Below are 57042 nucleotides of genomic sequence, written 5' to 3' on the forward strand. Positions count from 1 at the left end.
GATCGGTCATGATATCCTTGGCTCGCGGACGCGGCGATTCTCGAAGGGGCGCTCGACATGGCCCTGCCGCGCGGGTGATTCGGTTCAGGCGAGTATGCCGACACGTGGCGCTGGAAGATAGAAGCCGGCCCGAGCTTGTGCAACGGGCAGGCCTTGGGCGGTAGAATGCGCGCCTGTCCCGAATCGCCCGGAGTTCCCGCATGCCTACTCATCCCGACGTGGTGGTCGTCGGCGCCGGCGCCGCCGGCCTGATGTGCGCGCTGACCGCTGGCTACGCCGGCCGGCGCGTGCTGCTGCTCGACCATGCCAACAAGCCGGGCAAGAAGATCCTGATGTCCGGCGGCGGGCGCTGCAACTTCACCAACCTGGACACCGGGCCGGCCAATTTCTTCTCGGCCAATCCGCATTTCTGCATATCGGCGCTCAAGCGCTACCGGCCCGAGCACTTTCTCGAACTGGTCGAGCGCCACGGCATCGAGCCGGTGGAGAAGGCGCCGGGCCAACTGTTCTGCGCCGACTCGTCGCGGCCGATTCTCGACATGCTGCTCACCGAGTGCCGGTGGGCCGGCGTGGAGATGCGCCTCGACACGCCCATCGAGCGTGTCGAACGCCACGCCGAGGGCATGCGCCTGACCACGGCCGCGGGACGCATCGAATGCGGCGCGGTGGTGATCGCCACCGGCGGGCTGTCGATCCCCACGCTGGGGGCGAGCGGCTTCGGTTACGACGTCGCCCGCCAGTTCGGCTTGACGGTGACCGAGACGCGTGCCGCGCTGGTGCCGTTCACCCTGACCTCGCAGTGGAAGGCCCGCGCGGCGGCGTTGGCGGGGGTATCCTGCGAGGTCGCGGTGAGCTGTCGCGGCGGGCGCTACCGCGAGCCGCTGCTGTTCACCCATCGCGGGCTTTCCGGGCCGGCGATGTTGCAGATATCGAGCTACTGGCAGCCTGGCGATGAACTCGTCATCGACCTGCTGCCGGGCATCGATGCCGGCGCGGCATTGCGCGAGGCACGCCGGGCGACGCCGCGGCGGCTGGTGTCAAGCTGGCTCGCCGAGCGGCTGCCCAGGCGCCTGGCCCAGGCCGTGGTCGAATGGTACGGCGACGACGGTGTGCTCGCCGAGCGCTCCAACGCCCAGCTCGATGCCTGGGCCGAACGGCTCAACCGCTGGCGCATCAAGCCGGCGGGCACCGAGGGCTGGCGTACCGCCGAGGTGACGATGGGCGGCGTCGATACCGTCGCCCTGTCGTCGAAGACCTTCGCGGTCAGGGATCTGCCGCAGCTGCGTTTCATCGGCGAGGTACTCGACGTGACCGGCGAGCTGGGCGGCTACAACTTCCAGTGGGCCTGGGCCTCGGCGGTGGCCTGCGGTTTGTCCCTGTAATCAGCCTGGAGAGGTAACGACGTGAGCAGCATCCTCAAGCGACTGGCGGCCGGCATCCGTCGCGCCGGCAAGCCTGCGCGCTCGCGCCGGCCGGTGATCGTCTGCGGCCTGAACTATCATGCCTATCGGCTGCTGGCCGAGCTTGCCGGTTCGCGCGAGTACCGGGTCCTGGCGCTGGTCGATGACGAACCCTGGAATCATGCCACCGACATGCAGGGGGTGCGGGTCTATTACCCGAGCGAGGTGGTCTCGCTGGTCAAGCGCCATGGTGTCGTCGCCGTGGTACATGGCGACGCCCGTGACATCGCGTGCTTCGATGCCGCGACCCGGGCCGAGTTGGCCGAGCGGGGGGTGCCCTTCGTGGCGATCGATGCCGCGGAGGAGGCCGAGCAGCGACTGGCGAGCGCGCTGAGTCGCTGACAGCGGCCTCTCCGGACCTGAGAACACTTGCAGCCCGGGGCTGGGCTCCTACGCTGAGAGGAGCGTCGACGGACGGACCCAGCCCCGCGAAAAGGAGTGTTCCCATGGCCCCGCTTGCCCATCAGCTTATCGGCGATACCCTCGACAGTCGGCACATCAAGGAGTGGCTGCGCGACTACCAGCGCGTGCGCGCCGCCACCGAGCGGCTATGCGCGCCGCTGCATCGCGAAGACTACATGGTCCAGAGCATGGTCGATGTCAGTCCACCGAAATGGCACATCGCCCACGTCAGCTGGTTCTTCGAAGCCTTTCTGCTCACACCCTTCCTCGAAGCCTATCGGCCGCTCGACCCGGCCTACGACTTCCTCTTCAACTCCTATTACGAGACCCACGGCACGCCGTTTCCGCGCCCCGACCGGGGCATGATCTCGCGCCCCACGGTCGATGAGGTATACCGTTATCGAAGCCATGTCGACGAGGCCATGACCCGGCTGCTCGAAGCGCCGCCCGCCGAACATGTCGGCGAGATTCTCCGCCGCGTGGAACTGGGGCTGCATCACGAGCAGCAGCACCAGGAACTGCTGGTGATGGACATCAAGCACATCCTGGCGCAGAACCCGTTGTATCCGGTCTACCGTGACGATCTGGCCGTGGCGCCTGCGGCGATGCCCGGCGAGTTCGCCTGGCTGAGCCATCCGGCCGGGGTGCGGCGCATCGGTCACGAGGCCGGCACCGGTGCCTTCGCCTACGATAACGAGATGCCGCGTCACCGGCAGTTCGTCGAGGCCTTCGAACTTGCCGATCGCCCGGTGACCAATGGCGAGTACCTGGCGTTCATGCGCGATGGCGGCTACCGGCGTCCCGATCATTGGCTGGCCGATGGCTGGCAGCAGGTCAAGGAGGCGGGCTGGACGGCCCCCCTGTATTGGGTGCAGCGTGACGAGGGCTGGTATCACATGACCCTGGGCGGTCTGGCGCCGGTCGACCCCGACGCCCCGGTGTGTCATGTCAGCTTCTTCGAGGCCGATGCCTACGCCCGCTGGGCGGGTGCGCGATTGCCCAGCGAGGCCGAGTGGGAAATCGCCGCCGAGGCTGTGGACGGCGAGGGTAACTTCGTCGAGAGCGATCGCCTGCAGCCCGTGGCGAGCACCTCGCATGGCCGGGCGCCGAGTCAGCTGTTCGGTGACGTCTGGGAATGGACGGGCAGTGCCTACCGGCCATACCCGGGCTTCCAGCCGCTGCCGGGCAGCCTGGGCGAGTACAACGGCAAGTTCATGTCGGGACAGATGGTGCTGCGCGGGGGCTGCTGCGCCACGCCGCGCTCGCATATCCGCGCGACGTACCGCAACTTCTTTCCGCCGCAGGCGCGTTGGGCGTTCTCGGGCGTACGCCTGGCCCGGGACGCATGATTATGGGTGGCAACGTTCATTTCCATGATCAGAGCCCGCACGCGACCCGGGCCGCACTGCGCGACGAACTGCTCGCGGGGTTGCGCGCGACCCCCAAGTCGGTCTCGCCCAAGCTGCTCTACGACCGGCGGGGCTCTGCGCTCTTCGATCGCATCTGCGAGCAGCCGGAGTATTACCCGACGCGCACCGAGGAGGGCATCCTGACCGAATCGGTGACGGCCATCGCCGAGGTGGGGGGCACGAGGCGACGCTGATCGAGCTGGGTAGCGGCGCCAGCCGCAAGATTCGCCTGTTGCTCGAGGCGCTGCGGCCGGTGCGTTATCTGGGTGTGGATATTTCCCGGGAATTCCTGCGCGAGAGTACCCGGTGTCTGGCCGACGATTATCCATGGCTCGAGGTGCATGCGATCCATGCCGACTTCTGTCAGCGTGTGGCATTGCCGCCAGGCGTGCCGTGTGAGCGGCCGGTGGCGTTCTTTCCCGGCTCGAGTATCGGCAACTTCGCGCCGTGGGAGGCCCAGGACTTCCTGCGTGGGCTACATGGCCTGTTGCCGGCCGGCGGCGGGTTGCTGGTCGGCGTCGACCTGATCAAGGATGCACGGATCCTCGATGCCGCCTACAACGATGCCGCGGGGCTCACCGCGGCCTTCAATCGCAACCTGTTGCTGCGCATGCGAGACGAGTTCGAAGGCGATCTCGATCCGCAGCGCTTCATGCATCGGGCGTTCTACAATGCCGCCGAGTCGCGGGTAGAGATGCATCTGGTCAGCGCCGATGAGCAGCGAATTAGCGTCGCCGGCGAGCAGTTTCATTTCTCGTCCGGAGAAACTCTGCACACCGAGAACTCCTACAAGTACAGCGTGGCGGGATTCCAGACGCTCGCCGCGCACGCCGCGTGGACCGACCGCGACGCGTTGTTCAGCCTGCATTACCTCGAAAGAGCCTGATTCGTCTCGAGCGATGACGGCCCTGTAGAGCCAGCGGAGAGCGTCGGGTGACGGTGACATCTGCCAAGCGCCGCATGGCGTGACACAATAGTGGCCCTTTTGTGACGCTAGCGTTGCGCTTTCATGAATTCGACCTCTCCGTCGCGTGCTCGTCATCGGCTGCGTGGCAGTCTGGCCTTCACGCTGATCAACCTGTTGCTGGTATGGCTCATCGCGCTGCGCTATGTGCCGTTTCTCGAGGTGCCCCACGATGGCCTGGGCATCGCCTACCTGATCGTGACCTGGATCGGTCACTTCGGGTTGCTGGCCCTGCTGTTCGGGCTGCCCTTGTGGCTGCTATCGCTGGTCATGCCACGCCAGTTCCTGTGGCTGCCCGCCGGCCTGCTGGCCACGGCCGGTCTGGGGCTGCTGCTGATCGACACCGTGGTCTACGCCCAGTATCGCTTCCATCTCAACCATTTCATGGTCTCGCTGTTTCTCAACGACAAGAATGGCGAGATATTCAGTTTCACCGCCTCGACCTGGCTGGTGGTGATCGGCGTGGTAAGCGCGTTGCTGGCGTTCGAAGGCTGGCTCGCCGCGCGACTGCTGCGCTCGCCGCGTACCCTGCAGTGGCCGCTGTGGCGGGTGGCCGGGGCGCTGTTGCTGGCATTGCTGACCAGTCACGCCACGCATGTGGTGGCCGATGCGCGCTATCAGCGCAGCGTGACCCAGCAGACCGGGATATTCCCGCTGCTGTTCCCGGCGACGGCCAAGGATTTCATGCAGGATCAGGGCTGGCTCGATCCGCGGGCGATGCGTGCCGCGCGCGTCGACATCGAACATGAGGCACCCGATAGCCTGAACTGGCCGAAAGCACCGCTGACCTGCCGCGGCGGCGAGGATGCACCCAATGTACTGCTGGTGATCCTCGACAGCTGGCGCGCCGACGAGTTCGGCCCGCGGGTCACGCCACGCATGCAGGCGGCCCTGGAAGGGCAGGGGCGCCGCTACCTGAATCACTACAGCGGTGGCAACAGCACCCGCACCGGGATCATGAGCCTGTTCTACGGGCTCACCGGCAACTATTATCACCAGCTCGAGAATTCCCAGACGCCGGCACTGCTGATGGAGCAGCTGCAGGAAAGCGACTACCGGCTGGGCCTGTTCGCCTCGGCGAGTCTCGACAGCGTCGGCTTCGACCGCTCGGTATTCGCTTCGGTGCCCGAGCTGCCGGCCACGCCGACGGGTGACACCCCCGCGGCGCGCGACCGGCAGATGACCGAGACCTGGCTCGACTGGCAGCAGGAGCGTCGCCGCAACGACGCGCGGCGCCCTTGGTTCGGCATGCTGTTCTACGATGCGCCGCATGGCTATAGCGTGCCCGAAGGAGGCGCCGAGCCCTTCCAGCCGGCGGCCGAGGCCATGAACTATCTCGACCTGGGCCCCGACACCGATCCCGAGCCCTACTTCAACCTGCATCGCAATTCGGTCTATCACGACGACCGGCTGATCGGGCGGGTGATCGAGGATCTCAAGCGCAGTGGCGAGTGGGACGACACCCTGCTGGTGATCACCGCCGACCACGGCGAATCGTTCAACGACTTCGAACGCAACTACTGGGGCCACAACAGCCACTTCGCGGCCCCTCAGACCCGGGTGCCGATGATTCTGCACGGCCCGGGAATCGAACCGGGGCGGCATGAGGGCATGACCAGCCACCTGGATGTCGCACCGACACTGATGCGCCACGCGCTGGGCTGCAGCAATCCATTCGGCGATTACAGCCAGGGAGGCGACATGCTCGACGGTACGCTCGATCACGACTGGGTGATGGCCAGCAGTTACCTGGATACCGGGATCATCGAGGACGATCGCATCACCGTCATCGACGGCGCCGGCGACTGGAAGGTGGTCGACCGCAAGCTCGAGCCGCTCGAGGAGAGCATCTCGCCGGCGGTTCGCGAGGCCATGCAGGCGATGCGTCGCTTCTACCGGCCTTGAGCTGCCGCGGCGGCCTAGCCGCCCGCAGCGCTGGAAAGGGCAGATAAAAACGCCGAACCCCGCCTCGCAGGCGGGGTTCGGCGTTCGCGAGAGTACGTGGTCGGCTCAGCGATTGATGGCGCGATAGACCGCTCTCAGCCGGTTGGCCAGCAGCAGCCCGGTCATCGTCCGGCGAATCGTCCGACCGGTCGAGCGAGGCCGGGTGACCCCGCGCAATGAAACCAGACCCAGCGCGGCAATGGTCGGCGCACGCCACTGCATGAGTTTCTGCCAGCCTCGATCGATCGGCGCGGTGGCCTCGCGCCAGTCACGCAGGGCCATGCCCATATCGAGGCGCTGCTGCAGGATCTGCGCCTCGAGCTGCTCGCGTCGTGCCAGGCGGTCGTTATGAGTCATGCGAGGACTCCAGCGCCCGTCGATCCTGCTGCATGTTGTGCAAGGTCGATTCCATCAGCTTGCGCTGACTGGCGATCCGCTTGGCCTTGGCCGCAAGCAGGCCGGCCGCCAGCAGCAAGGCCAGGGAGCACAGGGCAATGGCCAGCAGGCGGTGCTCATCCCAGTAGAGGACGACGACCAGCAGCAGCAGCATGCCGATGCCGAACGAGAACAGAATCAGGCTGGCCCCGGCAATCAGCAGTAGTGAAAGCAGACGATCACGTTCGAGCTCGAGTTCGAGAACGGCGAGACGCAGACGCGTCTCGCCCATCACGACGACGTTGCCGATCAGGCGTCGTGCCGCCGAAATGACTCGCTCTGCCGGTCCCTGGCTATCGGCCATCAGCGACGCCCGAGCAGCAGACCGATCACGACGCCGACGGCGGTGCCGACACCGATGCTGGTCCAGGGGTTCTCGTGGACATAACGGTCGCACTGGTCGGCGCTGTCGAGCACGCCGTCACGCGTATCGTGGTAGAGCTTTTCGCCACGGGCCTCGAGCCGGCTGCGCGTTTCCTTGAGGCGTTGCTGGGCACGCTCGCGCATCTCCTTGACGTTGCTGCGAGAATCCTCGGCCGTGGCGCTGACCAACTCCTCGACGGTGCGGGACAGATGCTGGAGGTCTTCCTTCAGCTGTGCAGTGCTGGTGTTGTTGTCATGCTGTCCGGTGGGGAACATGGCCATTTGCTGTCTTCCTTTGACGGTGAATAACGTATTCATCATAGCAGCATGACTTGTTGTATCAACGGCTGCCGGGTATACCCGCCAGGAAGGTGTTGAGACTGAAGCCGATGCCCAGACGCTGCACGTCGTTGTCATAGTCGATCAGGCTTTCTCCGTAGCCATCGTAATACTGCACGTGACCGCGAATCTTGCCGGCCAGCGGAAACGAATAGTCGAACTGCACGCCATAGTGGTGCTTGCCGGGATTGCCCCGCGCCATCACCGACACTTCCTGGTCGCCGAAGGCCCGGATGACGGTGATGTCGCCGTAGCCGATGTAGTTCTCGAGATCGGGATTGTCGTCGTTGTTCTCGCTTTCCGGCACCCGCCAGTGCGGGGCGATGCTGATGGCCCAGTCGCCGCGCTGGAACAGCATGTCGGCGTAGATGCGGTTCCAGCTGCGTGACAAGGGCTGTGAGCGACCGTTCGACTGATGGGCATAGCCGATGCGGTTCAAGGTGTTGGTCCAGCCCAGCAACGAGAAATAGTTGTCGAAACTGACGAAGACCTCGGGTTCGTAGTTGGTCTCGCGAAACGGTGCCGAAGCGTCGGAATTGTAGGCCTGCCACCAGCTGCGCTGGGTATAGGCGAAATACAGATCGCCGTTGTCGCCGAAGAGGTCCTCGAGCACGTTGATCTTGAGGCTGAGCTGGAACTTGACCTCGGCGTTGTCGGCGTCGGTCTCGTCGCTGATCTCGTCGAACGCGCCCTGGTTGGGATCGGTGTTGTAGGTCCAGGGCAGCAGGTAGTTGCGCCGGAAGGCGGTGATGGCCAGGGGGTTGCGGTTGGACTCGTCTTCGTAATCACGACGCGTCTGCGCCTGTTCGAGGGCCGATTCGGTAGCGCTATCGGACTCGCCATCCTGGGCGATCGCCGCCATTGGCAGCAGGGCGAGTGAGGCGGCCAGTAAAGAAAAGATCGGCAGGGCGATCGGCGCAGCCATAGGGAGATCCTGTAGGAAGACATTCGGACATTCGTTTCTACCATGACTCGCCGGCAAGTCAATTCCCGGCTGCAATTGCCAAGGGTCGCGCAGCGCCGCACAATCGCCACGGCGGACAATCGGCAGCAAAGGCGGACAAGCGTGGCGAACCAGCGGTGGTGGACGGGATGGTTGATGGCGATCGCCCTGATCGCCTTGTTCGGCGGGCCGGCGTGGGCACAGGACGACATCGACCTGCCCGAGCGGGAGGAGATCGCCCAGCGTCTGGAGACCCTCAAGGCGGTCGACAAGCCCGACAGCGGCGAGCAGGCGAGCCTGGACACCCTGCGTGCCGTGCTCGATATCCTCGACAAGCTGGATGACCTCGCCCGGGAGCGCGCCGAGCTCGAGCGCCAGCTCGAGCAGGGGCCCCAGGAGCTCGAGCGGCTGCGACGTGCCGCCAATGCCGCCGAAGACACCGAGGTGCCCGGCGCCGCGGCCCTGGCGGAGATTCCCCGCGACGAACTCGAGGCCGACGTCGGCGAGATGCTCGACCGGTTGCAGAGCCTGCAGGACAGTCTCGCCGAGGCCAATTCACGCCTGGTTGCCGCCCAGACCCTGCCCGAACGCGCTCAGACGACGATCAGCGAGTCGCTGGAGCGAATCGAGGAACTGCGTCTCGCCCGCGACCAGCTGCCATCCGGCGAGGCGGGACTCGAAGCCTGGAAGGTACAGGCCGAGCTGCAGCTTGCCGAGCGCGAGCTGGCCTTCAAGCGTCGCCAGCTGGCGACCAACACCCGCCTTCACGAACTCGCCGAGCAGCGTCGCGACGTGCTGATACAGCAGCTCGACGCGCTACAGGATCGGCTCGACCTGCTGCAGGCGGTGCTCGACCAGCGGCGCCGCGAAAAGCTCGAGACGGCGATTACCGAAGCCGCCAGTCGCGACCCGCTGATCGCTGCCGGGCATCCGGTGGTGACGCGCGCCCAGACGATCAACCGCGAGCTCAGTCAGTCGTTGATCGAGGCCATCAACCGCCATCACGGCTACGAGCGTGACGCCATCAAGGTGCGTACCCAACTGGATCGGGTACGCCAGGTCCAGCGCACGCTCAACGAGCAGATCGAGGCGATTCGCGGCAGCCTGCTGCTGTCGCGCATCCTGCGCGAGCAACGCGGCTCGTTGCCCGCGATCGATGCCCACGAGGGGTTGCAGGAGGTGATCGCCGACGTGCGCCTCGAGCAGTTCGAGCTGGGCCGTCAGCGCGAGGCGTTGCGCGACGTCGAAGCGCTCGCCGCTCAGCGTCTCGACGATGCCGGTGTCGAAGCCACCCCGGCGCTGCTCGATTCGCTGTCGCGTCTCTACCAGTCGCGCCGCGACCTGGTCGATGAGCTCGAGCAGGAATATGGCGAGCTGCTGACCACGGCGATCGACCTGCAGCTGAACCAGCAGCAACTGCTGTCGATCAGCCGTTCGCTGCGCGCGACCATCGAAGAGCAGCTTTTCTGGGTGGCCAATCGCAGTCCGCTCGATCTCGGCTGGCTGCGCAAGCTGCCCGCCACGCTGGCCGCCAATGCCAGCCCTGCCGCCTGGCAGGAGCGCCTGGAGGCGTTCTGGCAGCCGCTTCAGGCCCGGGCCCTGTGGGCGCTGCCGGTGTGGGTGCTGGCGGGCACGCTGGTGTTGCGCCGACGGCGTATCAAGCAACGCCTGCTGGTGTTGCATGACGAGATCGGCCGGCTCAAGCGCGACACCCAGATGCATACCCCACGGGCGATCGCCATGAACGCGCTGCTCGCCGCGCCCTGGCCGCTGGCCCTGGCCGGCGCCGGCCTGGCGCTGGCCGAGGGCGCCGAGAGGGCGGCGCAACTGCTGGGGCTGGCCCTGCTGCACCTGAGCCTGGCCTGGGGCGTGATCGAGCTGGCGCGGCGGTTGCTGGTCAGTGATGGGGTCGCGGTGCGTCATTTCCACTGGCCGGGCGGTTACGCGGCGTGCCTGCGTCGTCTGTTGTGGTGGCTGGGCGTCGCGCTGGTGCCGGTGCTGTTGATCGGCACCCTGGCCCGCGACAGCGGCCCGACACTGGCCGAGCAGCCGATCGCGCTGTTGCTGCTGCTGGCCGGGCTGCTGGCGATGAGCGTGCTGATCGCGCGGCTGATCCTGACCCATATACCGTTCTTCGGTACCAAGGTGTTCCGGCTGCTGCTGGGGCTGTCGCTGTCGCTGGTGACCCTGGTGCTCGCCGGGCTGATCGTGATGGGCTACGAATACACGGCGCTTCAACTGGTCGGCCGCTTCGTGGTCAGCCTGTACATCCTGGGCGCCTGGATACTGGTCGAGGCCGCCGTGGTACGCGGCCTGGCGGTGGCGGCACGGCGCCTGGCCTACCGGCGCGCGGTGGCACGCCGCCGTGCCCAGGCCCAGGAGGGCGCCGAGGGCGGGCTGGAGGTGATCGAGGAGCCGCCGCTGGATCTCGATCAGGTCAATCAGCAGTCGTTGCGGCTCTCCAAGCTGATCCTGTTCCTGGGCTTCGCCCTGGTGCTGTATCTGGTCTGGTCCGACCTGCTGACGGCGCTGGCGTACCTCGACAACATCGCCGTCTGGACGACCGAGCAGGGCAGCGGCGAGGCGATCAGCCAGACGCCGATCACCATCGCCGATGTGCTGACCAGCCTGGTCACGATCATCCTGACGTCGCTTATGGCGCGCAACCTGCCCGGCCTGCTCGAGGTGATGGTGCTCTCGAGGCTGTCGCTCAAGCAGGGCAGCGCCTATGCCATTTCGTCGCTGCTGTCCTACGTCATCGTCGGTACCGGCATCGTCGTTGCGCTGGGCACGCTGGGCGTGTCGTGGGACAAGCTGCAGTGGCTGGTGGCGGCGCTGGGCGTGGGCCTGGGCTTCGGCCTGCAGGAGATCTTCGCCAACTTCATCTCGGGGCTGATCATCCTCTTCGAACGCCCGATACGGATCGGCGACACCATCACGCTGGGCCAGTTGCACGGCACGGTCAGTCGCATCCGCATCCGCGCGACCACGGTCACCGATTTCGACCGCAAGGAGATCATCATCCCCAACAAGACCTTCGTCACCGACCAGCTGATCAACTGGTCGCTGTCGGACAACATCACCCGGGTGGTGCTGAATTACGGCGTGGCGCACGGCTCGGACCTGGATACGGTGCATCGGCTGCTGCGCGAGGTGGCGGCCGACAACAAGCGCGTGCTCAAGGATCCTGAGCCGCAGGTGCTGTGCACCAGTTACGGCTCGACGGCGTTCAACTTCGAACTGCGCATCTTCGTCAACGATCTGCTCGATCGGCTCTATGCGGCCGACGAGATCAATCGTCGACTGGATGTGCTGTTCCGCGAGCACGGCATTCGCATCGCCTTCAATCAGATGGATGTCTGGCTGCACAACAGCGATGGCCAGGCGGCCCAGGTGATGTCGCAGCGCGCCGCCCACCCGCTGGGCGACAGCGCAAGGCCCCACGGCGGGCCGGCCGGGCGCGGGGAGTCCGATGGCGAGGACGGCGATAGCTGACCGCGTCGCCTAGTGTCGTCGTGCGTGGAGCAGGAATTCGCGGTTGCCGTCGCCGCCGCGGATCGGGCTCTCGCGCCAGGCTTCGACGGCAAAGCCCTGCTCGGCGCAGCAGGTGCGAAGGCGCGCCTCGACGCCGGCATAGAGACGCGTATCGGTGACGATGCCGCGCGGGTCGACGTTGCCGGGGCCGACCTCGAACTGGGGCTTGACCAGCGACAACAGCTCGCCGCCGGTGGCCAGCAACTGCGCCAGCTGCGGCACGATCAGCGTCTGCGAGATGAACGAAACGTCCATGACCGCCACCGAGGGGCGCAACGGCGCGCAGTCGGCGATGGCGGCGAGCAGCCGCGCGTCGCCGGCCATCGCCCGGGCGTTGAGGCCTTCGATGCAGGTCACGCGCGCCGCGCCGCGCAGCGCCGGGTCGAGCTGGTCGTGGCCGACCTCGACGCCGATCACGTGGGCCGCGCCGCGCGCCAGCGCGCAATCGGTGAAGCCGCCGGTGGACTGGCCGACATCGAGCACCAGTCGCCCGTCGAGCCGCAGATCGAGGGTGTCCAGCAGGGCCTCGAGCTTGAGCCCGGCGCGCGAGACGTAGCGCTCCTCGGCATCGGCGGCGACCACCAGGCGGCTGTCGTCGGGGAGCTTCTCGCCGGGCTTGGTCAGCGGCCGCCCCGGGGCGTCTTCGAGCGTCACCCGGCCGTGGCGAATGAGGCGCTGGGCGCGGGTGCGCGAGCGCGCCAGGCCAAGAGCCAGTAACAGCTGGTCGAGTCGCATCATGGGGGAGTCTCGTCGAGTCGTGCGTCGTGTGGCGTGGCAGATGTATCGGCGGGCGCGGCCGCGCGCTGAAACTCGCGTGTCCAGCGGCTCAGCAGCGCTGCGCGCTTGAGGTCGTCGAGGGTCGCCAGCAGCCCCGGGCCGATGTCGATCGGACGCAGCGCCTCGCCCAGCCGTTCGCGCAGGGCGTTGGCGCTTCCCGGGCCATGCAGCGCCGGGTGGATCGTTCCCAGCGGGGTGAGCTCGCCGATCGCGCGTTGGCCATGCTCGCTCAACAGGTAGTCGAGGAAGCGGCGTGCGGCGTGCGGATGGCGGGCATCGCGCGCGACGAAGGCCAGCCGGTGGGTCACCAGCGCGTAGTCATCGGGCACCACGACGTCGAGCTCGGGGTGCTCGCGCACGAACGCCCGGGCATAGCTGCCCAGCAGGTTGTAGCCGATCGCGTAGCGTCCCGCGGCAAGCCCTTCGAGCATCTCGCGGGTGGTGCCGACCAGGGCGGCGTCGACCCGGCCGAGGGCGGCCACGAGCTCCCAGTAGCGCGGCGACAGGCGCGCCTCCTCGATGGCGTAGCTGTAGCCGGCGCCGCTGATGGCCGGGTCGTAGGTGACGACGCGCCCGTGCAGCGCCGCGGCATGCTGTTCGAGGCGTTCGACCAGTTCGGCGTGGCTGGCGATCGCCCCGAAGCGTTCGGCGACCTCGCGCCGATAGACGATCACCACCGGCTCGAAGGTGACGGCGAACAGTTCATGGCGCCAGCGTGCCCAGGCCGGCCAGGCGCGTGCCGTATCGCTGTCGAGCGGCTGGGCGTAGCCGTCGTTGGCCAGCCGGTACTGCCAGGGCATTGCCGAGGACATCACCACGTCGGCGCGTTCAGCGTCGCGGCCATCGAGGAAGGTGCGGTACACAGCCAGGGTGGAGAGGTTGCGATAGTCGATCGCGATATCCGGATTGAGGCGCTGGAAATCCTCCAGTAGCGGGGCGATCAGCGGCGTATCGAGCGCGGCGTGGATGACCAGGCGTGAAGGTGTCCTCCCGCCGTTCGGAACCGGTCCATCGTGCAGGGCCGGATAGTGCAGTCGCGCCTGGGCGATGACCGCGGGGCTCGAAAAGGCCAGCACGAGGCCGGCCAGCAGCGCAACCAGGCGATTCGGGCGGGATGTCGTCATGCACGGTCTCCCAGGAAGGTCATGGTTACGCGCAGGCCGCCGGCGCGGGCTTCGTGCAGGGTCAGGCGAGCGGCATGGGCACGCGCGATGCCGTCGACGATCGCCAGCCCCAGCCCCGAACCATCGCCGCGGCCCTGCCCGCGATGGAAGGGGCGCAGCACCAGCAGCCGCCACTCGGCGGCGATCCCCGGACCGTCGTCCTCGACCTCCAGGGTAGGGGGCATCGCCTTCACGCGGACGGTGACGTTCCGCGCCCCATAGCGCCGCGCGTTGTCGATCAGGTTGGCCAGCGCTTCCTCGAGCTGCCAGTCGATCCCCTCGATCATTACCGGCTCTTCGGGTGCCTCGATGCCCAGATCGACGGCGTCACGATAGCAGGCCTGCAATGCGCTGCGCGTGGCCTCGCGAGCGATCGCGCCCAACTCCAGGCGGCTCGGTTCGGGCCTGGCCTCGGGGTTGTTGAGCCGGGTCAGCGAGAGCAACTGCACGGCCAGCCGGGCGGTGCGTGAACTGGCCTCCTGGATGGTTTCCAGGGCGGCATGCCAGGCCCGGGGGTCGTCCTGGCGCAGTGCCAGCTCGGCGCGCGCCGAGATCCCGGCCAGCGGCGTGCGCAACTGGTGCGAGGCATCGCCGATGAAGCGCTCCTGGTTGGCACGCACGCGGCGCATCCGCGTCAGCAGTTCATTGAGGGTCTCGCGCAGTTCGGCCAGTTCGCGGGGTAGCTCGAGCGACAGCGGGGCGAGCGTGCGGGGGTCGCGCTCACGGATCGCCCGGCGCAGCCGGGTCAGCGGCGCCAGGGCGACGCGCACCGCCAGCAGTACCACCCCCGCGGCCAGCAGCGCCATGGCCGCGATACGCCCCAGGCTGCCCCGGAATAGCGCCTGGGTCAGCTGTTCCCGGCCTTCGCGGGTATGCGCAACGCGCACTTCGAAGCGCTCGCGCTGACTCCAGCCCTCGAGCTGCGAGGCGCGTACACCGACGCGCAGGGGCATCCCGCGCCAGTCGACGTCGCTGTAGCGCAGGGGGCGGTCGGCGTCGCTCTGGCCGGCGGGAGCCGGCAACTCGGCGTTGCCGGTGACGAACTCGTCGCGGTCATTGTAGAGCGCGTAGAAGACCCGTTCCTCGGCGTCGGTGGCGAGCATCTCCAGGGCCGCCGGGGGAAGGTCCAGCCACAGTTGGTCGTCCTGCTTCTTGACCTGCTCGGCGATCGACAGCGAGGCGGCCTCGAGCAGCCGGTCGAAGGCCCGGTCGGCGGTATCGCGCGCGCCCAGGTAGGCCTGGATGAGCATCAGCGCGCCGAGCCCCAGCAGCGGGAGCAGCAACCAGGCCATCAGCCGCCGGTAGAGGCTGCTCTCGCCCGTCATGTCGGTGCCAGCAGATAGCCAAGACCGCGTACCGTGTGCAGGATGACGTCGCTACCCGTCAGGCGTCGGCGCAGGCGGTGGACATAGACCTCGATGGCGTTGTCGCCGAGGGTCTCGCCGGCGAAGGCTTCACGGGCGAGTTGCTGGCGGTCGACCGGCTCGCCGGCGCGACGCATCAGGCAGCTCAACAGACGCTGTTCCCGCGGTGGCAGGCTGAGCGGTTCTCCGGCCAGGGTGAAGCGTTGTGCCAGACTGTCGAAGGCGAGGCTGCCGACCTGCAGGCGCGCGCCGGGCTTCTGGCGGCGCAGCAGCGCGCGAACCCGTGCCTCGAGCTCATCGAGCGCGAACGGCTTGGCCAGATAATCGTCGGCGCCCAGGTCGAGCCCGCGAACACGGTCCTCGACGGCGCCGCGGGCGGTGAGAATCAGCACCGGCGTCGCGCTATCGTGTCGGCGCAGGGCCGCGAGAATCTCGAGCCCGCTGCGTCCCGGCAGGTTCAGATCCAGCAGGATCAGTTCATGTCCATGGCTGGGGCCGGTCAGGCGCTGGTAGGCGGCCTCGCCATCGGCGATGGCGAGCACCGAGTAGCCTTCGAGGCGCAGTGCGTCCTGGAGCGTTTCGGCGAGCAGGGCATCGTCCTCGACCAGTAACAGTTGCATCAGCGGGTCTCCGGTGCGACGGCGGGGCGGCAGTCGGGGCCGTGTGTCAGTTCGCCGAGTGCGGCGGCAAGCTGCGTGTCGGCCACCGCTGGCTGCAGGCGGCCGACCGGGCCGGACAGTGACAGCCACAGGACGCGGGCTTCCGGCGTGGCCTCCAGCGGTCGACAGACCATGATACCGCCGACGAAGTCCAGCGTCGGCACCCGCGGGTCGTTGAGCGGCCAGCGCTCGCCGGGGCGCAATTCGTGGCGCAGTGGCACGGTGGGCACCGCGACGAGCAGGCATTCGGCCTGGCCGGCGACGATTTCCAGCAGGGCCGCGGTTTCGCCGCTGCGCTCGGCCAGCGCGTCGAGCGCCGGCTGGACCCAGGCCGCCAGCTGTCGGCCGGGCGGATGACGGCGTGCCAGGCGTACCGGGCTGTGGCCCAGCTGGTAGCGTCCGTCACGGCCGCGCTGAACGTAGCCATAGCGCTCCAGCGACCCCAGCAGGCGCAGTAGCGTGCTCTTGTAGAAGCCGGTGGCGATGGCCAGGTCGGCCAGCGTGAACCGTTCCTGAGGCGAATCGAAGACGTCGAGTATCGTCAACGCCCGCTCCACTGCTTCGACCCGGTCCTGTGCCATGATTCTGCCTTCCTCGTCGTGCGCCGAAGGCGCGCTGCGTTGGGTTCAACTTTGGTATTAAGTGCCTGAATAGACATTGACTCGCGAAAGTCATCCGCCTAATTTCCGTTCTAAGGAACGCCGTTCTTCCTTACAGAATTGTAAGGTCGCCGGTTCGGTTCCTGCAAGCGATCCTTTCGCTCATTCTTTCCAAGGGGACTACAACAATGTCGATGAGAACGCCTCTCAAGCTTCTTGCCGCCGCCTCGCTGACCCTGGTCAGCAGTATGACCATGGCCTTCGAGCCGACCGGCAAGGTCGACTGCCTGGCGCCGGCCGATCCGGGCGGTGGCTGGGACTTCACCTGCCGCAGCGTGGGCAACGTGCTCGAGGAGCTCGATCTGGTTCCGGGCAGCGTGCAGACCACCAACATGGCGGGTGCCGGTGGCGGCGTGGCCTACGCGCACACCGTCAGCAAGCGCTCGGACGACGAGCAGCTGCTGGTCGCGGCCTCGACCGCGACGACGACACGTCTGGCCCAGGGCCAGTTTCCGGGCATGAACGCCGATCAGGTCAACTGGCTGGGTGCCGTGGGTGCCGACTACGGCGTGATCGCGGTCGCCAAGGACTCCGAATACCAGGACCTGCCGGCGCTGATGGACGCGCTCAAGGAAGATCCCAAGTCGGTCAAGTTCGCCGGCGGTAGCGCCAACGGCGGCTGGGACCACCTCAAGGTCCTGATCACTGCCCAGAAGGCCGGCGTCGAGAACCTGCCCAGGATCACCTATCTGTCCTACAACAACGGCGGCGAAGCCATGACCCAGGTGGTCGGCGGCCATGTCCAGGCCTTCACCGGCGATATCTCCGAGGCCCAGGGCTTCATGGAGTCCGGCGATCTGCGCATTCTCGCGGTGCTCGCCGACGAGCGTCTGCCGGGCAAGTTCTCCGACATCCCCACCGCCAAGGAACAGGGCATCGATGCGATCGGCCCCAACTGGCGCGGCTTCTACATGCCGGGCGATGTCTCCGACGACGCCAAGCAGTACTGGGTGAACGCGCTCGATACGCTGTACAAGAGCGAAGAGTGGAAGTCGGTCATGCAGAAGAACGGCCTGATGCCGTTCCATCCGGACTCCGACAAGTTCGAGCAGTACGTCAAGAGTCAGATCGCCGACATCGAAACGCTTTCTAAAGAAATCGGGCTGATCAAGTAATGCGCCTGAATGACCGTATCTTCGGTCTGCTGATGTTCGTCCTGGCCGTCGCGTACGGCTGGGGCGCTCAGCAGTTTCCCGAACCGTTCAGCGGGACCGAGGCTGTCGGTCCCGAGACATTTCCCACGATCCTCGCCGTGGTGCTGGCGCTGTCCAGCGTCTACCTGATGGTGCGGCCGGACCCGAACAACGGCTGGCCGCTGGGGCGCACCGCGGTCGAGATGCTGATCTCCATTGCGGTACTGATCGTCTACACCCTGGTGCTCGAACCGCTGGGTTTCATCGTCGCCACCACGCTGATGGTCGGCACGCTGTGCTGGCGGATGGGCGCGCCGGTGGTGCGTTCTTACATCACGGGGTTGATCGGCGGCATCGTGGTCTTCCTGCTGTTCAACTACGTGCTTGAATTGTCGCTGCCGTGGGGCGTGCTGTCCTTCCTGGAGGTGCACTGATGGAAACCATGGGCTTTCTCCTCGACGGCTTTGGTGTCGCGCTTCAGCCGCACAACCTGATGTTCGCCCTGATGGGCGCCTTCCTGGGCACCCTGATCGGGGCGCTGCCGGGGCTTGGCCCGGCCAACGGTGTGGCGATCCTGATCCCGCTGGCCTTCACGCTGGGGCTGCGTCCGGAAACCGCCCTGATCATGCTGACCGCGGTCTACGCGGGCGCCATGTACGGCGGACGCATCTCGTCGATTCTATTGAACATTCCCGGTGACGAGCCGGCCATGATGACCTGTCTCGATGGCTACCCGATGGCCCGCAAGGGCAAGGCCGCCGAGGCACTGGCGATTTCCGCCATCGCCTCGTTCATCGGCAGTCTCATCGCCACCATCGGCTTGATTCTGCTGGCGCCGATGCTGGCCAAGTTCGCGCTGACCTTCGGCGCGGCCGAGTATTTCGCGCTGTTCGTGCTGGCCTTCGCCACCCTCGGCGGGATCACCGGCAAGAACCCGGTCAAGACCATCCTCGCGGCGGCGATAGGCCTGATCATCGCCACCGTGGGCATCGACATGTCGACCGGCGTGCAGCGCTTCACCTTTGGCACCCTGGAGCTCTACGAGGGCGTCGACTTCATCATCGCCATCGTCGGTCTGTTCGCGATTTCCGAATTGCTGGTGTTCATCGAGGAAAAGGCCGGCGCCGGCCGCGAGATGATCAAGGTCAACAAGCTCAAGCTGAACTGGCGGGACATCGCCAGCGTGTTTCCGACCACCGTGCGCGGCGGCGTGATCGGCTTCATCTCCGGCGTGCTGCCGGGAGCCGGTGCCTCGCTGGGCAGCTTCATCAGCTATACCCTGGAAAAGAAGGTGCTGGGCAGCAAGAACACCTTCGGCGAAGGCGATCCGCGGGGCGTGGCCGCGCCGGAAGCCGGCAACAACGGTGCCGCCTCGGGCGCATTGGTGCCGATGCTGACCCTCGGCGTGCCGGGCAGCGGTACCACCGCGGTGTTGCTGGCGATGCTGATTTCGTTGAACATCACCCCGGGGCCGTTGATGTTCACCCAGAACGCCGACATCGTCTGGGGCGTGATCGCCGCGCTGCTGATCGGCAACTTCCTGCTGCTGCTGCTCAACATTCCGTTGGTCGGGGTGTTCGTCAAGCTGCTGTCGGTACCGCCGATGTATCTGCTGCCGGTGGTGACCATGATCGCCTTCGTCGGCATCTACTCGATCAGCCACTCGACCTTCGATCTGTATTTCATGGTCGCCTTCGGGGTCGGCGGGTATGTCCTGCGCAAGCTCGAGATTCCGCTGGTGCCGGTCATCCTGGGATTGCTGTTGGGGCCCGAGATGGAGAAGAACCTGCGCCATGCGATGCAGATATCGGACGGCGACTGGACGATCCTGTGGGGCAGCGGTCTCGCCGTCACCCTGTGGGTGATCGCCATCATCGGTCTGGTGTTGCCGGTCATCGTCGGCCCGGTGCTGCGTCGGCGGATGAAAGCCAAGCAGCCGGACTGATTCAGCGGCGCTCCCGGCGCGCCGGGTTCTGGATCTTTTTCGCAAGCCCCCGTCAGCTCCGTGCTGCCGGGGGTTTTGCATGCCAAGCAGGTAGAGCCACGAAGGAGGCGGGGTGGACAGGGTCGTACTGATTGCCTTGATGCGTTCGCTGGCGGTGGGGGCCGTGGGCGGCGGTCTGTTCCAGCTGACCGGGCTGCCGCTGGCCTGGATGCTGGGGCCGCTGATCGCCAACCTGGTCATCTCCGCGCGGGGCGTCGACGTGCGGGTGCCCGAGCGCTTTCGGCAGGTCTTCCTCGGCATGCTGGGGCTGGTGCTGGGCAGCCAGGTCACCCCGCAGCTCGCCCATCGCGTGCTCGACTGGCCGGTCTCGGCGGGCTTGCTGCTCGTCGGGGTGGCACTGTCGACCTCGCTGGCCGCCGCCTGGTATCGCCGCTGCGGCTTCGATCCGGTGAGTGCCTGGTTCGCCTCGGCGCCGGGGGCGATGACGGCGATGATCCTGCTGGGCGACAAGGTGGGCGGCGATCCGCAGCGTATCGCCATCGCCCAGTCGCTGCGGGTGGTGATGGTCATCCTGCTGTTGCCGCCGCTGTTCTGGGTCTTCGAGGACGCCGATGCCTCGGCGATGGCGGCCCGCGGCGGTCCGGCCCGGGATCTGTGGCTGCTGCTCGCGCTGCCGCTGGCGATTCCCCTGGGGCGACTGTTGCGGTTGCCCACGCCGGCACTGCTGGCGCCCTTGTTGCTGGCGGCGGCATTCGGCGTGGCCGGCCTGGGCAATCTCAACCTGCCGAGCTGGGCGATGAACGGCATGCTCTGGGTGCTGGGAAGCTCGATCGGCGCACGCTTCAAGGGGCTGACCGGCAAGCGTCTGGGACGCTATGCCTGGCAGGCGGGGGTCGCCACGGCATTGGCGCTGGCGGTGCTCGGGGTGTTCGCCGAGCTCATCCACCAAAGCGTCGATGTGCCGCTGGATGTGGCGTTGCTGGCCCTGGCGCCGGGCGGTATCGGCGAGATGGCGATAGTCGCCGTGGCGCTGGGACTGGATCCGGTGTTCGTGGCCTTTCACCACCTGCTGCGGATGGTGGCGCTGATGATCGTGGCACCGTTCTGGGCGCGGTATCTCGGGCGCCGCTCGCGCAACTGAACGAGCGACGCCGGCGGGAACTCAACCCGGGCCGCTATGCGCCTGCAGCTCGGTGGCGGGGACCCGGTTGGCGCCCCAGCTGCGATGCACATGGCCGATCACCCGGTCGAGCTCGGCCTGGGGGATGTTGGCCAGCTCGCCGTGCTCCAGCGGGTCGTAGTGGAAGATGTACAGCCGCGAGGCGAACTGCTCGAAGGGCAGCGAGGCCTCGCCGAAGCGCTCGCCGCAGCCCGAGGTGCTGACCTTGGTGTCGTCGCCCCAGTCCTGGCCGCTGTCGTTGTTGGGGTTGAAGAAGTAGGCCCTCATGACCTCCTGCGGATCCAGGTTGACCCGCAGCAGGGTGATGGCGTGCCAGCCGATGAAGCGCGCCGCGCTGTCGGTCACGGCGATGCCGGCGGGCTGCGGATGGATCAGCGGCTGGTTGCCGTTGTAGTACGGATGGTAGCTGGCGTAGAAGTGGCGCAGAAAGTCTTCGAGCTCATGGAGTTGACCGGTCGCCACGTCGACATTGATGCGAAAGCCGCGTCCGGCCCACCAGCCGTGGAATTCCGGGTTGACCCAGCGATGGGGGTCGCCCTCGCGGCCGATGCAGCGCCGGCCCATCTCGGCATAGATGCGGTCGAGATGCGGCACCACGATCAGCGATACCGGATCGAGATCCAGCGGCAGGTTTGAGGCCACGCCGGACAGGCTGGCCATCGACGACAGCGGCATGCCCTCGAAATGCATGATGATCTCGTCGTCGCGGGCCGCCCAGGCGACCATCTGCAACAGGTAGTCCGGATCGTTGTAGGCCCACATCGACAGCGCACGCGCCGACTGGCAGGTGGGGTTGTTGCCCTGGCCGACGCCCAGCGGCAGGCCGAGCATGCACAGCACGCCCTCGAGCAGGCGCGCGCGCGGTGGCACGGCGTCGCCGTAGGCCATGCGGATGCGCTCCTGAGACCAGGCCGATACCGTCAGGCCGATCTGTCGCCACAGTGCCGGGGCGACGGGGGGCTGATAGAGGATGCCGCGCTCGAGCATCAACGCCAGCCCATACACCGCCTGCGGGGTCGCGGCATGGACGCCTTCCTCGATGAGCGCCTGGACCAGTTGCCGGTAGCAGAGCAGGCAGTCGCGTCCGGTGGCCGACAGGCCCAGCGCTTCGGACAGCAGGTGATCGCCATGATCGAGCAAATGGCGCAGCAGCACGGCGTGGTAGGCCGAGACCAGTCCGGTGTCGTGCATGGCACGGGCGAAACCGGTGGCCTCGTACTGCAGGGCGCCGTTGTCCATCGTCTGGAGCCGTTCGAGATAGAGCTCGACGCCGGGGTCCTCGCGGGATGCCTGGGTCGCGCCGAACAGGCTGCTGACCAGGCGGTCGGCCCCCTGGCCGCTGTTGCCCAGGTCGATGTCGGGGTTGGCCTGGCAGATGGCGATCTGGGTGATCATGCGCTTGATCGAGTCGACCTGGATGGGCCGCTGCTGAAGGATGCGCCAGATCTCGTCGATCAACTGGTCGACGACATGCTCGTAGCCGATGGTCTCGGCCAGGTGCGCGAACAGCGAGCGGGTCAGCAGTGCCAGTCGGCCCTGGGTCTCGCGCTCGGCTTCGCTGGGCGCGGTGAACAGCAGCTCGAGATTGATCGCCAGTACCTGGGTCAGATAATGGTGAGCCTGCTCGGCTGAAACCAGCGGGTGCTCGTAGCGCCCGCGTGCCACGGCCAGCAGCCGCAGTTCGCTGAGCGCCTCGAGCACCACGGTGTCGCTCTCGGCGCTCTTCAGTGAATGCACGGTCAGTGAAGGCACCAGGATCTGCGGCTGGGCCCAGTCGGACCCGTTGAAGAGGCCGGCGGCCTCGATCGCCTGGGCCCGTGCCTCGATGGCGGCGCAACCGCCGGGCTGCAGCATTACCTTGCGGGCGCCGTCGAAGACCCGGCGCACCTTGCCGGGCTTGGCGAAATCGCGGGCGTTGGCGAGGATCTCGACCGCGTCGTCGAATTTCGTCAGCGCATCGTCCAGCTTGACGCCATTCGTCGCTTGTTGATCAGGGCTCGTCACAAGGGCTCCTTATGCCCAAAGGTACGGGCGCGATTATACATAGAAGTCGAGGTCTTCCTGGTGCTTCAGCAGATCCCGCATGGTGTGCGGGTCGTCGCCGAAGAAGTACAGCAGCCCCCAGTGCGTGCCGAAGGCCGTCCGCTTGGTGACGGTTTCCTCGAGCGGCGCGGTCAGTTCGTGGGACTCGAAATAGGGGTGGTCCTCGGTCTCCTCGGGCATTTCCAGGCGGCTGACCACGCGACGGCGCGGGTAGACGCCGAAACAACCGGCGACGCCCTTGGCGTCGACCACTTCGCGGGGGAAGAAGTCGGTGATCTCCTGTTCGGTGGTCTTCGGGTCGAACGACAGGATCAGCCCCTGGTAGGCGTTGAAGCCGTAGGCCCGCTCGAGAAGTTCGAACACCTTGAAGCCGGGGGGACGATAGGCGACCTCGCCGAAGTACATCTCGCCGTCGCTGGTGACGAAGTACTCCGGGTGAACGAAGCCGAAATCGATGTCGAACGTCTTGATCAGCTTCTCGATCTGACGGGTTATCGACTCGCGATATTTTTCGAGTTCCGGCGTCGCGGGCACGAATACCGAATAGCCCAGGGTCACGTACTCGGAGATGTTGAGAAAGCGGATCTTGCCGTCGTGGATCCACGCCTCGACGGCGAACTCCCAGCCATCGAGGTGCGATTCCATGAGCACCGGGAATTCCTCGTCGGGGATGGTATCGACCTCGTCCGGCGTGCGAATGACCCGGTGCCCCAGGCAGCCGGCCTTGTCGAAGGCCTTGAGGTGAATCGGGTCGTTGGGGTCGCCGTCGAGCTTGAGCAACGTCTGGTTGACGCGCTTGAGAAAGCGAATCACGTCGTCCCGGTCATGGGCTTCCTCGAAGATCCCCACGCGGATGCCACCCAGCTGGGCACGGCGTTTCATCAGCGCCTTGTCGCGCAGCAACAGGGCCTGGCCGTAGAGGCGCGGATTGTCGAGCAGCACCGAGTTGATCGCCCCGGCCCACTCCACGGTTTCCTCGTAGAGTGGAATGGCGACGTCGACGCCCATCTCCTTGAGCGTCTCGGCGATCTCCATCGAGCGGTCGTTGAGGCGTTCGAAATTCCACGGCACATAGGGTATGTCGTGCTGCTGGCAATACTCTTCGGCCCATTCCGGCGCCACCACCACGTAGCGGCGGTCGAAGTTGTCGGCGGCCTCGACGGCGTTGAGGCTCCAGCCGAGCAGTGCTACATAGCCCTTGTTGGGATCCTTATCCATGGTCTGTGCCCTCCGTGGGCGTTTCGTTGACGATGATCGTTACCCCTAGCCTAGACCACAAAGCATGCCTTCGGCTTGCCCTGTGTTTATTCTTGCGAGGGCCGGGGGGCGCTGTTATAGTGCGCATCGCGTAACGGCAAGTCGTTGAACGGATTGCTGCTTCGTGTGAATTCATCGGGTATGACGAACGTCGGCGGAAGCCGTCGGTGGTCCTGGTAGCATCTCGATGAAGCATCTATGGTGGCCCTGTCGGTCCTCCCGCAACGCTAAACCGCAAACCCCGCCAGGCCCGGAAGGGAGCAACGGTAGTGGTGGCTGCGTGTGCCGGGATGTGGCTGATGGGGCCGCCTCCATTTCCGGCCCCGGAAACCTCGCTTTTCCCCCCTGCGGCGAACCGCTAGAATGAGTCGATTCGACGCGAATACGTCGTCGCTCCGGCGTCGTCACGTTGTTCGCGCCTACCTTCGGGGGCTCACGGTTGCCCCGACCCTAGCCGCAAGGACTTCCGCGCTGCATGAGCTATCAGGTACTGGCCCGCAAATGGCGGCCGCGCACCTTCCATGAACTGGTCGGTCAGGAACACGTCCAGCGGGCGTTGATCAACGCCCTCGATCAGGGGCGCCTTCATCATGCCTATCTGTTCACCGGCACGCGCGGGGTCGGCAAGACCACCCTGGCGCGGATTCTCGCCAAGTGTCTCAATTGCCAGGACGGCGTGTCCTCGACGCCGTGCGGTCAGTGTTCGACCTGCCGGGACATCGACGAGGGGCGCTTCGTCGACCTGATCGAGGTCGACGCGGCCTCGCGGACCAAGGTCGAGGATACCCGCGAGCTGCTCGACAACGTGCAGTACGCCCCCTCGCAGGGGCGTTACAAGGTGTACCTCATCGACGAGGTGCACATGCTCTCGACGCACAGCTTCAATGCGCTGCTCAAGACACTCGAGGAGCCGCCACCCCACGTCAAGTTCCTGCTGGCCACCACCGACCCCCAGAAGCTGCCGGTGACCGTGCTGTCGCGTTGCCTGCAGTTCGCGCTCAAGAACATGCCGCCCGAACGGATCGTAGAGTACCTGGCCCGGGTGCTCGAGGCCGAGTCGGTGTCCTTCGAGGAGCCCGCGCTGTGGCTGCTCGGCAAGGCCGCCGAAGGCTCGATGCGTGACGCCATGAGCCTGACCGACCAGGCGATCGCCTTCGGTCAGGGGCAGGTGCGGCACGCCGATGTGGCGGCGATGCTCGGCACGCTGGACCATCGCCATCTGCTGGCGCTGGTCGAGGCGCTGGCCGAGGTCGATGCGGCGCGGGTGCTGGCCGAGATCGCCAGCCTGGCCGAGCAGGGGCCCGATTTCGCCGGTGTGCTCGACGACCTGACCGGCATCCTGCATCGCCTGGCGATCGCCCAGATGGTGCCCGATGCGCTCGACAACGGGCATGGCGACCGCGAAACGCTGCTGGCGCTGGCAGCGCGATTCACCGCCGAGGATGTGCAGCTCTATTACCAGATCGGCCTGCAGGGCCGCAGCGACATGGACAGCACGCCGGAGCCGCGCACCGCGCTGGAAATGACCCTGCTGCGGATGCTCGCCTTTCGTCCCCAGGGGGTGCCCAAGCCGCCGCAGACGCCGCTGCCGCTGCGCGGCGAGTCGACGCCGGGGGCCGCCGGCGAGTCGCCCGCTGCTGCAGGGGCGGATGCCGGCAGCGTGGCGCCGTCGGTGGCCAGTCCGCAGGCACCCGAGCCGGCCGCAGGGCCGGTCGAGCCGCCCGAGCCGCCCGTCAGCGGGCCGGTTGCCGATGAGTCGCCGCAAGCCGCCCCACGCCCGCCCTGGGAAGCGGTCGAGGAGGCTCCTTCGCAGGCACCCATGCCCCCCGAGACGGCAGCCGCCGAGCCCCGGCCGGCGCCGGCGGAGGACCCGGATTATCCCGACCCGCGCGAAGCGTTGGCGTCCGATCACGGCGAGGAGACCCGCCGGGCCGCTCCATCGCGGCCTGCCAGCGCGGATGCTTCGGTCCCGTGGGCCGGCGCCGATTACAGCGGCGACGAGGAGCCCGGGGGCGATATGCGCTCGGAGCCCGTGCCCGGCGAAGCGCCGGACCCCGGCGAGGCCTGGCGCGATGCCGGAGAAACGCAAGCGCCCGGCGAGCCTCCGGCCAGCGAGGAGGCCGTCGATGCCTCGAGCGCACCGGAGATCGGTGACACCGCGTCGCCATCCGGCGAGGCGGTCGCTTTCGATCATGCCGCCTGGCTCGAGCTGTTTCCGAGCCTGGCGCTGTCCGGACTGACCCGCAACCTGGCCGCTCACTGCATGGTCGGGCACGATGACGGCGAAGCGCTCACGCTGCACCTCGATCCCGGCCAGGCGGCCATGAATGCCGAGGTCCACGTCGAACGCGTGCGCAAGGCGCTGGCCGCCGTGGGCATCGAGCGACGGGTCGGCATCGAATCCGCCGAGTTGCCGGCGGATGTCGAAACCCCCAAGTCGCGCAGTGACCGCGAGGCGCGTGAGCGCCATGCGCAAGCGGTTGAAGCGTTGCGAGGTGACCCGCATATTCAGGAACTGGAGCAGGCTTTCAGTGCGCGACTGCTCGAACAGACCGTCGCGCCGCAGACTGCTCAAGCCGGAACACCGGCGGCCCGCTAAGCCCGCCGCCACGCTCCACAGTGCCAACCCACGTCAATCGACAGCCACGAGGTGATCGCCATGTTCAAGGGCGGAATGGGCAACCTGATGCAGCAGGCCCAGGAAATGCAGGAAAAGATGCAGCGCATCCAGGAAGAGATCGCCAAGTCCGAGGTGACCGGCGAGGCCGGCGCCGGGATGATCACGGTGACCATGAACGGACGCCATGACGTCAGCAAGGTCGAACTCGATCCCAGTCTGATGGAGGAGGACAAGGAGATGCTCGAGGACCTGCTGGCCGCCGCGGTCAACGACGCGGTACGCAAGGTCGAGACCAGCTCCCGCGCCAAGATGGAGGAAGCCACCGAGGGGCTCAACCTGCCGCCGGGCTTCAAGATGCCGTTCTGATGAGCTTTTCTCCCCTGGTCGATCGTCTGCTCGAGGCGCTGCGCATATTGCCGGGTGTCGGTCCGCGGACGGCGCAGCGCATGGCCCTGCATCTGCTGGAGCGCGAGCGGGACGGCGGTCGTCGGTTGGTCGAGGTGCTCGGCACCGCGCTCGAGCAGGTCGGCTACTGCCAGCGTTGCCGGACCCTTACCGAGGAGCCGGTCTGCGCGCTGTGTCGCAGTGCACGGCGTGATGCCGCGCTGCTGTGCATCGTCGAATCGCCGGCCGACATGCTGGCGATCGAGGGTGCCGGTGGCTATCACGGTCACTATTTCGTGCTGCACGGCCATCTCTCGCCGCTGGATGGCATCGGGCCCGAAGACATCGGTCTCGAGCTGCTCGACGCGCGGCTCGACGAGGGCGGTGTCGAAGAGGTGATTCTCGCCACCAATCCCACGGTGGAGGGCGAGGCGACCGCTCACTACATCGCCGAACAGATCCGCGAGCGTGGCTTGCGGCTGTCGCGCCTGGCCTACGGCGTGCCCATGGGCGGCGAGCTCGAATACGTCGACGGCGGCACGCTCAGCCGCGCCTTCAACGGTCGCTTGCCCTTCCAGGGCGACTGACAGTTTCCCGTTTCACTCACTGCAGGACATCCATGCCCCAGGAACCGATCAGTCACTGGATAGACACCGCCGATGCCCTCGATGCGGTCTGCGATGAACTCGCCGAGACCCGTTGGCTGGCCGTGGATACCGAATTCTTCCGCGAGTCGAGCTTTTACCCTGTGGCCGCGCTGATTCAGCTCTCGGGCGGCGAGCACGCCTACCTGATCGATCCCCAGGCGATCGCCGCGACGCCGGCGGTGCGCCGGCTGCTGGGCCCGGAGGGCCCGGTCAAGCTGCTGCATGCCAGCAGCGAGGATCTCGAGGTGCTGTTCAACTGGAGCGGGGTGATCGTGCAGCCGTTGATCGATACCCAGGTGGCCCAGGGGCTGTTGTCCGAGGATCCGGCGATCGGCTACCAACGGCTGGTCGAGCACTGGACGGGCGACAGCCTGCCCAAGGACGAAACGCGCTCGGACTGGCTGGCGCGGCCGCTCAGCGAGGCCCAGCGTCGCTACGCCGCGCTCGACGTGATCTACCTGCCGACACTGTGGGAGGCGCAGCGCCAGGCCCTGCTCGAACGCCAGCGACTGAGCTGGCTCGAGGCCGATTGCGCCGCGCTGGTCGCCCAGGCGCAGCGCAGCCTGGACAGCGACGGCGAATGGTTTCGTCGCCAGCGCCAGTTGTGGCGACTCGACCCGCGTTCGATCGCCGCCTACCAGCGCCTGACCGGCTGGCGTGAAGCCGAGGTGCGCAGCCGCAACCTGCCGCGCAACTGGCTGGTCAGCGACAAGGTGCTGTTCGCCGTCGCCGAAAGCATGCCGAGCAACCGCTATGAACTGGCGGCCGTGGAGGGCATCAAGCCGAGCCTGGTCAAGCGCGAGGGCGATGTGCTGCTGGCCCTGGTCCGTGAGGCGGCACACCTCGACGACGCCGAACTGCCGCCGGCATTGCCGTCGCCGCTGTCGGGACCGTTCAAGAAACGCTTCAAGCTGCTCAAGCGCTGCGTCGGCGAGACCGCCGAGCGACTCGGCGTGGCACCCGAGGTGCTGGCCCGGCGCCGCGAGCTCGAAGCGCTGGTCATCGCCGATCTCGAGGGCCGGGAACTGCCGCTGCCCGGGGGCTGGCGCGGCGAGCTGCTCGCCGCGCCGTTGCGCCGGGCGCTCGAAGGCGGCGCTGCCGATGGGCCGGCATGAACGCCATGAGGAACGTCACGATGGACAAGCGCTTATGCGAGATATTCCGTAGCCCGCGCAAGGAGGAGATGTATCTCTTCGTCGACAAGCGCCAGGGCGTCGACGCGGTGCCCGAGGCACTGCTCGAACGCTTCGGCAAGCCGCAGCCGGTATTGACCCTGCTGCTGGGGCCCGAACGCCGGCTGGCGCGGGCCGATGCCGGCGAGGTGCTGGCGGCGATCGACGACAAGGGCTATTACCTGCAGATGCCGCCGGGCCGGGACGACTATCTGCTCGATCTGTACCGGGCGTCGACCGAGCTGCCTGCCGGGCAGGAGTGACGAGTTGCGAGATCGTTTCTGGGAACGCTACCCGCTCGACGAACTGACCGGCGAGGAGTGGGAGGCGCTGTGCGACGGTTGCGCGCGCTGTTGCCTGCACAAGCTGGAAGACGAGGAGAGCGGCGACATCGCCACCCTGGATGTCGCCTGTCGACTGCTCGATATACAGGCGTGCCGGTGCAGCGACTATCCCAACCGCAGCGCGCGGGTGCCCGGCTGCGTGCCGTTGACCCGCGAGCGGGTCGCGCAGTTTCGCTGGCTGCCGGCAACCTGCGCCTATCGGCGTCTCGAGGAGGGGCGCGGGCTGGCCGACTGGCACCCGCTGGTCTCGGGCGATCCCGGCAGCGTGCAGCGTGCCGGAATCGGCGTTGCCGGTTTCGCGATCGCCGAGAGCGCCGTCGACGAAGCCGACTGGGAAGAGCGCATCATCGATATCCTGTCGATCGACGAGTGACGATCTTCGCCATGCACTAGTCGCGGCTCTCCGTCAGGTCCAGCGCCCAGAGCAGGAACGCATCCTGGCGGGCGTTGTCCCTCCACGCCTTGAAACGCCCCGACGCCCCGCCATGCCCCGAGCTCATGTCGCTACGTAGGAGGATCGGGCGGCGATCCGCTGGACGGCATTCCGCGGGGCGGCCGTCCGTCGGGCGGCGATCCGTGGGGCGGCCCTCCGCGGGGCGGCCGTCCGCCGTGTCGTTCCCGTCGGCGGCGAGGCGCGCGGCGCGCAATTCGTTGAGCCGTGCGTAGAGCTTGGCCGGCTCCCAGTAGGGCACCCGCGAGTCGTGCCAGCTGCCCTGCAGGAAGATCGCCGGGTAGGGCTGGTCGCTGAGATTGTCGAGCGGCGAATAGTCGCGGATGCGTCGTCGCGCGTCGGGCTCGTCGGGATTGCCCCACTCGGTGTATTCGGCGGTGGTCAGCGGCAGGTCGGGGTTTTCCATGGTCCGCAGCACGTCGACGAAGGGTACGTCGAGGACCGCCGCGCAGAAGGCGCCGGGGTCGAGGTTGAGGCTCGCTCCCACCAGCAGGCCGCCGGCGCTGGCGCCATAGGCGGCGATCCGTCGTTCGTCGGCGAGTCCGGCCTCGACCAGTGCCTGGCGGGCGGCGAGGAAATCGCGGAAGCTGTTCTCCTTGTGTTCGAGCTTGCCGGCCAGGTACCACGGTTCGCCGCGGTCGCCGCCGCCGCGCACGTGGGCGACGGCGAACGCCACGCCCCGCGACAGCAGCTCGAGCCGGGCGATCGAGAACCACGGGTCGAGCACCTCGCCATACGCACCGTAGCCATACAACAGCGTGGGCAGCGCGGTCGCCCCGAGCCGGTCGGCGCGCGCCACCACCGAGACCGGGATGCGCTCGCCATCGTGGGAGGTGGCCCACAGGCGCCGGCAGGCTAGCTGTCCGGGCGTCAGGTCGCCGTGGACCGGTTGGGCCTTGAGCAGGCGCCGGGTATCGCCGTCCAGGTCGTGCTCGATCCAGCGCGGCGGCAGGGTGAACGATTCCTCGCGCAGGCGCAGGCGGCGCGTGGCGAAGTCGGGGATGTCGCCGAGCGCCACGCTGCATGGGGCCTCGGGCAGCGGCAGGAGGCGATCGTCGGCAATCGCGTGGCGGGCGTCGAAGCTGACCACGCGCAGTTGCACCTGGGCCTGGTCGTGATCGCGTTCGGTGATCACCAGGCCCCAGGCGAAGGCGTCGACGCCTTCCAGGGTCTGATTGTCGCGATGGCCGATCAGCGGCTGCCAGTGTCCGGGGCTGTCTTCGTCGGCGACATCGAGGCGGAAGTGCGTCGCCTGGCGGTTGTGCAGGATGTAGAAGTAGCCCGGGCGGTGTTCCAGCGCGTATTCGACGCCGGGCTCGCGGGGGCGCACGCAACGTGGTCGGGTATTCGGCGTGGCGGCGGGGATCAGGTGACACTCGGCGGTGTCCTTGGAGGCGCTTTCGAGTACCAGCCAGGTGCGCGAGCGGGTCTTGCCCAGACCGACCCAGAACTCGACGTCGTGCTCCTCGAACAGCAGCACCGGCTCGCCGCCATGAATATCCATGCGCCATACACTGGCCGGACGCTGGGTGGCGTCGTAGCGGGTGAACAGCAGGGTGCGGTTGTCCTCGGCCCAGGTCAGCTCGGGGCCGATGCCCTCGAGCAGCAGTCGCGGCTCGCCGTCGGGCAGGGCGCGCAGGTAGAGGTCGAAGTATTCGTCGCCGCGGCTGTCCTCGGTCCAGGCCAGGCGATCCTCGGCGGGCGAGATCGCCAGGTCGCCGAGCTCGAGAAAACGTCGTTCGCCGGCGCGCGCCTCGAGATCCAGCAGGCACTCGTGGCGTTCATTGTGGTCATTGGGGTGACGCCACCACACAGGATAGTCGGCGTCGGCGGCCGTCTCGCTCCAGTAGGTGTAGCGTTCGAGGGGCGTGCGCAGGCCGCTCACGGCGAGTTCACGGCGTGCCAGGTGGCCCTGGTAGAGCGCCTCGACCAGGGGCTCGAGCGGCTCGAACCAGGTGTCGCACTCGCCGTTGGCGGCTTCGAGAAAGGCCGTCACCTGCGGGTCGTCGCGCTGTTCAAGCCAGTGCCAGCGAGAGTCCGCGGGGCGCCTGAAGCGTGCAAACGGGGCGTCGGACGGCGTTGGAATGGGCTGCTGTGCTTTCATTGGACGCGGTGTACCATGATGAACAAAACGTGTAGAGGGAGAACGTAGAACGATGCTGATTTCCGACTCGATGCCGCTTCTCTGGCTGAGCTACGTGGCATTGTCGCTGGTCGTGCTGGGAACGGGCTACCTGGCGATTCGCTGGTTGCCCAGGTTGCCACGGTTCGTCGTCACCGGCGTGGTGGCGGGGCTGATCTGGATGCCCTGCAGTTTCAGCCTGCCGCTGCTCGATGCGGATGCGACCTATCATGGCATGGCCCCGGCGGTGGTGGTAGCCGGCATCGCCTTCCTGCAGCACGACGGAGCCGCGCTGGCAACCGCCGTTCCGCTGTTGCTGCTGGGCATGGCGCTGGGGGCGGCGCTGGGCGTGCTGGGCTGGTGGGGGCTGGGCCGTCGTCGCGTCAGCCGCCAGGCGGACGACGATGGCGCGAGCGAGGGTAAGGACCCGGCGCCGGCTTCGCGCCGTGAACCGGTTATTGGCTAGCCCCTAAGGAACTGCCATGCGAGGGTTGATTGCTGCGGCCTTGTCGCTGCTGCTGTGCGGGACACTACAGGCCGCTGAGACGGCCCCCGATGTGCGCTTGCTGTTCGACGTATCGGGGAGCATGAAGCGCAACGACCCCAATCGCCTCAGCGACAGCGCATTGGAGCTGATGGTGACGCTGTTGCCTTCGGGGGCACGCGGTGGCTTGTGGACCTTCGGCAGCCGCGTGGCCAACCCGCTGCCGAGCGCGACGATCGACGAGCGGTGGCGGCAACGGGCGCTGGCGCTGAAACCGGCGCTGTCCGACTATCAGCAATACACCGACATCGAGCAGGCGGTGCGCGAAACCGCCAACGCGGCCCCGACCGAGGGCAAGCGCCACCTGATACTGCTCACCGACGGGGTGGTCGACATACCCGGCGAGGGCGACAAGCGCGCCCGGGACGAGGCGTCGCGCCAGCGTCTGGTCGACGAACTCGCGCCCACCCTGGCCGACGAAGCGGTGGTGGTCCATACCATCGCCTTCTCGTCGGGCGTGGACTTGAGCCTGCTCGAGAGTCTGGCCCGCGAGACCGATGGCCTCAACGCGGTCGCCGAAGATCCCGAAGCGCTGTTGCGCGCCTTCCTCGATGTATTCGACCGGATATTTCCCCGCGACCAGGTGCCCCTCGACGCCAAGAGCTTTCCGATCGACGATCGCGTCGACGCCTTCTCGGCGCTGCTGTTCCATGGCCCGGACGCGCCGGCACCGGTGCTGATCGCCCCCGACGGCACGCGCTACACCCTCGAGAACCATCCGGATGCGATCCGCTGGCAGCATCAGCCGCGCTTCGACATCATCCACGTGCCGGGGCCGCAGGCCGGTGAGTGGCGTCTCGAAGGCGAGGTGGGGGCCGATAGTCGGGTCAGCGTCGAGTCGGACCTCGCGCTGCGTATTCCGCGACTGCCGACGACCCTCTATCAGGGCTTCGAGACCCCGATCGAGGCCGGCCTGAACCAGCCGGATGGCTCGCCCGATACGCTGCCGCCCGGTCTCGAGTTGCGCGCCGAACTGCGTGGCATCGACGGTCGGGTTCGTCAGTCGGTGGCTCTCGAGCGCGAGGCCGCAGGCGATGGCTATCACGGCGTCCTGGCGCCGCCGCGCGAGGTCGGCAACGCCCGCCTGGCGGTGGTCGCCGAAAATGATCGATTCATTCGCGAACGACGCCAGGCGGTCAACGTGCTGGCGCCGATCAGCGCCGAACTCGACGGCGCAGCTGGCGGCGTCGTGCTGCATGCCGAGCATCCGCGCCTGAATGCCGGCAACACGCAGATCGCCGCCACCTTGCAGGGCGAGCCGCTGACGGTCCGTACGCAGGGGGAACAGGACTGGCGGATTGCGCTGCCCGAGGTCGACGCCTCGGTTTCGTTGCCGTTGTCATTGACGGCCACCATCAGCCTGGACGGCGATACGCGCACCATCGAGCTCCCCCCGCTGGTACTCAATCCCGACGCTGCCACCGGGCTGCGCAGCGCGAGCCTCGACCGGCCCGATGCCAGCGTCGAGACGCTCGATGAACAGCAGGAGGAAGCCACCGCCGGTTCGGGCTCGTCGCTGGATGCGCTGGGCGACGAGCTGGGTCAATGGCTGGGTGCGTTGCCGGGCCGGGTCGAGTCGCTGTGGGAGAAGGCGCCGGCGAGCCTGCAACATGCCGCCCGCGAAACGCGCCGGAATCCGCTGTGGTGGCTGCTGGGGGCGCTGCTGTTGCTGTTGCTGCTCTGGCGTTGGCGTCGCAGTACCCGGCGTCGGCATCGCGCGCACCACGGACCCCGGCGGGAGGAGCCCCATGTGTGAGTTGCTGGGCATGAGCGCCAACGTGCCCACCGATATCTGCTTCAGCTTCGCCGGTTTCCTGCACCGGGGCGGGCGCACCGGGCCACATCGCGACGGCTGGGGGATCGCTTTCTACGAGCAGGGCGGCTATCGCGATTTCCGCGACCCCAGTCCCTCGGCGGATTCGCCGATAGCACGTCTGATCCGCGACTATCCGATCAAGTCGCACGTGGTGATCAGCCATATCCGTCAGGCCAATGTCGGCAACGTGCGGCTGGCCAATACCCATCCCTTCACCCGCGAGATGTGGGGCCGCCCGTGGTGTTACGCCCACAACGGCCAACTGCAGGGCTGGGACGCGCTGGCATTGTCCTTCTACCGCCCGGTGGGCGACACCGACAGCGAGCATGCCTTCTGCTGGCTGCTCGGCGAGCTGCGGCAACGCTTTGCCGAAGTCCCGGAAGAACCCGGCCCGCTATGGGCGGCGCTGCACGGACTGTGCGAGCGGCTGCGCGGCCTGGGCGTGTGCAACCTGCTGCTCTCGGACGGCGTGCATCTCTACGTCTATTGCTCGACCAAGCTGGTGCACCTCACTCGCCGCGCGCCGTTTGGCCGTGCCCATCTCAGCGACACCGAGATGAGCGTCGACTTCCGCGAGCACACCACGCTAGCCGACGTGGTTTCGGTGATGGCCACCGAACCCTTGACGGCCAACGAGGACTGGACGGCCATGCAGCCCGGGGAGCTGCTGGTCTGGCGCGACGGCGAGATTCAGGCCCGCTACAGTGCGGACGACGGCAGCGGCCCAGCGCATGGCTGACGATTTCAATCGGGAGTTTCAAGCGGCCGTTTTACGGCATCCTGCGGTCTGCTAAGGTAACAGCCCAACCGGCCGGCTCGGGTGCGCCCGAAAGCCCGGCAATAACGCACCGGCAGACGCTTGCCGAGTGGCAGAACAACAAAGCCCGTCGACTCCGGTCGAACGTATCAGCGGAGATCTGCTCATGAGCCAGCACGCCACTGCGCCTCTCGTTTCCGGTCCGGCCCTGCAGGGGCTGGATGACTACGCCACGGTGACCGATGTCTTCGCGACCTCGGTCAAACGGTTCGCCGACAAGCCGGCGTTCAGCTGCATGGGCCGGGTGTTGCGTTATCGTGACGTCGACCGCCTGTCGGCGGATTTCGCCGCCTGGATCCAGCACGAGACCGAACTCGAGCCGGGCGATCGCATCGCCATACAGCTGCCCAACGTACTGCAGTTTCCGGTGGCGGTGTTCGGCGCGCTGCGCGCCGGGCTGGTGGTGGTCAACACCAATCCGTTGTATACCGAACGCGAGATGCGCCACCAGTTCGCCGATTCCGGTGCCAAGGCGATCGTGATTCTCGCCAACATGGCCGACAAGCTCGAAAGGGTGCTCGACAAGACCGAGATTCGCCACGTGGTGGTGACCGAGATCGGCGACCTGCATGGCTTTCCCCAGCGCGCGCTGATCAATTTCGCCGTGCGTCACATCAAGAAGCTGGTTCCGGCCTATTCGCTGCCCGGTTCGCTGGGCTTTCGCGAAACGCTGGCGCGTGGCGCCAGGCGGCAGTATCGCCCGGTCGAGCGCGACCGCGAGGACATCGCCGCGCTGCAGTACACCGGCGGTACCACCGGCGTCGCCAAGGGCACCATGCTCACCCATCGCAACCTGGTCGCCAACATGCTGCAGGCGCGGGCGGTGATCAGCGATGTGCTCGGCGAAGGCTGCGAGACGGTGATCGCGCCGTTGCCGGTCTATCACATCTACACGTTCACGGTGAATTGTCTGTTTCTGATGGAAACCGGCAATCACAGCGTGCTGATCCCCAACCCGCGGGATATCGACGGCTTCGTCAAGACGCTGCGCAAGATCCGCTTCACCGGCTTCGTCGGGCTCAACACGCTGTTCAATGCGCTGTGCAATCGCGACGATTTCCGCGCGCTGGACTTTTCCTCGCTCAAGCTGACCATCTCGGGCGGCATGGCGCTGACCAAGGCCGCGGCCAAGCGCTGGGAGGAGGTTACCGGCTGCCCGGTCGCCGAGGGGTACGGGATGACCGAGACCTCGCCGATCGTCTCGTTCAACCCGCCCTCTGCGATCCAGCTGGGCACCATCGGCACGCCGGTGCCGGGCACCTCGGTCAAGGTCATCGACGCCGACGGCAACGACCTGGCGCTGGGCGAGGCCGGCGAGCTCTGCGTGCAGGGGCCACAGGTCATGAAGGGCTACTGGAATCGCCCCGAGGACACCGCCAGGGCGCTCGATGACCAGGGCTGGGTGCGCACCGGCGATATCGCCGTATTGCAGGAAGACGGCTATATCCGCATCGTAGATCGCAAGAAGGACATGATCATCGTCTCCGGCTTCAACGTCTATCCCAACGAGGTCGAGGACGTCGTTACCGGCCATCCCGATGTCCTGGAGGCGGCGGTGGTCGGCGTTCCCGACGACGACAGCGGCGAGGCGATCAAGCTGTTCGTCGTCGCCCGCAACGAGTCGCTGGACGCGGCGACCCTGCGTGGCTGGTGCAAGAAGGAACTGGCCGGTTACAAGGTCCCCAAGTTCGTCGAATTTCGTGACGAACTGCCCAAGACCAATGTCGGCAAGGTGTTGCGTCGCGAGTTGCGCGACTCCTGAGCGGCAGACACCTGCGGCGATTGGCTCGCGGGTGCAGCAAGGCGATACAATAGCCGGCCCGCCACGGTACGACCGTGGCGGGCCGGTCGTTTATTGAATTCAGCGAGGACGATTTGCGCGCTACCGCTTCGAATCCCGATGCTCTGAGGGCCCTGGACAGTCGCCAGGCCCAACTCGACGTATGCCTGTTGCGCGACGCTCGCGATCAGGGTCGCCGGCTGGCCAAACTGCGCCAGCGGGCCAAGGCCGGCAAACCGGTCGATCATGCATTGCAGCAGATCGACTCGCGTCTGTCGAAATCACAGGCGCTGCTCGAAAAGCGCCGGGCGCAGCCGGTGACGCTGAACTACCCCGAGTCGTTGCCGGTCGCCGAGAAGCGCGAGGATATCCTCGCCGCGCTGCGCGAGCATCAGATCGTGGTGGTCGCCGGCGAAACCGGCTCGGGCAAGACGACGCAGTTGCCCAAGCTGTGCCTGGAGCTGGGCCTGGGGCGGCGTGGGCTGATCGGCCATACCCAGCCGCGGCGGCTGGCGGCGCGCTCGGTGGCCACGCGTCTCGCCGAAGAGCTAGAGGTGCCGCTCGGCGCCCAGGTCGGCTATCAGGTGCGCTTCACCGACCAGACCAACGATGCCACGCTGGTCAAGCTGATGACCGACGGCATCCTGCTGGCCGAAACCCAGAACGACCCCGATCTCGAGCGCTACGAGGCGATCATCATCGATGAGGCCCACGAGCGCAGCCTCAACATCGATTTCCTGCTCGGCTATCTCAAGCGGCTGACTCAGCGGCGTCCGGATCTCAAGGTGATCATCACCTCGGCGACCATCGACGTCGAACGCTTCTCGCGCCATTTCGCCCAGCCTGCTGCGCAGGGTGAAGGTGGCGAGCCGCGTCCCGCGCCGGTGGTCCAGGTCTCGGGGCGTACCTACCCGGTCGAATTGCATTACCGGCCGCTGGTGCGTGACGCCGACGACGAGGAGGATCGCACCCTGCAGGAAGGTATTCTGCACGCGGTGGAGGAGATCGAGGCCATCGAGCGCGACAAGCGCTGGTTCAGTGGCCCGCGCGACGTGTTGATCTTCCTGCCCGGTGAGCGCGAGATCCGCGAGACCGCCGATACGCTGCGCCGCGCCGATCTGCGGGGCACCGAGATCTTGCCGCTCTACGCGCGGCTCTCCAACACCGAGCAGAACCGGGTTTTCCAGAGCCATGCCGGGCGGCGCATCGTACTCGCCACCAACGTTGCCGAGACCTCGCTGACGGTGCCCGGGATCCGCTACGTGATCGACCCGGGGCTGGTGCGCATCAGCCGCTACAGCTACCGCGCCAAGATTCAGCGGCTGCCGATCGAGCCGGTCAGCCAGGCCAGCGCCGACCAGCGCAAGGGCCGCTGCGGGCGTATCGCCGAAGGTGTGTGCATCCGCCTCTACAGCGAGGACGACTATTTCGCCCGGCCGGCCTACACCGAGCCCGAAATCCAGCGGACCAACCTGGCCTCGGTGATCCTGTCGATGCTTTCGCTCAGGCTCGGCGACATAGAAGCCTTCCCGTTCGTCGATCCGCCGGACTCGCGTTTCGTCAAGGATGGCTTCCGGCTGCTTTTCGAACTCGGTGCGGTCGACGAGGGCAACCGCCTGTCACCGCTCGGCCGGCGGCTGGCGCGACTGCCCATCGACCCGCGCCTGGCGCGCATGGTGCTGGCCGCCGCCGAGCAGGACTGCCTGCGCGACGTGCTGGTGGTGGTCAGTGCATTGTCGATCCAGGACCCGCGCGAGCGGCCGGCCGACAAGCGCCAGGCCGCCGATCAGAAGCATCAGCAATGGAACGATCCCGAGTCCGACTTCGCCGCCTGGCTCAACCTGTGGAACGGTTTCGAGTCGGCCCGCGAGGCGCTCTCGGGCAACCAGTTGCGGCGCTGGTGTCGCGAGCAGTATCTCAACTACCTGCGGCTGCGCGAGTGGCATGACACCTTCAGGCAACTGCGTCAGCTACTGCGCGACATGGATATACACGTGCCGGCCGCCGCGCCGGTCGCTCGCGCCGCTGACCAGACCGACGACGAGGCGGGCGGATCTTCTACACGCGAAGCTGTGCGCCGGCAGCAGGCGCCCTTCCATCAGGCGCTGCTCAGCGGCCTGCTCTCGAACATCGGCCAGCTCACCGAGAACCGCGAATACCTCGGCGCGCGCAACCGCAAGTTCTGGATTCACCCCGGCTCGGGGCTGGCCAGGAAGTCGCCGAAATGGGTGATGGCCGGCGAGCTGGTCGAGACCTCGAAGCTATACGCCCGGGACGTGGCGCGCGTCCAGCCGGAATGGATCGAGCCGCTCGCGGGCCACCTGGTCAAGCGCAGCTACAGTGAGCCGCACTGGGAGATGAAGCGCGCCCAGGTGGTGGCCTTCGAGCAGGTCACCCTGTTCGGCCTGCCGATCGTCGCCCGGCGCAAGGTCCATTACGGGCCCATCGCCCCCGCCGAGGCCCGCGAGCTGTTCATCCGCCGTGCGCTGGTCGAGGGCGAATACCGTACCCAGGCGGCATTCTTCGCCCACAACCGGGCATTGATCGACGAAGTCGAGGATCTGGAGGACAGGGCGCGAAAGCGTGATATTCTGGTGGATGAGGAAACGCTGTTCGCTTTCTACGATCAGCGCTTGCCGAGCGACATCGTCAACGGCAAGGGTTTCGAGCACTGGCGGCGCCAGGCGGAGCGCGACGACCCGAGCGTGCTCAAGCTCGACAAGGCCAGCCTGATGGCCCGCCAGGCCGACGAGGTCAGCGAGGAGCAATACCCGGACACGCTGACCCTCAAGGGCGTGCGCTATCCGTTGAGTTACCATTTCGCACCGGGCGCCGAGGATGACGGAGTGACCCTGACCGTACCCGCCGCGATGCTTTCGCAACTGCCGCGCCAGCGCCTCGAGTGGCTGGTGCCGGGGCTGCTGCGCGAGAAGTGCATCGCACTGCTCAAGTCGCTGCCCAAGTCGGTGCGCCGTCAGGTGGTGCCGATCCCCGATTGGGTGGACGCCGCGCTCGAGACGCTATCGCCCGACGATGTGCCGTTGAGCGAGGCGCTCGGCGAGTTCCTGCGCCTCAAGACCGGGCTGCGCCTGGCCCCCGAGGATTGGCGCAGCGATCAGCTCGAGCCGCACCTGGTGATGAACCTGCGGGTGGTCGACCATGAAGGCAACGAGCTGGGCCAGGGCCGCGATCCGCTGGCGCTCGAGCGGCGTTTCGCCGCGGCCGCCAACGCCGGCGCCCAGGCCCTGGACGCGGCCGGCGACACGCGCCAGGCGGTCGATGACCTGCCCGAGACGCCGCTGGCCGAGTCGCGCAGCACGACCCAGGCGGGCATCCGGGTCGCCGCCTACCCGGCACTGGTCGAGCAGGGCGACGCCGAATCGAGCGCCACGCTGGCGGTGGAGCTCTTCGATCATCCGGCCAAGGCCCACGAGGCGCATCGTCACGGCATCAAGCGCCTGGCGATGCAGCGCCTGCCCGACCAGGTCAAGGCGCTCAAGCGCCTGCCGGGGCTCGAGCGCTGTGCGCTGCTGTTCGCCAAGGTCGGCAGCAAGGCGCAGCTCGCCGACGATCTGGTGGCGGCGGTGTTTCTGCACGAGATCGCCTTCGACCCGCTGCCCCGCTCGCGCCAGGCGCTGAGCGAGCGGATCGACGAGCGCCGCGGCGAACTGCTGGCCCATGGCGAAGGCCTGGTGACGACGCTGCAGCGCGCCCTCGAGGGCCATCTGGCAGTGACGCAGGCGCTGAAAGGCAACCTGAGCCTGTCGCTGGCACTGGTCTACAGCGACCTCAAGGCACAGATGCAGCGGCTGGTCCATCCCGGCTTCATCAGCGAGGCTGGTGAATGGCTCCAGGAGTACCCACGCTACATGGAGGCGGCGCGTATCCGTCTCGAGAAGGCGCCGCGCGAACGCATGCGCGATCAGATGTTGATGCAGGAGGCCCAGGACTTCGAGACCCGGCTGGCCAACCGCCGCCAGGCCGAGGGCCGCGATGGCTGGGAGGATCCGGCACTGGCCGAGTTCGCCTGGTGGATCGAAGAGCTGCGTGTCTCGCTGTTCGCTCAGCAACTGGGCACGCGCATGCCGGTGTCCGCCAAGCGTCTCGAACGCCGCTGGGCCGAGATCACCGGTCGCCGTGAGGCCTGAATGCCCAAATCGACGAGAAGCGGCTCAGCCGCCGTGAGGAGAACGCCATGACACACGCCGTCATCACCGGCACAGGCCTGTACACGCCGCCCCACGCCATCGGCAACGAGGCACTGGTGGCGGCCTTCAACAGTTGGGTGGATGCCGAGAACCGGCGCCACGCCGAGGCCATCGAGCGGGGCGAGCGCGAGCCGCTGGCCTATTCGAGCAGTGAGTTCATCGTCAAGGCGTCGGGCATTCACAGCCGTTACGTGCTCGATGCCGACGGCATCCTCGATCCCGAGCGGATGCGCCCGCGTCTCGACGAGCGGCCCGACGAGGCCCATTCGATCCAGTGCGAGATGGGCCTGGCGGCAAGCCGCGAGGCGCTCGAGCGGGCCGGGATCGGGGCCCACGAGGTCGACCTGGTGATCGTCGCCTGCTCGAACCTGGAGCGTGCCTATCCGGCGGTCGCGGTGGAGCTGCAGGCCGCGCTCGGCGCGAGTGGCCACGCCTTCGACATGAACGTGGCCTGCAGTTCGGCGACCTTCGCCATCGACGTGGCCGCCAACGCGGTGCGCAGCGGCGGCGCCAGGCGCGCGCTGGTGGTCAGCCCGGAGATCTGCTCGGCGCATCTCAACTTTCGCGATCGCGACAGCCACTTCATCTTCGGCGATGCCTGCACCGCGCTGGTGATCGAGGCCGACGATGTCGCTCGCGCCGATTCACGGTTCGCGATTCTCGGCAGCAAGCTGACCACCCGCTACTCCAACGCCATTCGCAACAATGCGGGGTTTCTCAACCGCATCACCGACAGCGATCCGCTGGCGGGCGACAAGCTCTTCGTGCAGGAGGGCCGGCGAGTCTTCAAGGAGGTCTGTCCGCTGGTCGCGCAGTTGATTGCCGATCACCTCGCCGAACTGGAGCTTGCCGCCGGTGAGCTGTCGCGACTCTGGCTGCACCAGGCCAATCGCCACATGAACGACATGATCGCCCGCCGCGTGCTGGGTCGCGATCCGGGCATCGAAGAAGCTCCGGTGATACTCGACCGCTACGCCAATACCAGTTCGGCGGGCTCGATCATCGCCTTTCACCTGCATCGCGACGACCTCCCGGCCGGCGCGTTGGGGGTGGTGTGTTCCTTTGGAGCCGGATACAGTGCCGGCAGCATCATGTTACGGAAGGTGAGCTGATGGAAAAGCTAGGTAAGGGAATTCTGGGACTCGTCGCCGCGACCACGCTCGCCGGCTGTGCCAGCCATTCGCCGCAGGCCGCCAACCCGGCGGACCCGTGGGAAGGTTTCAACCGTCGCGTCTTCGCCTTCAACGAGACCCTCGACCGTTACGCGCTCAAGCCCGCCGCCCAGGGCTACGATTTCGTCACGCCGCAGCCGGTGCAGGACGGCGTCGGCAATTTCTTCAGCAATCTCGATGAGCTGCGCACGATCCTCAATAGTGCGCTGCAATGGAAATGGGCCAACGCCGGGGTCGCTTCGGGACGTTTTCTGGTCAACACCACGCTGGGGCTGGGCGGGGTGCTCGATCCGGCCACCGAGCTGGGCTGGAACGTACAGGAAGAGGACTTCGGCCAGACGCTGGCGGCCTGGGGCGTGGGCGAGGGGCCCTACGTGGTCCTGCCGCTGCTGGGCGGGCGCACCCTGCGCCATGCCGGCGGGCTCCCGGCGGACTGGTACACCGATCCGGTGACCCACGTCGAGGATGACGCCACCCGCTATGGTCTGCGCGGTCTCGAGCTGGTCGACTACCGGGCCAGCGTGCTCGACCAGGAACAGCTGATCCAGGGCGATCGTTACAGTTTCCTGCGCGATACCTACCTGCAGCAGCGACGCTTCAAGGTCAACGACGGTGAACAGGGCCGCGACAGCTTCGCCGATGACGACTTCGATTTCGATGCGGATGATTTCGCAGAGTGAGAACCGGACTCCATGGTCAAGTCCCGTACGCTGATCGGTCTCCTCGACCGCCCCGGTGAGGCGCGTGATGCGCTGGCCGCGGTGCTCGGCCTGGGTGCCCACGCGGTGGCCGTCGGCGAGGGCGTCGACGAACTGCCCGAAGAGGTCGTCCTGATCGTCGCCCACGTCCGCGCCGTGGGCAGCGACGACTGGCCGGTACTGGCGCGCCGGTTGCCGACGATCGTGGTCACCGAGACCCGCCTCGACGACGACCTGTTGCCGGCGGTCGATGCCGGGCTGGTCGACTATCTGGTCGAGCCGCTGCGCCATGCCGAGGTGCTCAGGCGGCTGGTGGCTCGGGCTCTGGAGCATCAGCAACTTGCCGAGGCGCATGCCCGCGACCGCGCTCGGCTGGCCGAGCTCAACGAGAACCTGGAAACTCACCTGGCGCTGCTGCGCCTCGACCAGCAGGCCGGCTGGCACATCCAGCGCAAGATGCTGCCGCCGCAGCCGCTGACGATCAATGGCGTGGTCTGTGACTACTGGTTGGCGCCATCGCTCTATTTGTCGGGGGATTTCCTCGATTATCAGCGATTCGACGCGCATTACAGCGTGTTCTACTTCGCCGATGTCTCGGGGCACGGCGCCTCGTCGGCCTTCGTCACGGTCCTGCTGCGCTATCTGTGCAACCGCTGGTTGAGCGAATGGGACGGTCGTCAGCCGGAGGCGCTTGCGCCGCGCTGGCTGGCGCAGCTCAATCGCGAACTGCTCGACACTGGTATCGGCAAGCACATGACGCTGTTCGTCGGGGTGATCGACCATGACCAGCGTGTGCTGCACTATTCGCTGGGCGCGCAGCTACCGATGCCGCTGCTGGTCGACAGGAGCCTGGGCGCGGTCGCGGTACTCGAGGGCGAGGGCATGCCGGTGGGGTTGTTCCCGAACATCGACTATCCCGCCTATCGGGTGTCGCTGCCGGCGAACTTTCGCCTGTGGCTGTGTTCCGACGGGGTGTTGGAAGGCCTGCCGGGCGAGACCCTGACGGCGCGACTCGACGATCTCAAGCGACGCATCGTCGCCAACGACGACCTGGCCACCCTGCGCGCCGCCCTGACGGCGGGCGAGGAGGGGGCCACCACGGGCGGCGAAGAACCACCGGACGACCTGACTATTATGACGCTGAGCGGATTCGATCATGACGACGCATGACGGGCGACTGAAGGCGGCATTCGATGCCGGCGTGTTCGTGCTCAAGTTGTGCGGAGACGTTCGCCTGACCCTGTGCGCCACGCTGGACAACGAAGCCCAGCGGCTGGCCGACATGCCGGGCCTGAGGACGGTGATCGTCGATCTGCGCGAGGCGACCAACGTCGACTCCACGGCACTGGGCTTTCTGGCCAAGGTCGCCCTGGCGGTCAAGGGGCGGCTCGACCATCCACCGACCATCGTCGTCGACCATCCCGACGTGCGCCGGATGCTCGACGTGATGGGCTTCTCGCGCTATTTCACGCTGGTCCACGCACCGATCGCCGAGCCGGGCGGGCTGGCCGAGTTGCCGGCGGTGCAGGCCGACGAGGAGGGCCTGCAGGAGCGCATCCTCGAGGCGCACCGCATCCTGATGCGCATGAACGAGCACAATCGCGAGGAGTTCCAGCCGCTGGTCGATCTGCTCGAGGCCCAGCAGCAGCGCAACGATTCCTGACGTCCCCGCCTTGCCCTTTATACGCCGGGGCGTTGCCCGGCGGTCGACGGTGTGCCTCGCCTGCCGGGGCGGTCCCGACTGGTCGATCAATACCTGCTACCATTAGCGGCCTATTGGGATTCCTTCCGGCTTTCAGCCTCGGGATAGTGATAAGGAGCGTTATGTTGCAGCTCAATGCGCGTCGCGTCGCGCTATTGGTGGCGGCCAACACGGCCCTGGCGCCACTGGCCATCGATGCCTACCTGCCGGCCATTCCGGCGATGGCCGAGGCGGTCGGTGCCAGCGTGCATCTGACCGAACTGTCGGTCAGCCTGTTCCTGTTCGGCTTCGCGCTCGGCCAGCTGATCTTCGGCCCGCTGTCCGATCGGCTGGGCCGGCGCCCGGTGCTGCTCGGCGGTATCGTGGTGTTCCTGCTGTCGAGCCTGGCGATCACCCAGGTGGAAAGCCTCGAGGCACTCTGGACACTGCGCTTCGTGCAGGCCCTGGGCGGCGGTGCCTCGGTGGTCAATTCGGCGGCGATCGTGCGCGACTGCTTCAGTGGCCGCGAGGCGGCCAAGGTGCTCTCGACCATGGTGATGATCCTGATGCTGGCGCCGCTGGTCGCGCCGGCGCTGGGCAGTCTGTTGCTGTATCTCGCCGACTGGTGGCTGATCTTCGCCTTCCTGGCCCTCTACGCGGCCTTCGTGCTGTGGTTGTTGGGACGTTATCTGCCCGAGACCCATGGCCGCGATCCCGATGCGCCGAATTTCACCCAGGTGCTGGGCAATTACCTGACCGTGCTGCGTCATCGCGAGGCGATGGGCTACATCTGTGCGGTGTCGATGTCGTTCGCCGGCATGTTCGCGTTCATTACCGGCTCGCCCTTCCTGTACATGGAGTATTTCGGCCTGTCGCCGGCGGTCTATCCGTTCGTCTTCGGCGCCAACATCCTGATCATGGCGGGCTCCAATCGGATCAACATCCGCCTGCTCAAGCGCGCCTCGCCGCAGCGCAACCTGCTGTGGGGGCTGGGCATTCAGTTCGTGGCGGGGCTGGGGCTGCTGCTGATGTTCGCCAGCGGGCTGGACTCGCTCTACACGGTGGCGCCGCTGCTGATGGTGTTCGTCGGGATGCAGGGACTGATCGGGCCCAACGCGATGTCGTCGATGCTCGACCATTTCCCGAAGATTAGCGCCACGGCCACGGCGATGCAGGGCAGCATCCAGTTCTCCTGCGGGGCGCTGGCCGGGGTGCTGGTCGGTGCCTTCGAGATCCCCAGCGCCTGGCCGATGGTGCTGACCATGATCGGCGCCTCGATCATCGGCAACCTGGGGGTGCGGCTGCTCTCGGGGCGGGCGATGCGCGCCCAGCGGGCGGCGGCCGAGAACGCCTAGCCGCGCCCAAGGTCGGTTCTCGGGTCGTGTCATGAAGCTGTCATCTTTGTTGGGCATCGTGTGCCTTGCGAAGGTTGAACACTCTCATCGACAGGAGTTACCCGCATGAACCGCATCCTCAAGAGCCGTGTCTTGAAGACCACCGCGATCGCCGCAGCCGTTATGGGCGTGGCGGGCGCTGCCCAGGCGCGTGATCAGCTGCGTCTCGTCGGCTCGAGCACGGTCTACCCGTTCGCCAGCTACGTGGTGGAAGAGTTCGGCGCCACGACCGACTACCCCACGCCGGTCATCGAGTCCACCGGTTCCGGTGGCGGCCTGAAGCTGTTCTGCGAAGGTGTCGGCGACAATACGCCGGATATCACCAATGCCTCGCGGCGCATGAAGACCTCCGAGTTCGAGCGTTGCCAGGAGAACGGCGTGACCGACATCACCGAAGCGGTGATCGGCTACGACGGCATCGCCTTCGCCGAGTCCAGCAGCAACGAGCCGATCGACCTGTCCCGCGAACAGCTGTTCCTGGCGCTGGCCGCCAAGGTGCCGCAGGATGGCGAGCTGGTCGACAACCCCTACCAGAAGTGGAGCGATATCGATTCGTCGCTGCCCGACCGCGAAATCTCGGTCTACGGTCCGCCGACCACCTCCGGTACCCGTGACGCCTTCGAGGAGCTGGTCATGGAAGCCGCTTCCGAGGACATGGAAGGCTATGGCGGCGAAGGCTACACCGACATCCGCTCCGACGGCGCCTACATCGATGCCGGCGAGAACGACAACCTGATCGTTCAGCGCCTGGCCGAGGACACCAAGGCCTTCGGCATCTTCGGCTACTCGTTCCTCGAGGAAAACCCCGACACGCTGATCGGCGCGAGCATCGACGGCGTCGAGCCGACCCCGGAAGCGATCAGCTCCGGCGAGTATCCGGTCTCCCGTTCGCTGTTCTTCTACGTCAAGAACCAGCACGCCGAGTCCGTGCCGGCGATGTACGAATACGCCAACCTGTTCATGACCGAGCAGATGATCGGACCGATGGGCTACCTGAAAGGTCTCGGCCTGATCCCGCTGCCCGAAGAGATGCGTAGCGAACAGCGCCAGGCGGTCGAGAGCCATGAGCAGCTCGAACTGGCCGATCTCAAGTAATCGCGTCGCTGCATGAAACGCTGAGGCCGGTGGCGCAAGCCGCCGGCCCGTATGCATGCAGGGTAGCCCCGAGGGGCGAGGTTCCTGCCAAGAGACCGTTATGTCGACCAACCTGATCTATCTGCTTTTCTGTGGCGCGCTGTTGATGCTGGGGCTGGTTGCCTTCTTCCTGGCGCGCGGCAAGGCGACACGGACCCGTGCATCGGGCGCGGCGATGTTCGCGCAGCCCGACCAGTACGCCTGGTTCTCGGTGCTGGCCACGGCCGGCCCGGCGATACTGGCGGGCGCGCTGGGCGCCTTCGTGATGTTGCTGCTGGGGGCCGAGATTCCCGTGGCGTACTTGCTGACGGCCAGCGTGGTGATCGCCGCCATCGGTCTGTTCGTCGGGCTCATGCAGGTGCGCCCCGACTTCCATGCCCGCCAGGCGATCGAGAAGGTGATTCGCCTGGCCCTGGCCACGGCGGCCCTGATGTCGATCGTCACCACCTTCGGCATCCTGCTGTCGATCGTCTCCGAGGCGATCCGCTTCTTCCAGATGCAAAGCCTGTGGGACTTCATCACCGGCACCACCTGGTCACCGGGCGATAGCTTCCTGGCGTCCGCCGGGCGTGCCGGAGAGGGCTCCGGCGGGGCACAGTTCGGCTCGGTGCCGCTGTTCGCGGGGACCTTCCTGATCTCGCTGATCGCCATGCTGGTGGCGATCCCGGTGGGTCTGCTGGCCGCGATCTACATGGCCGAATTCGCGCCGCCCAAGGTGCGCGACCTGGCCAAGCCGGTTCTCGAGGTGCTCGCCGGCATCCCCACCGTGGTGTATGGCTTCTTCGCGGCGATCACCATCGCGCCGATCATCGTCGACGTGGCCGGCTTCTTCGGCCTCGACGCGTCCTACAACAACGCGCTGGCGCCGGGCGTGGTGATGGGCATCATGATCATCCCGTTCATCTCGTCGCTGTCCGACGACGTGATCAACGCGGTGCCCGACAGCATGCGCGAAGGCTCGCTGGCACTCGGCATGACCAAGAGCGAGACGATCCGCAGCGTGGTGCTGCCGGCATCGATGCCGGGGATCATCTCCGCCTCGCTGCTGGCGGTGTCGCGCGCGCTGGGCGAAACCATGATCGTGGTGATGGCTGCCGGCATGCGCCCCAACCTGACCGCCAACCCGCTCGAGGACATGACCACCGTGACGGTACGCATCGTCGCGGCGCTGACCGGCGACCAGGAGTTCGCCAGCGCCGAGACCCTGTCGGCCTTCGCGCTGGGGCTGGTGCTGTTCGTGGTCACGCTGATCCTCAACATGGTCTCGGTACTGATGATTCGTCGCTTCCGCGACAAGTACCGCACCAACACCCTGTGACACGACGAGGACTATTGCGCTCATGAGCCAATCCTTTGACGAGATCACCGCTCAGCTCAAGCGGCGCCACCGCCGCTCGGCGCGCCTCAAGCACATGTCGATGGGGGCATTGATCCTGGCGGCGGCGTTTCTGTTCATCTTCATCGGCGACATGCTGGTCAAGGGCCTGCCGGCTTTCCAGCAGGCCCAGATCCAGGTCGAGGTCAGCTATACCGAGCAGGCCAGTCAGATTCCGCCGGCGGCGGTCGGCGAGGACGTGCGGGGGCTGGTCAGTCGCGGTTATCTGCGCCTGATTCCCGGGCGCATGCGTGACAATCCCGAACTGCTGGGCACCACCCGGATGGAGTGGGTGCTCGCCGACAGTTCGGTGGATCAGTACCTCAAGGGCCACGAGGACGCCCTGCGTGGCAGCGAGGCGCGGGTGGTAGAACGGCTGATCGAGGGGGGGCGGGCCGAGCTGCGCTTCAACACCACGTTCTTCACCAATGGCGACTCCAAGATGCCGGAACTGGCAGGCATCGCCTCGGCGGCGGTGGGCACCGTCATGACGTTGATCGTGACCATGCTGGTGTGCTTTCCGGTGGGAGTGATGACCGCGGTCTACCTGGAAGAGTTCGCCCCGGACAACCGACTGACCCAGCTCATCGAGATCAACATCAACAATCTCGCGGCGGTGCCGTCGATCCTGTTCGGCTTGCTGGGTCTGGCGATCTACATCAACTTCTTCGGCGTGCCGCGCTCCTCGCCGCTGGTCGGCGGGCTGACACTGGCGCTGATGACGCTGCCGGTGATCATCATCACCACCCGCTCGGCGCTGCGCAGCATCCCTGACGGCATCCGCCAGGCGGCGTTCGGCGTCGGCTGTTCGCGCTGGCAGGTGGTGCGCGACCACGTGCTGCCGCTGTCGCTGCCTGGCATCCTCACCGGGTCGATCATCGGCATGGCCCAGGCGATGGGCGAGACCGCACCGCTGATCATCGTCGGCATGGTGGCCTTCATTCCCGATGTCGGCGGGTCCTTCACGGACGCCGCCACGGTGATGCCGGCGCAGATATTCACCTGGGCCGGAGAGCCCGACCGCGCCTTCGTCGAGAAGACCGCCGGCGGCATCCTGGTGCTGCTGGCGGTGCTGATCTCGCTCAATGCCACGGCGGTGTGGCTGCGCAAGAAATTCGAACGGCGCTGGTAAGTCACCTCTCTCTTATAGGACAAGTTCATGTTGAACGAGCAGATCGTCGAAAATCGCGAAAAGCCGCGTGGCGTCCAGCGCCAGCCGGCGCGCGGCGAGCCGGTGAGCCGCAACGAAAAGGCCAACCACGAATTGAGTATCCGCGTGCGGGATCTCAACCTGTGGTACGGCAAAAACCAGGCGCTGAAGAACATCGACATCGATATCTACCAGCGCAACGTGACCGCGCTGATCGGTCCGTCGGGCTGTGGCAAGTCGACCTTCCTGCGCTGCCTCAACCGCATGAACGACCTGATCAAGAGCGTGCACGTCGAAGGCCTGGTGGAGATGGACGGACACGACGTCAACGCCCCCCGGATGGACGAGGTCGCGTTGCGTCGCCGGGTGGGCATGGTCTTCCAGAAGCCCAACCCGTTCCCCAAGTCGATCTACGAAAACGTCGCCTACGCGCCGCGCATGCACGATCTGGTCAGCCGCAAGGCCGACCAGGACGAACTGGTCGAGCGTGCGCTGACCGATGCCGGGCTGTGGAACGAGGTCAAGGACAAGCTGCAGCAGCCCGGCACCTCCTTGTCCGGCGGCCAGCAGCAGCGGCTGTGCATCGCCCGGGCGATCGCCGTGCAGCCCGACGTGATCCTGATGGACGAACCGACCTCGGCGCTCGATCCGATCTCGACGGCGACCATCGAGGACCTGATGGACAAGCTGAAGCAGCAGTTCACCATCGTCACGGTCACCCACAACATGCAGCAGGCCGCGCGCGTCGCCGACTACACGGCGTTCTTTCACCTCGGCGAGGTGATCGAATACAACGACACGCAGATGATGTTCTCCAACCCCTACACCAAGAAGGCCGAGGATTACATTACCGGTCGCTACGGTTGATCGTTATCCCGGGGGCTTCTTGAACCGCAGCCGGCGGGCGTGGTAAACCTACCGGTCACGGAGATGGCATTCCTCCCGGTCCTAGACCGAACCACCGCCCGTCACGGCGGTTAATGATGCCTGCGAAGCGCCCGAGGTGCGTAGCAGGCATCCGTGTGTCCCTTCCTCCCGGCCGCTTCGCGTTGCTTCCCTTGCCCTGAATACGACAGCCCTTGGACACGACAGGACGAAGAACGCATGTGGTTATCGATACTGGCCATCGGCGCAGGCGCCGCCCTGGGGGCCAATCTGCGCTGGCTGCTGAGTACCTGGCTGAATGCCCTGTTTCCCGCGCTGCCGCCCGGCACACTGGCCGCCAACCTGCTGGGCAGTTGGCTGATCGGGGTGGCCTTCGCGCTGTTCGATCAATTGCCGTCGCTGTCCACGGAGTGGCGGCTGTTCGTGGTCACCGGCTTCCTGGGGGCGTTGACCACCTTCTCGACGTTTTCCATCGAAATGCTCGCCAATATCCAGGCGGGCCGGTGGGGCATGACTCTGGCGGGCATTGCCCTGCATGTCGCTGGCTCGTTGAGCCTGGCCGCACTGGGCATGGCGACGGTGGCGGCGCTGCGCCAGCTGCCGGGATTGCTGAAGTAGCACCCGCACGAGCAGCCAGGATGCTGAGCGCACCCGCTGGGCGTTCGGCGCCAGCGGGCAGGGTGTCAGTCGCTCAGTTCCACGGCGATCGCCGTGGCCTCGCCGCCGCCGATGCACAGGCTGGCGATGCCGCGCTTGCCGCCACGCCGGCGCAGGGCGTTGATCAGCGTGACGATGATCCGCGAGCCGGTGGAGCCGATGGGGTGGCCCTGGGCGCAGGCGCCGCCGAAGACGTTGACCTTGTCGTGATCCAGGCCCAATTCGTCCATGGCGATCAGCGTGACCACGGCGAAGGCTTCGTTGATCTCGTAGAGATCGACGTCATCGGCCGACCAGTCGAGGCGTTTCAGCAGCTTGCCGATGGCGCCCACCGGAGCGAGGGTGAATTCGCTGGGATGCTGCGAGTGCGTGGCATGGCCGAGGATGGTGGCCTGCACCGCGGCGCCGGCGGCCTGGGCTGCGCCCCGGCTGGCCAGGATCAATGCCGAGGCGCCGTCGGAGATCGAACTGGCGTTGGCGGCGGTGATGGTGCTGTCGCGGCTGAAGGCGGGGCGCAGCGTGCGGATCTTGTCGAGGCGTGCGGCGAACGGTTGCTCGTCGTGCTCGACGACGCTTTCGCCATGGCGCGAAGCGACCGTGACCGGGGTGATCTCGCCGCCTAGTTCGCCGGCTTCGTGAGCCGCCATGGCGCGCTCCAGCGAGGCGATGGCGAAATCGTCCATGCGCTCGCGGGAGTAGCCCCGGTCATCGGCGACCCGCTGGGCGAACGCGCCCATCAACTGGCCAGTCTCGGCGTCCTCGAGGCCATCGAGGAACATGTGATCCTTGAGCTCGCCGTGCCCCAGACGATAGCCGCCACGCGCCCGGGTCAGCAGGTGCGGGGCGTTGGACATCGACTCCATGCCGCCGGCGAGCAGGATCTCGCCGCTGCCGGCGCGGATCAGGTCGTGGGCGAACATGGTGGCCTTCATGCCCGAGCCGCACAGCTTGTTGACGGTGGTGGCGCCGCGGGCGTCGCCGATGCCGGCCTGACGCATCGCCTGGCGGGCCGGACCCTGCTTGACCCCGGCGGGCAGCACGCAGCCGAGGATGCCTTCGTCGATGGCGTCGGCGTCGATGCCGCTGCGCTGGATGGCGGCACGGATGGCGGCGGCGCCGAGCTGCGGGGCGCTCAGGTTCGACAGGCTGCCGAGCATGCCGCCCATCGGGGTGCGTGCGCCGCCCAGGATGACGATATCGCTCTCTGAGGACATGGCGTTCTCCACTTGCGTCGTTCTGGCATTGTCCGGGTGGGTTGGGTGTGGCCGGCGACCATGGCGCCTCGTTGAATCCAGCGGCGATGGCTCGAAAGCCGGCCTGGCGCGCGTTGACCGCGGAGATGCCCTATGCTTTGCTCGGTAAAAACCAAGCAAGCGCTCGTGTTAATTCGATGACTTTAGTGAACGCCTCACCCCGTCGCAAGGAGTTGATCCGGATTGCCGCTCGTCTGTTCGTCGAAGAGGGCTTCGACCGCACCACGGTGCGCATGCTGGCGCAGGCGATGGGCATCAAGTCCGGCAGCCTGTTCCATCACTTCAGCGACAAGCAGGCGATTCTCTGCGCGGTGATCGAGACCGGCATGCAGCATGCCCTGACGCTGGCGCGTAGTGCGCTGGCCGACGCCGGATGTTCGCCCTCGGTGCGCCTCGACGCCTTGGCACGGGCGCACCTCGAGACGCTTCTGACCGAGCGCAACGCCCATGTCGTGGCGCTCTACGAATGGCGGCGCCTGGACGCTGGCTCACGTGATCACCTGATCCACCTGCGCGACGCCTACGAGTCGCTGTGGCAGAAGGTGGTCGACGAAGCGCTGGAGGCCGGGCTGATCCGGGGCGACCGCCTGCTGGTGCGGCGCTTCGTGCTCGGCGCGCTCAACTGGACGGTGCGCTGGTACGACCCGGCGGGGCCGCGCTCGCCCGAGGCGCTGGCCCGCGAACTCATCGCCATGCTGAGCGGGCCGGCGTTCGCGACCGGCCATGTCGGCCGGCCCTGATTCCGGCGATCTTCTTCCGAGCCGCATCCCGCCGGCTGCGACCATGGTCTTGGCCTCCGGGTCTTGTTCGGCCTGCACGGGCTGGCTAGGGTGTAAACCAAGCGCTCGGCTGAGCCGTTTGCGACTTTACGTTTACGTCAAAGAAAGCCAAGTTCGTCGGTCTCGAGCGTTGCCCGTGCATGCCTAGCCGCGTTCGATCGATTTCGTCGACGCGCTACCCAAGACCCCCAACGGCAGATCCAGCGCTTCAAGTTACGCGCGCAGGCCGCCGCACCCACGGAGATTCGCTGAATGCAATTGACCGAGCGTACCTTTCTGATCACCGGCGCCGCCTCGGGGCTGGGGGCGGCGACCGCCGAACGGCTGGTGGCCGGCGGCGCGCGAGTGATCCTCTGCGACCTCAGCGAGGCCGTCGAGGCGCTTGCCGAGCGGCTGGGCGACGCGGCGCGGGCATGTCGCGGCGACGTCACCGACGGCGATGCCATGCAGGCGGCGGTGGATCTCGCCGTCGCCCGGGGCGGGCTGCATGGCGTGGTGCATTGTGCCGGGGTGGTCAGCGTCGCCAAGCTGCTCGATCGCGACGGCAATCCGGCGGATATCGAGGCTTTCAAGCGAACCATCGACATCAATCTGGTGGGCACCTTCAACGTGCTGCGTCTGGCCGCGGCGGCGATGGCCCGCAACGAACCCGAAGGCGAGGATGGCGAACGCGGGGTGATCATCGACACCGCGTCGATCGCCGCCTTCGACGGCCAGGTGGGCCAGGCCGCCTACAGCGCCTCCAAGGCCGGGGTGGCGGGCATGACGCTGCCGCTGGCCCGCGAGCTGTCGCGCCACGGCATCCGGGTGATGACCATCGCGCCGGGCGTGTTCGAGACGCCGATGATGGCGGGCATTCCCGACGAGGCTGTCGCCGCGCTGTCGTCTGCCGTGCCGTTTCCCAAGCGCCTGGGGCGGGCCACCGAATTCGCCGCGCTGGCCGAGCAGATCGTCACCAACGTCATGCTCAACGGCGAGACCATTCGTCTCGATGGAGGTATCCGCATGCAGTGAACAGGGAAGAGGGAAGATCCTCTTAAGGCCCGCGGCGAAATTTAAACGAACGCTTGACTCGATGAGCTTGGCGGCGCTAATTTCAAACATATGTTTGAACGCGGCCAGGCCGCGTCGCGCCCATTCGAGGAGACCCCCATGCCCGACTATCAGGCCCCGCTGCGCGATCTGCGCTTCGTGATGAACGAGATGCTCGACTATCCCGGTCACTATGCCGGCCTGGCGAACGGTAGCGAGGCCACGCCCGACATCGTCGACGCGATTCTCGAGGAGGGGGGGCGCTTCGCCCGTGACGTGTTGCTGCCGCTCAACCAGCGCGGCGACCAGCAGGGTTGCGTGCTCGAAGGCGGCGAGGTCAAGGCCCCGCAGGGCTTCAAGGAGGCCTATGCCCAGTACGTCGACGGCGGCTGGCCGGGCCTGGCGGCCGAGCCCGAATTCGGCGGCCAGGGCCTGCCGGCGTCGCTGAACCTGGCGCTGTCGGAGATGATCTGCTCGAGCAACCTGGCGTGGGGCATGTACCCGGGGCTGTCCCACGGTGCCGCCGACGCGCTGCGCCATCACGGCAGCGATGCCCAGAAGGCCACCTACCTGAGCAAGCTGGTCGAGGGCGTATGGACCGGCACCATGTGCCTGACCGAGCCGCACTGCGGTACCGACCTGGGATTGATCAAGACCCGTGCGATCCCCGCCGACGATGACGGCTACCTGATCACCGGCACCAAGATCTTCATCTCCGCCGGCGAGCACGACCTGACCGAGAACATCGTCCATCTGGTGCTGGCCAAGCTGCCCGACGCGCCGCAAGGGTCGCGGGGCATCTCGCTGTTCGTGGTACCCAAGTTCCTTCCCGACGCCGCGGGCAACATCGGCGAGCGCAACGGCGTCAGCTGCGGCTCGCTGGAACACAAGATGGGCATCCATGGTAACGCCACCTGCGTGATGAACTTCGACGCCGCCAAGGGCTACCTGGTGGGGCCGGAACACAAGGGGCTGGCGTGCATGTTCACGATGATGAACGAGGCGCGTATCGGCGTGGGCATCCAGGGGCTGGGCCTGATGGAAGCGAGTTTCCAGAATGCCCTGGCCTATGCCCGCGATCGCCTGCAGATGCGCGCGCTGTCGGGAACCAAGGCCGCCGACAAGCCGGCCGATCCGATCATCGTGCACCCCGACGTGCGACGCATGCTGCTGACCCAGAAGGCGCTGGCCGAGGGCGGCCGGATGCTGGTGATGTACACCGGCCAGCTCGTCGATCTGGCCGAACACGCGACCGACGCCGCCGAGCGCGAGCGCGCCGAGACCCTGCTCGGCCTGCTCACGCCGATCGTCAAGGCGTTTCTTACCGAGCTGGGCTTCGAGGCTACCAACGAGGGCGTGCAGGTGTTCGGCGGCCACGGCTTCATCGCCGAGTGGGGCATGGAACAGTTCGTCCGCGACGCCCGGATCACGCGGCTCTACGAGGGCACCACCGGCATCCAGGCGCTCGATCTGCTGGGTCGCAAGGTGCTGATGAGCCAGGGTGAAACGCTCAAGGTCTTCACCCGGGAGATCCACAAGTTCTGCCAGGCGCAGGCCGGCCGCAGCGAGCTCGAGGCGTATGTCGAGCCGCTGTCCCGGCTCAACGCCGAGTGGGGCGAGCTGACCATGGCGGTGGGCATGAAGGCCATGAACGACCGCGAAGAGGTGGGCGCGGCGAGCGTCGACTACCTGCTCTATTCGGGCTATGTCACGCTGGCCTACCTGTGGGCGCGCGCCGCGGACACTGCCAGCCGGGCACTCGCCGCGGGCGACGGCGACGCGGCGTTCTATCGTGCCAAGCTGGCGACCGCGGATTTCTACTTCCAGCGCCTGCTGCCGCGTACCCGCGCCCATGCCGAGATGATTCGTGCCGGTGGTGCCTCGCTGATGGCGCTGAGTGCCGAGGAGTTCGGCCTCGGCTTCGAGCCCTGAAGCGCCGAACGGGTAACGCTGTCTTCGGGTCAGGCGCTCTGCTCCTTTCAGGCGGGCCTCGCGGCCCGCTTTTTTGATGCCGCTTCAGCCATTGCATCGGTCGGCCAGGTTTGTCGTCGGCCCCGGAACGGGCCATCATGTGCGCACCGCAAAAAGCCAGGACGGCCCCATGGATCATGACGTCGACGACAGCAAGCGCAGCATCCCCCTCAACCTGACGCTGACCCTGGCGGCACTGGTCATCATCATCGCCGGCATGAAGCTCGGCGCCGACCTGCTGGTGCCGTTGATCCTGTCGCTGTTCATCGCGGTGATCTGCACCTCGCCGGTCCACTGGCTGTATCGCATGGGCCTGGGCCGCCGCAGTGCCGTACTGGTGACCCTGCTGATCGCCGGGGTCTTCCTGGTGCTGCTGGGGTCGCTGCTGGCGGGCAGCTTCGCGACCTTCATGGAGGCGCTGCCCCAGCTCGAGGGCCAGTTGCACAAGCACTACCTGAGCCTGCTCAATTGGCTATCGAGCCTGGGGGTGTACATCCAGCCCAAGCGGATGTCCGAGTGGCTCGACCCGACCAGCGCCACGCAGATGGTGCCGACCTTCCTCGGCAGCCTGGGCAGCCTGTTGTCGCAGAGCGTGCTGATCATCCTGCTGGTGATCTTCATGCTCTTCGAGACCCTGGACTTTCGCAACAAGGTGGCGCAGTCGCTGGAGAATCCGGCGCCCAGCCTGCGGCGCTTCAACGAGTTCAGCTACAACCTCAAGCGCTATCTGGCGATCAAGACGCTGATCAGCCTGGTCACCGGGGCCCTGGTGACCGTCGCCTGCCTGCTGCTGGGCGTGCAGTTTCCGCTGCTGTGGGGAACGCTGGCCTTCAGCCTCAATTACATCCCCAACATCGGTTCGGCGCTGGCGGCGATACCCGCCGTGCTGCTGACGATGGTGATGCCCGACGGCGGGCTGGGCAAGGCGGGCATGCTCGCCGGCGCCTATCTGGGCATCAACTTCGTGATCGGCAACCTGATCG

General features: G+C 66.9%; 49 protein-coding genes, 1 other RNA gene and 1 riboswitch (1 of these 51 only partly in view). Of the genes, 37 read left to right on the forward strand and 13 right to left on the reverse strand.

Annotated elements, in window-relative coordinates:
* Positions 1-200 precede the first annotated feature (200 nt).
* The 6 genes from HR9077_RS04485 (at position 201) to HR9077_RS04505 (ending at position 6140) form a co-directional block, all read left to right on the forward strand.
* The gene (locus HR9077_RS04485; protein WP_136065568.1) at positions 201-1382 is read left to right on the forward strand and encodes a BaiN/RdsA family NAD(P)/FAD-dependent oxidoreductase; all 1182 of its coding nucleotides are present in this window, start codon (positions 201-203) and stop codon (positions 1380-1382) included.
* Positions 1383-1403: 21 nt separating this feature from the next.
* Positions 1404-1802 (forward strand): nucleoside-diphosphate sugar epimerase/dehydratase, encoded by a 399-nt coding sequence (locus tag HR9077_RS04490; RefSeq protein WP_136065570.1) that lies wholly within the window; start codon positions 1404-1406, stop codon positions 1800-1802.
* 104 nt (positions 1803-1906) lie between these two features.
* The gene (gene egtB / locus HR9077_RS04495) at positions 1907-3211 is read left to right on the forward strand and encodes an ergothioneine biosynthesis protein EgtB (protein ID WP_136065572.1); all 1305 of its coding nucleotides are present in this window, start codon (positions 1907-1909) and stop codon (positions 3209-3211) included.
* 2 nt (positions 3212-3213) lie between these two features.
* A complete protein-coding gene (locus tag HR9077_RS22310) occupies positions 3214-3465 on the forward strand; it encodes an L-histidine N(alpha)-methyltransferase (protein WP_280178408.1) in 252 nt (83 codons plus the stop codon).
* Positions 3466-3503: 38 nt separating this feature from the next.
* Entirely contained in the window at positions 3504-4157 is a 654-nt protein-coding gene (locus HR9077_RS04500; protein WP_280178409.1) for an L-histidine N(alpha)-methyltransferase, read from the forward strand.
* Positions 4158-4280: 123 nt separating this feature from the next.
* Complete coding sequence (locus HR9077_RS04505) at positions 4281-6140, forward strand: DUF3413 domain-containing protein (protein WP_136065574.1); 1860 nt, start codon at positions 4281-4283, stop codon at positions 6138-6140.
* Between the two features lie 105 nt (positions 6141-6245).
* Here HR9077_RS04505 and HR9077_RS04510 read toward each other — a convergent pair whose 3' ends face one another.
* From HR9077_RS04510 to HR9077_RS04525, 4 genes are read right to left on the reverse strand one after another with little or no spacing between them, the layout of a single operon-like run.
* Positions 6246-6536: a YqjK-like family protein gene (locus HR9077_RS04510; RefSeq protein ID WP_136065576.1), complete on the reverse strand. Its 291-nt coding sequence runs from the start codon at positions 6534-6536 to the stop codon at positions 6246-6248.
* Positions 6526-6918, reverse strand: coding sequence for a phage holin family protein (locus HR9077_RS04515; protein WP_136065578.1), 393 nt, complete (start codon positions 6916-6918; stop codon positions 6526-6528). The genes HR9077_RS04510 and HR9077_RS04515 overlap by 11 nt, the downstream gene beginning before the upstream one ends.
* Entirely contained in the window at positions 6918-7259 is a 342-nt protein-coding gene (locus tag HR9077_RS04520; protein ID WP_136065580.1) for a DUF883 family protein, read from the reverse strand. The genes HR9077_RS04515 and HR9077_RS04520 overlap by 1 nt, the downstream gene beginning before the upstream one ends.
* Before the next feature lie 58 nt (positions 7260-7317).
* Positions 7318-8241: a phospholipase A gene (locus tag HR9077_RS04525; RefSeq protein WP_136065582.1), complete on the reverse strand. Its 924-nt coding sequence runs from the start codon at positions 8239-8241 to the stop codon at positions 7318-7320.
* A 174-nt stretch (positions 8242-8415) separates the two neighbouring features.
* Here HR9077_RS04525 and mscK point away from each other — a divergent pair, with 174 nt between their 5' ends.
* Positions 8416-11754, forward strand: a complete 3339-nt coding sequence (gene mscK, locus HR9077_RS04530; protein WP_136065584.1) for a mechanosensitive channel MscK — start codon at positions 8416-8418, stop codon at positions 11752-11754.
* A 9-nt stretch (positions 11755-11763) separates the two neighbouring features.
* On the opposite strand, the gene HR9077_RS04535 is transcribed toward mscK, so the two are convergent.
* The 5 genes from HR9077_RS04535 to HR9077_RS04555 are packed head-to-tail and all read right to left on the reverse strand — an operon-like array spanning position 11764 to position 16337.
* Complete coding sequence (locus tag HR9077_RS04535) at positions 11764-12531, reverse strand: TlyA family RNA methyltransferase (RefSeq protein WP_136065586.1); 768 nt, start codon at positions 12529-12531, stop codon at positions 11764-11766.
* A complete protein-coding gene (locus tag HR9077_RS04540) occupies positions 12528-13694 on the reverse strand; it encodes an ABC transporter substrate-binding protein (RefSeq protein ID WP_136065588.1) in 1167 nt (388 codons plus the stop codon). The genes HR9077_RS04535 and HR9077_RS04540 overlap by 4 nt, the downstream gene beginning before the upstream one ends.
* Complete coding sequence (locus tag HR9077_RS04545; protein WP_136065590.1) at positions 13691-15058, reverse strand: sensor histidine kinase; 1368 nt, start codon at positions 15056-15058, stop codon at positions 13691-13693. The genes HR9077_RS04540 and HR9077_RS04545 overlap by 4 nt, the downstream gene beginning before the upstream one ends.
* A complete protein-coding gene (locus HR9077_RS04550; RefSeq protein WP_136065592.1) occupies positions 15055-15717 on the reverse strand; it encodes a response regulator transcription factor in 663 nt (220 codons plus the stop codon). Before HR9077_RS04550 ends, HR9077_RS04545 begins: the two co-directional genes overlap by 4 nt.
* Entirely contained in the window at positions 15717-16337 is a 621-nt protein-coding gene (locus tag HR9077_RS04555) for a helix-turn-helix domain-containing protein (RefSeq protein ID WP_136065594.1), read from the reverse strand. The genes HR9077_RS04550 and HR9077_RS04555 overlap by 1 nt, the downstream gene beginning before the upstream one ends.
* A gap of 206 nt (positions 16338-16543) precedes the next feature.
* Here HR9077_RS04555 and HR9077_RS04560 point away from each other — a divergent pair, with 206 nt between their 5' ends.
* From HR9077_RS04560 to HR9077_RS04575, 4 genes are all read left to right on the forward strand, one after another.
* Positions 16544-17530 carry a Bug family tripartite tricarboxylate transporter substrate binding protein gene (locus tag HR9077_RS04560; protein WP_136065596.1) on the forward strand — a complete coding sequence of 329 codons (987 nt, stop codon included), beginning with the start codon at positions 16544-16546 and terminating at the stop codon, positions 17528-17530.
* On the forward strand, positions 17530-17982 hold the full coding sequence (locus tag HR9077_RS04565; RefSeq protein WP_136065598.1) for a tripartite tricarboxylate transporter TctB family protein: 453 nt from the start codon (positions 17530-17532) through the stop codon (positions 17980-17982). The genes HR9077_RS04560 and HR9077_RS04565 overlap by 1 nt, the downstream gene beginning before the upstream one ends.
* On the forward strand, positions 17982-19493 hold the full coding sequence (locus tag HR9077_RS04570; RefSeq protein ID WP_136065600.1) for a tripartite tricarboxylate transporter permease: 1512 nt from the start codon (positions 17982-17984) through the stop codon (positions 19491-19493). The genes HR9077_RS04565 and HR9077_RS04570 overlap by 1 nt, the downstream gene beginning before the upstream one ends.
* Positions 19494-19632: 139 nt before the next feature.
* Positions 19633-20634, forward strand: a complete 1002-nt coding sequence (locus HR9077_RS04575) for an AbrB family transcriptional regulator (RefSeq protein WP_136065711.1) — start codon at positions 19633-19635, stop codon at positions 20632-20634.
* Between the two features lie 21 nt (positions 20635-20655).
* Here HR9077_RS04575 and HR9077_RS04580 read toward each other — a convergent pair whose 3' ends face one another.
* Both HR9077_RS04580 and HR9077_RS04585 read right to left on the reverse strand, forming a co-directional pair.
* Positions 20656-22677 carry a hypothetical protein gene (locus tag HR9077_RS04580; RefSeq protein ID WP_136065602.1) on the reverse strand — a complete coding sequence of 674 codons (2022 nt, stop codon included), beginning with the start codon at positions 22675-22677 and terminating at the stop codon, positions 20656-20658.
* Between the two features lie 33 nt (positions 22678-22710).
* A complete protein-coding gene (locus HR9077_RS04585; protein ID WP_136065604.1) occupies positions 22711-23934 on the reverse strand; it encodes an ATP-grasp domain-containing protein in 1224 nt (407 codons plus the stop codon).
* 247 nt (positions 23935-24181) lie between these two features.
* Between HR9077_RS04585 and ffs the strand changes: the two genes are divergently transcribed.
* The 7 genes from ffs (at position 24182) to HR9077_RS04620 (ending at position 29513) form a co-directional block, all read left to right on the forward strand.
* An RNA gene (gene ffs / locus HR9077_RS04590) (signal recognition particle sRNA small type) lies at positions 24182-24278 on the forward strand.
* Positions 24279-24448: 170 nt separating this feature from the next.
* Positions 24449-26572, forward strand: coding sequence for a DNA polymerase III subunit gamma/tau (gene dnaX, locus HR9077_RS04595; protein WP_136065606.1), 2124 nt, complete (start codon positions 24449-24451; stop codon positions 26570-26572).
* A 60-nt stretch (positions 26573-26632) separates the two neighbouring features.
* Positions 26633-26959 carry a YbaB/EbfC family nucleoid-associated protein gene (locus HR9077_RS04600; RefSeq protein WP_136065608.1) on the forward strand — a complete coding sequence of 109 codons (327 nt, stop codon included), beginning with the start codon at positions 26633-26635 and terminating at the stop codon, positions 26957-26959.
* On the forward strand, positions 26959-27564 hold the full coding sequence (recR, locus tag HR9077_RS04605; protein WP_136065610.1) for a recombination mediator RecR: 606 nt from the start codon (positions 26959-26961) through the stop codon (positions 27562-27564). Before HR9077_RS04600 ends, recR begins: the two co-directional genes overlap by 1 nt.
* 32 nt (positions 27565-27596) lie before the next feature.
* Positions 27597-28739 (forward strand): ribonuclease D, encoded by a 1143-nt coding sequence (gene rnd / locus HR9077_RS04610; RefSeq protein WP_136065612.1) that lies wholly within the window; start codon positions 27597-27599, stop codon positions 28737-28739.
* A 20-nt stretch (positions 28740-28759) separates the two neighbouring features.
* Positions 28760-29059 carry a YcgL domain-containing protein gene (locus HR9077_RS04615; protein ID WP_136065615.1) on the forward strand — a complete coding sequence of 100 codons (300 nt, stop codon included), beginning with the start codon at positions 28760-28762 and terminating at the stop codon, positions 29057-29059.
* Between the two features lie 4 nt (positions 29060-29063).
* Positions 29064-29513, forward strand: a complete 450-nt coding sequence (locus HR9077_RS04620) for a YcgN family cysteine cluster protein (RefSeq protein WP_136065617.1) — start codon at positions 29064-29066, stop codon at positions 29511-29513.
* Between the two features lie 16 nt (positions 29514-29529).
* Here the strand turns inward: HR9077_RS04620 and HR9077_RS04625 are convergent, their stop codons facing one another.
* Positions 29530-31695: a S9 family peptidase gene (locus HR9077_RS04625; protein WP_136065619.1), complete on the reverse strand. Its 2166-nt coding sequence runs from the start codon at positions 31693-31695 to the stop codon at positions 29530-29532.
* Positions 31696-31747: 52 nt separating this feature from the next.
* Here HR9077_RS04625 and HR9077_RS04630 point away from each other — a divergent pair, with 52 nt between their 5' ends.
* From HR9077_RS04630 to crcB, 15 genes are all read left to right on the forward strand, one after another.
* On the forward strand, positions 31748-32179 hold the full coding sequence (locus tag HR9077_RS04630; protein WP_136065621.1) for a hypothetical protein: 432 nt from the start codon (positions 31748-31750) through the stop codon (positions 32177-32179).
* Between the two features lie 16 nt (positions 32180-32195).
* A complete protein-coding gene (locus tag HR9077_RS04635) occupies positions 32196-34013 on the forward strand; it encodes a vWA domain-containing protein (RefSeq protein WP_136065623.1) in 1818 nt (605 codons plus the stop codon).
* On the forward strand, positions 34006-34812 hold the full coding sequence (locus HR9077_RS04640; protein WP_136065625.1) for a class II glutamine amidotransferase: 807 nt from the start codon (positions 34006-34008) through the stop codon (positions 34810-34812). Before HR9077_RS04635 ends, HR9077_RS04640 begins: the two co-directional genes overlap by 8 nt.
* A 184-nt stretch (positions 34813-34996) precedes the next feature.
* A complete protein-coding gene (locus HR9077_RS04645; RefSeq protein ID WP_136065627.1) occupies positions 34997-36652 on the forward strand; it encodes an AMP-binding protein in 1656 nt (551 codons plus the stop codon).
* A gap of 113 nt (positions 36653-36765) precedes the next feature.
* Positions 36766-40818 (forward strand): ATP-dependent RNA helicase HrpA, encoded by a 4053-nt coding sequence (hrpA, locus tag HR9077_RS04650; protein ID WP_136065629.1) that lies wholly within the window; start codon positions 36766-36768, stop codon positions 40816-40818.
* A gap of 47 nt (positions 40819-40865) precedes the next feature.
* Positions 40866-41990: a beta-ketoacyl-ACP synthase III gene (locus HR9077_RS04655; RefSeq protein WP_136065631.1), complete on the forward strand. Its 1125-nt coding sequence runs from the start codon at positions 40866-40868 to the stop codon at positions 41988-41990.
* The gene (locus tag HR9077_RS04660; protein WP_136065633.1) at positions 41990-42730 is read left to right on the forward strand and encodes an MlaA family lipoprotein; all 741 of its coding nucleotides are present in this window, start codon (positions 41990-41992) and stop codon (positions 42728-42730) included. The genes HR9077_RS04655 and HR9077_RS04660 overlap by 1 nt, the downstream gene beginning before the upstream one ends.
* 12 nt (positions 42731-42742) lie before the next feature.
* Positions 42743-43918: a PP2C family protein-serine/threonine phosphatase gene (locus tag HR9077_RS04665; RefSeq protein ID WP_136065635.1), complete on the forward strand. Its 1176-nt coding sequence runs from the start codon at positions 42743-42745 to the stop codon at positions 43916-43918.
* Positions 43905-44411: an STAS domain-containing protein gene (locus HR9077_RS04670; RefSeq protein WP_136065637.1), complete on the forward strand. Its 507-nt coding sequence runs from the start codon at positions 43905-43907 to the stop codon at positions 44409-44411. The genes HR9077_RS04665 and HR9077_RS04670 overlap by 14 nt, the downstream gene beginning before the upstream one ends.
* Positions 44412-44575: 164 nt before the next feature.
* Positions 44576-45784, forward strand: a complete 1209-nt coding sequence (locus HR9077_RS04675; RefSeq protein ID WP_458692908.1) for a Bcr/CflA family multidrug efflux MFS transporter — start codon at positions 44576-44578, stop codon at positions 45782-45784.
* A 105-nt stretch (positions 45785-45889) separates the two neighbouring features.
* A complete protein-coding gene (locus HR9077_RS04680) occupies positions 45890-46918 on the forward strand; it encodes a PstS family phosphate ABC transporter substrate-binding protein (protein WP_136065641.1) in 1029 nt (342 codons plus the stop codon).
* Between the two features lie 100 nt (positions 46919-47018).
* Positions 47019-48275: a phosphate ABC transporter permease subunit PstC gene (pstC, locus tag HR9077_RS04685; protein ID WP_136065643.1), complete on the forward strand. Its 1257-nt coding sequence runs from the start codon at positions 47019-47021 to the stop codon at positions 48273-48275.
* A gap of 22 nt (positions 48276-48297) precedes the next feature.
* The gene (pstA, locus tag HR9077_RS04690) at positions 48298-49464 is read left to right on the forward strand and encodes a phosphate ABC transporter permease PstA (RefSeq protein WP_136065645.1); all 1167 of its coding nucleotides are present in this window, start codon (positions 48298-48300) and stop codon (positions 49462-49464) included.
* Between the two features lie 27 nt (positions 49465-49491).
* Positions 49492-50349, forward strand: coding sequence for a phosphate ABC transporter ATP-binding protein PstB (gene pstB / locus HR9077_RS04695; RefSeq protein WP_458692907.1), 858 nt, complete (start codon positions 49492-49494; stop codon positions 50347-50349).
* A gap of 50 nt (positions 50350-50399) precedes the next feature.
* A riboswitch (Fluoride riboswitch) is annotated at positions 50400-50479 on the forward strand.
* Between the two features lie 107 nt (positions 50480-50586).
* Positions 50587-50985: a fluoride efflux transporter CrcB gene (crcB, locus tag HR9077_RS04700; RefSeq protein WP_136065647.1), complete on the forward strand. Its 399-nt coding sequence runs from the start codon at positions 50587-50589 to the stop codon at positions 50983-50985.
* 65 nt (positions 50986-51050) lie between these two features.
* On the opposite strand, the gene HR9077_RS04705 is transcribed toward crcB, so the two are convergent.
* A complete protein-coding gene (locus HR9077_RS04705; protein WP_136065649.1) occupies positions 51051-52238 on the reverse strand; it encodes an acetyl-CoA C-acyltransferase in 1188 nt (395 codons plus the stop codon).
* A gap of 176 nt (positions 52239-52414) precedes the next feature.
* Here HR9077_RS04705 and HR9077_RS04710 point away from each other — a divergent pair, with 176 nt between their 5' ends.
* From HR9077_RS04710 to HR9077_RS04725, 4 genes are all read left to right on the forward strand, one after another.
* Positions 52415-53017: a TetR/AcrR family transcriptional regulator gene (locus HR9077_RS04710; protein ID WP_136065651.1), complete on the forward strand. Its 603-nt coding sequence runs from the start codon at positions 52415-52417 to the stop codon at positions 53015-53017.
* A gap of 291 nt (positions 53018-53308) precedes the next feature.
* A complete protein-coding gene (locus HR9077_RS04715; RefSeq protein ID WP_136065653.1) occupies positions 53309-54070 on the forward strand; it encodes an SDR family NAD(P)-dependent oxidoreductase in 762 nt (253 codons plus the stop codon).
* 138 nt (positions 54071-54208) lie between these two features.
* The gene (locus HR9077_RS04720) at positions 54209-56020 is read left to right on the forward strand and encodes an acyl-CoA dehydrogenase C-terminal domain-containing protein (RefSeq protein WP_136065655.1); all 1812 of its coding nucleotides are present in this window, start codon (positions 54209-54211) and stop codon (positions 56018-56020) included.
* 169 nt (positions 56021-56189) lie between these two features.
* A protein-coding gene (locus tag HR9077_RS04725; RefSeq protein ID WP_136065657.1) for an AI-2E family transporter crosses the window boundary here: on the forward strand, positions 56190-57042 show its 5' portion. 254 nt of this gene lie beyond the right edge of the window; only the first 853 of its 1107 coding nucleotides appear in the window; it begins with the start codon at positions 56190-56192; its stop codon lies off the right edge, out of view.

Origin of the sequence: Modicisalibacter radicis (assembly GCF_900961225.1) — a bacterium.
In the GTDB taxonomy this organism is placed as follows: domain Bacteria; phylum Pseudomonadota; class Gammaproteobacteria; order Pseudomonadales; family Halomonadaceae; genus Modicisalibacter.

What these genes read in the sequence shown, in the direction of transcription:
- HR9077_RS04535 (WP_136065586.1), bottom strand. Translation starts at nt 12,531, where the DNA reads ATGATGCGACTCGACCAGCTGTTACTGGCTCTTGGCCTGGCGCGCTCG.
- HR9077_RS04635 (WP_136065623.1), top strand. Translation starts at nt 32,196, where the DNA reads ATGCGAGGGTTGATTGCTGCGGCCTTGTCGCTGCTGCTGTGCGGGACA.
- HR9077_RS04525 (WP_136065582.1), bottom strand. Translation starts at nt 8,241, where the DNA reads ATGGCTGCGCCGATCGCCCTGCCGATCTTTTCTTTACTGGCCGCCTCA.
- HR9077_RS04670 (WP_136065637.1), top strand. Translation starts at nt 43,905, where the DNA reads ATGACGACGCATGACGGGCGACTGAAGGCGGCATTCGATGCCGGCGTG.
- egtB (WP_136065572.1), top strand. Translation starts at nt 1,907, where the DNA reads ATGGCCCCGCTTGCCCATCAGCTTATCGGCGATACCCTCGACAGTCGG.
- HR9077_RS04550 (WP_136065592.1), bottom strand. Translation starts at nt 15,717, where the DNA reads ATGCAACTGTTACTGGTCGAGGACGATGCCCTGCTCGCCGAAACGCTC.
- HR9077_RS04680 (WP_136065641.1), top strand. Translation starts at nt 45,890, where the DNA reads ATGAACCGCATCCTCAAGAGCCGTGTCTTGAAGACCACCGCGATCGCC.
- pstC (WP_136065643.1), top strand. Translation starts at nt 47,019, where the DNA reads ATGTCGACCAACCTGATCTATCTGCTTTTCTGTGGCGCGCTGTTGATG.
- HR9077_RS04555 (WP_136065594.1), bottom strand. Translation starts at nt 16,337, where the DNA reads ATGGCACAGGACCGGGTCGAAGCAGTGGAGCGGGCGTTGACGATACTC.
- HR9077_RS04625 (WP_136065619.1), bottom strand. Translation starts at nt 31,695, where the DNA reads ATGAAAGCACAGCAGCCCATTCCAACGCCGTCCGACGCCCCGTTTGCA.
- pstB (WP_458692907.1), top strand. Translation starts at nt 49,492, where the DNA reads ATGTTGAACGAGCAGATCGTCGAAAATCGCGAAAAGCCGCGTGGCGTC.
- HR9077_RS04630 (WP_136065621.1), top strand. Translation starts at nt 31,748, where the DNA reads ATGCTGATTTCCGACTCGATGCCGCTTCTCTGGCTGAGCTACGTGGCA.
- rnd (WP_136065612.1), top strand. Translation starts at nt 27,597, where the DNA reads ATGCCCCAGGAACCGATCAGTCACTGGATAGACACCGCCGATGCCCTC.
- pstA (WP_136065645.1), top strand. Translation starts at nt 48,298, where the DNA reads ATGAGCCAATCCTTTGACGAGATCACCGCTCAGCTCAAGCGGCGCCAC.
- HR9077_RS04505 (WP_136065574.1), top strand. Translation starts at nt 4,281, where the DNA reads ATGAATTCGACCTCTCCGTCGCGTGCTCGTCATCGGCTGCGTGGCAGT.
- HR9077_RS04515 (WP_136065578.1), bottom strand. Translation starts at nt 6,918, where the DNA reads ATGGCCGATAGCCAGGGACCGGCAGAGCGAGTCATTTCGGCGGCACGA.
- HR9077_RS04520 (WP_136065580.1), bottom strand. Translation starts at nt 7,259, where the DNA reads ATGGCCATGTTCCCCACCGGACAGCATGACAACAACACCAGCACTGCA.
- HR9077_RS04570 (WP_136065600.1), top strand. Translation starts at nt 17,982, where the DNA reads ATGGAAACCATGGGCTTTCTCCTCGACGGCTTTGGTGTCGCGCTTCAG.
- HR9077_RS04510 (WP_136065576.1), bottom strand. Translation starts at nt 6,536, where the DNA reads ATGACTCATAACGACCGCCTGGCACGACGCGAGCAGCTCGAGGCGCAG.
- recR (WP_136065610.1), top strand. Translation starts at nt 26,959, where the DNA reads ATGAGCTTTTCTCCCCTGGTCGATCGTCTGCTCGAGGCGCTGCGCATA.
- HR9077_RS04560 (WP_136065596.1), top strand. Translation starts at nt 16,544, where the DNA reads ATGTCGATGAGAACGCCTCTCAAGCTTCTTGCCGCCGCCTCGCTGACC.
- HR9077_RS04540 (WP_136065588.1), bottom strand. Translation starts at nt 13,694, where the DNA reads ATGACGACATCCCGCCCGAATCGCCTGGTTGCGCTGCTGGCCGGCCTC.
- HR9077_RS04655 (WP_136065631.1), top strand. Translation starts at nt 40,866, where the DNA reads ATGACACACGCCGTCATCACCGGCACAGGCCTGTACACGCCGCCCCAC.
- HR9077_RS04640 (WP_136065625.1), top strand. Translation starts at nt 34,006, where the DNA reads ATGTGTGAGTTGCTGGGCATGAGCGCCAACGTGCCCACCGATATCTGC.
- HR9077_RS04665 (WP_136065635.1), top strand. Translation starts at nt 42,743, where the DNA reads ATGGTCAAGTCCCGTACGCTGATCGGTCTCCTCGACCGCCCCGGTGAG.
- HR9077_RS04585 (WP_136065604.1), bottom strand. Translation starts at nt 23,934, where the DNA reads ATGGATAAGGATCCCAACAAGGGCTATGTAGCACTGCTCGGCTGGAGC.
- HR9077_RS04615 (WP_136065615.1), top strand. Translation starts at nt 28,760, where the DNA reads ATGGACAAGCGCTTATGCGAGATATTCCGTAGCCCGCGCAAGGAGGAG.
- HR9077_RS04575 (WP_136065711.1), top strand. Translation starts at nt 19,633, where the DNA reads ATGCGTTCGCTGGCGGTGGGGGCCGTGGGCGGCGGTCTGTTCCAGCTG.
- HR9077_RS22310 (WP_280178408.1), top strand. Translation starts at nt 3,214, where the DNA reads ATGGGTGGCAACGTTCATTTCCATGATCAGAGCCCGCACGCGACCCGG.
- HR9077_RS04545 (WP_136065590.1), bottom strand. Translation starts at nt 15,058, where the DNA reads ATGACGGGCGAGAGCAGCCTCTACCGGCGGCTGATGGCCTGGTTGCTG.
- HR9077_RS04720 (WP_136065655.1), top strand. Translation starts at nt 54,209, where the DNA reads ATGCCCGACTATCAGGCCCCGCTGCGCGATCTGCGCTTCGTGATGAAC.
- HR9077_RS04705 (WP_136065649.1), bottom strand. Translation starts at nt 52,238, where the DNA reads ATGTCCTCAGAGAGCGATATCGTCATCCTGGGCGGCGCACGCACCCCG.
- HR9077_RS04660 (WP_136065633.1), top strand. Translation starts at nt 41,990, where the DNA reads ATGGAAAAGCTAGGTAAGGGAATTCTGGGACTCGTCGCCGCGACCACG.
- mscK (WP_136065584.1), top strand. Translation starts at nt 8,416, where the DNA reads ATGGCGATCGCCCTGATCGCCTTGTTCGGCGGGCCGGCGTGGGCACAG.
- HR9077_RS04565 (WP_136065598.1), top strand. Translation starts at nt 17,530, where the DNA reads ATGCGCCTGAATGACCGTATCTTCGGTCTGCTGATGTTCGTCCTGGCC.
- HR9077_RS04710 (WP_136065651.1), top strand. Translation starts at nt 52,415, where the DNA reads ATGACTTTAGTGAACGCCTCACCCCGTCGCAAGGAGTTGATCCGGATT.
- crcB (WP_136065647.1), top strand. Translation starts at nt 50,587, where the DNA reads ATGTGGTTATCGATACTGGCCATCGGCGCAGGCGCCGCCCTGGGGGCC.
- dnaX (WP_136065606.1), top strand. Translation starts at nt 24,449, where the DNA reads ATGAGCTATCAGGTACTGGCCCGCAAATGGCGGCCGCGCACCTTCCAT.
- HR9077_RS04600 (WP_136065608.1), top strand. Translation starts at nt 26,633, where the DNA reads ATGTTCAAGGGCGGAATGGGCAACCTGATGCAGCAGGCCCAGGAAATG.
- HR9077_RS04715 (WP_136065653.1), top strand. Translation starts at nt 53,309, where the DNA reads ATGCAATTGACCGAGCGTACCTTTCTGATCACCGGCGCCGCCTCGGGG.
- HR9077_RS04645 (WP_136065627.1), top strand. Translation starts at nt 34,997, where the DNA reads ATGAGCCAGCACGCCACTGCGCCTCTCGTTTCCGGTCCGGCCCTGCAG.
- HR9077_RS04485 (WP_136065568.1), top strand. Translation starts at nt 201, where the DNA reads ATGCCTACTCATCCCGACGTGGTGGTCGTCGGCGCCGGCGCCGCCGGC.